At 57.6% G+C, this 48340-nt stretch carries 51 protein-coding genes and 1 pseudogene; 34 read left to right on the forward strand and 18 right to left on the reverse strand.

Going from position 1 to position 48340, the window contains the following annotated elements; genetic code table 11:
* Nucleotides 1-483: 483 nt before the first annotated feature.
* On the reverse strand, nucleotides 484-2526 hold the full coding sequence (gene paaZ / locus GM298_RS20970; protein ID WP_266155207.1) for a phenylacetic acid degradation bifunctional protein PaaZ: 2043 nt from the start codon (nucleotides 2524-2526) through the stop codon (nucleotides 484-486).
* Between the two features lie 284 nt (nucleotides 2527-2810).
* Here paaZ and paaA point away from each other — a divergent pair, with 284 nt between their 5' ends.
* From paaA to GM298_RS21055, 16 genes are all read left to right on the forward strand, one after another.
* Nucleotides 2811-3740 carry a 1,2-phenylacetyl-CoA epoxidase subunit PaaA gene (gene paaA, locus GM298_RS20975; protein ID WP_045286530.1) on the forward strand — a complete coding sequence of 310 codons (930 nt, stop codon included), beginning with the start codon at nucleotides 2811-2813 and terminating at the stop codon, nucleotides 3738-3740.
* 12 nt (nucleotides 3741-3752) lie between these two features.
* Complete coding sequence (gene paaB, locus GM298_RS20980) at nucleotides 3753-4040, forward strand: 1,2-phenylacetyl-CoA epoxidase subunit PaaB (RefSeq protein WP_266155208.1); 288 nt, start codon at nucleotides 3753-3755, stop codon at nucleotides 4038-4040.
* Between the two features lie 8 nt (nucleotides 4041-4048).
* Nucleotides 4049-4795 carry a 1,2-phenylacetyl-CoA epoxidase subunit PaaC gene (paaC, locus tag GM298_RS20985; RefSeq protein ID WP_095449705.1) on the forward strand — a complete coding sequence of 249 codons (747 nt, stop codon included), beginning with the start codon at nucleotides 4049-4051 and terminating at the stop codon, nucleotides 4793-4795.
* A gap of 11 nt (nucleotides 4796-4806) precedes the next feature.
* A complete protein-coding gene (gene paaD / locus GM298_RS20990; protein WP_025757970.1) occupies nucleotides 4807-5304 on the forward strand; it encodes a 1,2-phenylacetyl-CoA epoxidase subunit PaaD in 498 nt (165 codons plus the stop codon).
* Between the two features lie 7 nt (nucleotides 5305-5311).
* Entirely contained in the window at nucleotides 5312-6382 is a 1071-nt protein-coding gene (gene paaE / locus GM298_RS20995; protein ID WP_266155210.1) for a 1,2-phenylacetyl-CoA epoxidase subunit PaaE, read from the forward strand.
* Entirely contained in the window at nucleotides 6379-7146 is a 768-nt protein-coding gene (gene paaF, locus GM298_RS21000; RefSeq protein WP_088244194.1) for a 2,3-dehydroadipyl-CoA hydratase PaaF, read from the forward strand. The genes paaE and paaF overlap by 4 nt, the downstream gene beginning before the upstream one ends.
* Nucleotides 7146-7934, forward strand: coding sequence for a 2-(1,2-epoxy-1,2-dihydrophenyl)acetyl-CoA isomerase PaaG (paaG, locus tag GM298_RS21005; RefSeq protein ID WP_025757967.1), 789 nt, complete (start codon nucleotides 7146-7148; stop codon nucleotides 7932-7934). The genes paaF and paaG overlap by 1 nt, the downstream gene beginning before the upstream one ends.
* 1 nt (nucleotide 7935) lies before the next feature.
* A complete protein-coding gene (paaH, locus tag GM298_RS21010; RefSeq protein WP_095451379.1) occupies nucleotides 7936-9360 on the forward strand; it encodes a 3-hydroxyacyl-CoA dehydrogenase PaaH in 1425 nt (474 codons plus the stop codon).
* Nucleotides 9350-9772 carry a hydroxyphenylacetyl-CoA thioesterase PaaI gene (paaI, locus tag GM298_RS21015; RefSeq protein WP_045286536.1) on the forward strand — a complete coding sequence of 141 codons (423 nt, stop codon included), beginning with the start codon at nucleotides 9350-9352 and terminating at the stop codon, nucleotides 9770-9772. Before paaH ends, paaI begins: the two co-directional genes overlap by 11 nt.
* Nucleotides 9772-10977, forward strand: a complete 1206-nt coding sequence (gene pcaF, locus GM298_RS21020) for a 3-oxoadipyl-CoA thiolase (RefSeq protein WP_266155213.1) — start codon at nucleotides 9772-9774, stop codon at nucleotides 10975-10977. Before paaI ends, pcaF begins: the two co-directional genes overlap by 1 nt.
* Nucleotides 10978-11004: 27 nt before the next feature.
* Complete coding sequence (gene paaK, locus GM298_RS21025) at nucleotides 11005-12327, forward strand: phenylacetate--CoA ligase PaaK (protein WP_025757962.1); 1323 nt, start codon at nucleotides 11005-11007, stop codon at nucleotides 12325-12327.
* A gap of 185 nt (nucleotides 12328-12512) precedes the next feature.
* Nucleotides 12513-13448, forward strand: a complete 936-nt coding sequence (gene paaX / locus GM298_RS21030) for a phenylacetic acid degradation operon negative regulatory protein PaaX (RefSeq protein WP_045286539.1) — start codon at nucleotides 12513-12515, stop codon at nucleotides 13446-13448.
* Between the two features lie 9 nt (nucleotides 13449-13457).
* Nucleotides 13458-14054, forward strand: coding sequence for a phenylacetic acid degradation protein PaaY (paaY, locus tag GM298_RS21035; RefSeq protein WP_025757959.1), 597 nt, complete (start codon nucleotides 13458-13460; stop codon nucleotides 14052-14054).
* A 517-nt stretch (nucleotides 14055-14571) separates the two neighbouring features.
* On the forward strand, nucleotides 14572-14964 hold the full coding sequence (locus GM298_RS21045) for a hypothetical protein (protein ID WP_266155214.1): 393 nt from the start codon (nucleotides 14572-14574) through the stop codon (nucleotides 14962-14964).
* Between the two features lie 171 nt (nucleotides 14965-15135).
* On the forward strand, nucleotides 15136-15618 hold the full coding sequence (locus GM298_RS21050; RefSeq protein WP_266155215.1) for a glutathione peroxidase: 483 nt from the start codon (nucleotides 15136-15138) through the stop codon (nucleotides 15616-15618).
* Nucleotides 15619-15734: 116 nt separating this feature from the next.
* On the forward strand, nucleotides 15735-16109 hold the full coding sequence (locus GM298_RS21055) for a cell envelope integrity TolA C-terminal domain-containing protein (protein WP_266155236.1): 375 nt from the start codon (nucleotides 15735-15737) through the stop codon (nucleotides 16107-16109).
* 61 nt (nucleotides 16110-16170) lie between these two features.
* Here GM298_RS21055 and GM298_RS21060 read toward each other — a convergent pair whose 3' ends face one another.
* Nucleotides 16171-17109, reverse strand: coding sequence for an omptin family outer membrane protease (locus GM298_RS21060; RefSeq protein WP_025757952.1), 939 nt, complete (start codon nucleotides 17107-17109; stop codon nucleotides 16171-16173).
* Between the two features lie 243 nt (nucleotides 17110-17352).
* On the opposite strand from GM298_RS21060, the gene GM298_RS21065 reads away from it, so the two are divergent.
* Nucleotides 17353-18264, forward strand: a complete 912-nt coding sequence (locus GM298_RS21065) for a LysR substrate-binding domain-containing protein (protein ID WP_266155216.1) — start codon at nucleotides 17353-17355, stop codon at nucleotides 18262-18264.
* A gap of 97 nt (nucleotides 18265-18361) precedes the next feature.
* Here the strand turns inward: GM298_RS21065 and GM298_RS21070 are convergent, their stop codons facing one another.
* Nucleotides 18362-18832 carry a hypothetical protein gene (locus tag GM298_RS21070; RefSeq protein WP_095449697.1) on the reverse strand — a complete coding sequence of 157 codons (471 nt, stop codon included), beginning with the start codon at nucleotides 18830-18832 and terminating at the stop codon, nucleotides 18362-18364.
* A 297-nt stretch (nucleotides 18833-19129) separates the two neighbouring features.
* Here GM298_RS21070 and GM298_RS21075 point away from each other — a divergent pair.
* Both GM298_RS21075 and GM298_RS21080 read left to right on the forward strand, forming a co-directional pair.
* Nucleotides 19130-19282 (forward strand): annotated as a pseudogene (locus tag GM298_RS21075) (aminoglycoside phosphotransferase); the annotation flags it as partial.
* A gap of 138 nt (nucleotides 19283-19420) precedes the next feature.
* Nucleotides 19421-19897: a WbuC family cupin fold metalloprotein gene (locus GM298_RS21080; RefSeq protein ID WP_025757949.1), complete on the forward strand. Its 477-nt coding sequence runs from the start codon at nucleotides 19421-19423 to the stop codon at nucleotides 19895-19897.
* A gap of 63 nt (nucleotides 19898-19960) precedes the next feature.
* Here the strand turns inward: GM298_RS21080 and GM298_RS21085 are convergent, their stop codons facing one another.
* The 6 genes from GM298_RS21085 to GM298_RS21110 form a co-directional block, all read right to left on the reverse strand.
* Nucleotides 19961-20560: an NAD(P)H-dependent oxidoreductase gene (locus tag GM298_RS21085; protein ID WP_045284310.1), complete on the reverse strand. Its 600-nt coding sequence runs from the start codon at nucleotides 20558-20560 to the stop codon at nucleotides 19961-19963.
* 73 nt (nucleotides 20561-20633) lie between these two features.
* On the reverse strand, nucleotides 20634-21227 hold the full coding sequence (locus GM298_RS21090) for a TetR/AcrR family transcriptional regulator (protein WP_266155217.1): 594 nt from the start codon (nucleotides 21225-21227) through the stop codon (nucleotides 20634-20636).
* Nucleotides 21228-21261: 34 nt separating this feature from the next.
* Nucleotides 21262-24351, reverse strand: a complete 3090-nt coding sequence (locus GM298_RS21095; RefSeq protein WP_266155218.1) for an efflux RND transporter permease subunit — start codon at nucleotides 24349-24351, stop codon at nucleotides 21262-21264.
* Nucleotides 24348-25454, reverse strand: a complete 1107-nt coding sequence (locus GM298_RS21100) for an efflux RND transporter periplasmic adaptor subunit (protein WP_259564649.1) — start codon at nucleotides 25452-25454, stop codon at nucleotides 24348-24350. Before GM298_RS21100 ends, GM298_RS21095 begins: the two co-directional genes overlap by 4 nt.
* Before the next feature lie 74 nt (nucleotides 25455-25528).
* Nucleotides 25529-26143: a TetR/AcrR family transcriptional regulator gene (locus tag GM298_RS21105; protein WP_059385340.1), complete on the reverse strand. Its 615-nt coding sequence runs from the start codon at nucleotides 26141-26143 to the stop codon at nucleotides 25529-25531.
* 135 nt (nucleotides 26144-26278) lie between these two features.
* Nucleotides 26279-27190: a LysR family transcriptional regulator gene (locus tag GM298_RS21110; protein ID WP_266155220.1), complete on the reverse strand. Its 912-nt coding sequence runs from the start codon at nucleotides 27188-27190 to the stop codon at nucleotides 26279-26281.
* Nucleotides 27191-27288: 98 nt separating this feature from the next.
* Between GM298_RS21110 and GM298_RS21115 the strand changes: the two genes are divergently transcribed.
* Together GM298_RS21115 and GM298_RS21120 are read left to right on the forward strand one after the other, a co-directional pair.
* Nucleotides 27289-28395, forward strand: coding sequence for an alkene reductase (locus GM298_RS21115; RefSeq protein ID WP_262746904.1), 1107 nt, complete (start codon nucleotides 27289-27291; stop codon nucleotides 28393-28395).
* Between the two features lie 23 nt (nucleotides 28396-28418).
* Complete coding sequence (locus tag GM298_RS21120) at nucleotides 28419-28958, forward strand: ester cyclase (RefSeq protein ID WP_266155221.1); 540 nt, start codon at nucleotides 28419-28421, stop codon at nucleotides 28956-28958.
* A 37-nt stretch (nucleotides 28959-28995) separates the two neighbouring features.
* Here GM298_RS21120 and GM298_RS21125 read toward each other — a convergent pair whose 3' ends face one another.
* Nucleotides 28996-29463: a DUF1348 family protein gene (locus GM298_RS21125; RefSeq protein WP_032672511.1), complete on the reverse strand. Its 468-nt coding sequence runs from the start codon at nucleotides 29461-29463 to the stop codon at nucleotides 28996-28998.
* Between the two features lie 101 nt (nucleotides 29464-29564).
* On the opposite strand from GM298_RS21125, the gene GM298_RS21130 reads away from it, so the two are divergent.
* Nucleotides 29565-30146, forward strand: a complete 582-nt coding sequence (locus tag GM298_RS21130) for a TetR/AcrR family transcriptional regulator (protein ID WP_025757935.1) — start codon at nucleotides 29565-29567, stop codon at nucleotides 30144-30146.
* Nucleotides 30143-30655, forward strand: coding sequence for a GNAT family N-acetyltransferase (locus tag GM298_RS21135; RefSeq protein WP_025757933.1), 513 nt, complete (start codon nucleotides 30143-30145; stop codon nucleotides 30653-30655). Before GM298_RS21130 ends, GM298_RS21135 begins: the two co-directional genes overlap by 4 nt.
* Here GM298_RS21135 and GM298_RS21140 read toward each other — a convergent pair.
* Complete coding sequence (locus GM298_RS21140; protein ID WP_025757931.1) at nucleotides 30636-31424, reverse strand: hypothetical protein; 789 nt, start codon at nucleotides 31422-31424, stop codon at nucleotides 30636-30638. The genes GM298_RS21135 and GM298_RS21140 overlap by 20 nt on opposite strands.
* 1 nt (nucleotide 31425) lies before the next feature.
* On the reverse strand, nucleotides 31426-31623 hold the full coding sequence (locus GM298_RS21145; RefSeq protein WP_008502331.1) for a hypothetical protein: 198 nt from the start codon (nucleotides 31621-31623) through the stop codon (nucleotides 31426-31428).
* Nucleotides 31624-31881: 258 nt separating this feature from the next.
* Here GM298_RS21145 and GM298_RS21150 point away from each other — a divergent pair, with 258 nt between their 5' ends.
* Genes GM298_RS21150 through GM298_RS21185 form a run of 8 tightly spaced genes read left to right on the forward strand, consistent with a single transcriptional unit; the run spans nucleotide 31882 to nucleotide 37756 of the window.
* Nucleotides 31882-32316, forward strand: coding sequence for a nuclear transport factor 2 family protein (locus GM298_RS21150; RefSeq protein ID WP_025757930.1), 435 nt, complete (start codon nucleotides 31882-31884; stop codon nucleotides 32314-32316).
* On the forward strand, nucleotides 32313-33032 hold the full coding sequence (locus GM298_RS21155; protein ID WP_025757929.1) for an SDR family NAD(P)-dependent oxidoreductase: 720 nt from the start codon (nucleotides 32313-32315) through the stop codon (nucleotides 33030-33032). Before GM298_RS21150 ends, GM298_RS21155 begins: the two co-directional genes overlap by 4 nt.
* Nucleotides 33029-34288 (forward strand): NAD(P)/FAD-dependent oxidoreductase, encoded by a 1260-nt coding sequence (locus GM298_RS21160; protein WP_025757927.1) that lies wholly within the window; start codon nucleotides 33029-33031, stop codon nucleotides 34286-34288. Before GM298_RS21155 ends, GM298_RS21160 begins: the two co-directional genes overlap by 4 nt.
* Nucleotide 34289: 1 nt before the next feature.
* A complete protein-coding gene (locus GM298_RS21165) occupies nucleotides 34290-35012 on the forward strand; it encodes a DUF1365 domain-containing protein (RefSeq protein WP_025757925.1) in 723 nt (240 codons plus the stop codon).
* Nucleotides 35009-36229 (forward strand): SAM-dependent methyltransferase, encoded by a 1221-nt coding sequence (locus GM298_RS21170; RefSeq protein WP_025757924.1) that lies wholly within the window; start codon nucleotides 35009-35011, stop codon nucleotides 36227-36229. The genes GM298_RS21165 and GM298_RS21170 overlap by 4 nt, the downstream gene beginning before the upstream one ends.
* Nucleotides 36226-36711 carry a DUF2878 domain-containing protein gene (locus tag GM298_RS21175; RefSeq protein WP_266155224.1) on the forward strand — a complete coding sequence of 162 codons (486 nt, stop codon included), beginning with the start codon at nucleotides 36226-36228 and terminating at the stop codon, nucleotides 36709-36711. The genes GM298_RS21170 and GM298_RS21175 overlap by 4 nt, the downstream gene beginning before the upstream one ends.
* Nucleotides 36708-37232: a hypothetical protein gene (locus GM298_RS21180; protein WP_025757922.1), complete on the forward strand. Its 525-nt coding sequence runs from the start codon at nucleotides 36708-36710 to the stop codon at nucleotides 37230-37232. Before GM298_RS21175 ends, GM298_RS21180 begins: the two co-directional genes overlap by 4 nt.
* The gene (locus GM298_RS21185) at nucleotides 37229-37756 is read left to right on the forward strand and encodes a DUF3833 domain-containing protein (RefSeq protein WP_266155226.1); all 528 of its coding nucleotides are present in this window, start codon (nucleotides 37229-37231) and stop codon (nucleotides 37754-37756) included. The genes GM298_RS21180 and GM298_RS21185 overlap by 4 nt, the downstream gene beginning before the upstream one ends.
* Before the next feature lie 2 nt (nucleotides 37757-37758).
* On the opposite strand, the gene GM298_RS21190 is transcribed toward GM298_RS21185, so the two are convergent.
* Together GM298_RS21190 and GM298_RS21195 are read right to left on the reverse strand one after the other, a co-directional pair.
* On the reverse strand, nucleotides 37759-38217 hold the full coding sequence (locus GM298_RS21190) for a DMT family transporter (RefSeq protein WP_095449679.1): 459 nt from the start codon (nucleotides 38215-38217) through the stop codon (nucleotides 37759-37761).
* Between the two features lie 3 nt (nucleotides 38218-38220).
* Nucleotides 38221-38655 carry a DMT family transporter gene (locus GM298_RS21195; protein ID WP_045284328.1) on the reverse strand — a complete coding sequence of 145 codons (435 nt, stop codon included), beginning with the start codon at nucleotides 38653-38655 and terminating at the stop codon, nucleotides 38221-38223.
* 93 nt (nucleotides 38656-38748) lie between these two features.
* Here GM298_RS21195 and GM298_RS21200 point away from each other — a divergent pair, with 93 nt between their 5' ends.
* The gene (locus GM298_RS21200) at nucleotides 38749-39681 is read left to right on the forward strand and encodes a LysR family transcriptional regulator (protein ID WP_266155228.1); all 933 of its coding nucleotides are present in this window, start codon (nucleotides 38749-38751) and stop codon (nucleotides 39679-39681) included.
* Between the two features lie 5 nt (nucleotides 39682-39686).
* Here GM298_RS21200 and GM298_RS21205 read toward each other — a convergent pair whose 3' ends face one another.
* Both GM298_RS21205 and GM298_RS21210 read right to left on the reverse strand, forming a co-directional pair.
* Nucleotides 39687-40715 (reverse strand): methionine synthase, encoded by a 1029-nt coding sequence (locus tag GM298_RS21205; RefSeq protein WP_045284330.1) that lies wholly within the window; start codon nucleotides 40713-40715, stop codon nucleotides 39687-39689.
* 23 nt (nucleotides 40716-40738) lie between these two features.
* Nucleotides 40739-41713, reverse strand: a complete 975-nt coding sequence (locus GM298_RS21210; protein ID WP_266155229.1) for a DUF1852 domain-containing protein — start codon at nucleotides 41711-41713, stop codon at nucleotides 40739-40741.
* Nucleotides 41714-42067: 354 nt separating this feature from the next.
* Here GM298_RS21210 and GM298_RS21215 point away from each other — a divergent pair, with 354 nt between their 5' ends.
* Entirely contained in the window at nucleotides 42068-42607 is a 540-nt protein-coding gene (locus GM298_RS21215) for a DUF2058 domain-containing protein (protein ID WP_266155230.1), read from the forward strand.
* A 7-nt stretch (nucleotides 42608-42614) separates the two neighbouring features.
* Here GM298_RS21215 and GM298_RS21220 read toward each other — a convergent pair whose 3' ends face one another.
* Together GM298_RS21220 and azoR are read right to left on the reverse strand one after the other, a co-directional pair.
* Nucleotides 42615-43301: an RluA family pseudouridine synthase gene (locus GM298_RS21220; protein WP_266155232.1), complete on the reverse strand. Its 687-nt coding sequence runs from the start codon at nucleotides 43299-43301 to the stop codon at nucleotides 42615-42617.
* A 90-nt stretch (nucleotides 43302-43391) separates the two neighbouring features.
* Entirely contained in the window at nucleotides 43392-43997 is a 606-nt protein-coding gene (gene azoR / locus GM298_RS21225; RefSeq protein WP_025757907.1) for an FMN-dependent NADH-azoreductase, read from the reverse strand.
* 205 nt (nucleotides 43998-44202) lie between these two features.
* Between azoR and hrpA the strand changes: the two genes are divergently transcribed.
* Nucleotides 44203-48105: an ATP-dependent RNA helicase HrpA gene (gene hrpA, locus GM298_RS21230; protein WP_266155234.1), complete on the forward strand. Its 3903-nt coding sequence runs from the start codon at nucleotides 44203-44205 to the stop codon at nucleotides 48103-48105.
* Nucleotides 48106-48340 lie beyond the last annotated feature (235 nt).

Below are 48340 nucleotides of genomic sequence, written 5' to 3' on the forward strand. Positions count from 1 at the left end.
AAACGGGTTCTTATGCCTTAGTTGTAAGTGTCTACCATGTCCCCGAACAAGCGTTCACTATGTCCCCGGACCGTACAAGGGAGAGGGCTGGGGTGAGGGGGAACATACGGCTGTAGTGGTCATTCCGTTCACTTTATGTTTCTTGCTACTCTGTAACTGCATGACCTGTGAACGTGCCAGGGTGGCTCAATCGCCACCACCCTGGCGACCCGGGCTCCCGGCGGTAAATCGCCGCTTCGCGGTGCCCTCAGCTTATTCCTTCAGGCTATCGGGTCGGGCATGAGCCTGCATCCCTGCAGGCCACGCCCTCTCGGCGCATCCCTGCGCCTCGCCCCGGCCTTACGGAAACGCCTCGGCGATTTACAGCCGGACCAGGGCATCGCTGTAAGCCATTAATTTTCCTGAAGCATCATTTATCGCTTCCGGTAAAAAATATTACTGGGATTCCTCTCCCCTTTGGGGAGAGGGTCAGGGTGAGGGGCGTTAGCTGAAATCACCCTGCTGGCGCGCCACCAGCGTCAGAATGGAGTAGAGCGCCACCGCCTGCTGGTGCTGGTTGAAAATCTCAACCGCCCATTCCACCACGCCGGTCGGTTTTTCCTCTGCGGTACGCTGTTTCTTCAGCGTTTTACGTTTGCAGGTGAGACGTACCTGAATGGTATCGCCCGGTTTCACCGGCTCGATAAAGCGCAGGTTTTCCATACCGTAATTGGCTATGACCGGCCCGACGCCGGCGTCGACGAACAGGCCTGCCGCGGCGGAGATCAGGAAGTAGCCGTGCACCACGCGCTCGCCAAAGATCGACTCTGCCGCGCCGATCTTGTCCATATGGGCGTAGAAGTGGTCACCGCTCAGGCAGGCAAAGTTCACGATGTCCGCTTCCGTCAGGGTACGACGCGGCGTCAGCAGGCTGTCGCCCGGCTGCAGCTCCTCGAAGTATTTGCGGAACGGATGCACGCGATCTTCCTGCACCGTTGCGCCGCGCACCCACTGTTTACCAATGGCGGCCAGCATGGTCGGACTGCCCTGGATCGCGGTGCGCTGCAGGTAGTGCTTCACCGCGCGCAGTCCGCCCAGCTCTTCGCCACCGCCCGCGCGGCCCGGACCGCCGTGAACCAGCTGCGGCAGCGGGGAGCCGTGCCCGGTAGACTCTTTTGCGGATTCCTCGTTAAGGATCTGAATACGGCCGTGGGCGCGCGCCGCACCGGCAATAAACTGGCGGGCAATGGCCGAATCGGCGGTAACCAGCGTTCCCGCCAGGCTGCCGCCGCCGGCGCGGGCAAGCTGCATCGCGTGCTGCACATTGCGATATGGCATCAGGGTTGCAACCGGGCCGAAAGCCTCTGTCGCGTGGACCGCAGGGGTTTCATCCGGCTGAGGACAGAACAGCAGGGTCGGCGGGAAGAATGCGCCAGCGGCCTGCAAATCCGCTTTTCCACCCAGACGGATCTGACAGCCAGCGGCGATCAGCTGATTCACTTTCTCCTGCACGTCCGCGCGCTGTTCAGCGTTGACCAGCGCGCCCATCTTCACCCCTTCCTGCGCCGGGTCGCCCACCACCACCTTTTCCAGCCGCGCAATCAGCGCCTGGCTGACGGCCTCAATCTGGTTTTGCGGGACGATAATGCGGCGGATGGCGGTACATTTTTGTCCGGCCTTGGCGGTCATCTCACGCACCACTTCCCGGATGAACAGGGCGAACTCCGGCTGTTCCGGGGTGACGTCTTCACCCAGCACGCAGCAGTTCAGGGAGTCGGCCTCCATGGTGAATGGAATGGAATTCGCCACAATATTGGGGTGCACGCGCAGGCTTTGTCCGGTGCTGGCGGAGCCGGTAAAGGTGACCACGTCCTGGCTGTCGAGCTGTTCGAGCAGATCGCCCGCGCCGCCGCAGATCAGGCTAATGGCGCCGTCCGGCACCAGTCCGCTGTCCACGATGGATTTCACCATCGCCTGCGTGACCTGCGCGGTAGCGGTCGCGGGTTTGATAATGGCGGGCATGCCGGCAAGCCACGTCGGCGCCAGTTTTTCCAGCATCCCCCAGCAGGGGAAGTTAAAGGCGTTGATATGCACCGCCACGCCGGACTTCGAGGTCAGAACGTGACGCGCCGCAAAGCCGCCTTCTTTTGACAGCGGGATCAGTTCATCCTCCGGCCACAGCGTGTCATCCGGCAGTTCACGGCTGCCCAGGCTGGCGTAAGTGAAGAGGGTGCCGATGCCGCCTTCAATATCGACCCAGCTGTCTGCTTTCGTCGCCCCGGTCTGGGCGGAGAGGGCATAAAACGTCTCTTTCTCACCAAGCAGGTGCTTTGCCACCGCCTTCAGCATGGCCGCACGTTCGATAAAGGTCATTGCGTGAAGTGCTTCGCCGCCGCGCTCAATTGCATAGCGTCGGGCGGCTGCCATATCCAGCCCTTCGCTGGTCACGCTCCACAGCGCTTCGCCACTGATGGCGTGATGAATAGTGCGTTCACGTCCCCGGCCAGACTGCCAGGTACCGGACAAGAAGCTGGCTAACTGCTGCATCGCTTATCTCCAAATGTTACGTAATTTCACCATTAATAGTTTGATCGTGAATCATAAAAATCAAGCTGAGTTTTAATGAATTGTTAACATTGTGATCCGGGGTGACGAATCATTGCGCTCATATCGCAGTTATGAGAGGGGCTCAGGTAAAGCCTTGCGAGCGACATCACAAAACCAGGAAACAATTCTTGGGGTTATATTTAACCTTTGTGTAACTTTTAAAAAACAAAGTGATTCAACATTACGCTTTAGTTTGCAATCTAACGAATCATAAAGGTGATGGCGTGACGCAAGAACAACGGTTTGAGCAGCACATAGCGCAGGAGACGGCGATTGAGCCTCAGGACTGGATGCCTGACGCCTACCGTAAGACGTTGATCCGCCAGATTGGTCAGCATGCGCACTCCGAAATTGTCGGCATGCTGCCGGAGGGGAACTGGATCACCCGCGCGCCGACGCTGCGTCGAAAGGCGATCCTGCTGGCGAAGGTGCAGGACGAAGCCGGACACGGGCTCTACCTCTACAGCGCAGCCGAAACGCTGGGCTGCGCGCGGGAAGACCTCTACCAGAAGATGCTCGACGGCAAGATGAAGTACTCCTCCATTTTTAACTATCCGACCCTGAGCTGGGCCGATATCGGCGTGATTGGCTGGCTGGTAGATGGCGCCGCCATCGTCAACCAGGTGGCACTGTGCCGCACCTCTTACGGGCCCTATGCCCGGGCGATGGTGAAAATTTGTAAAGAAGAGAGCTTCCACCAGCGTCAGGGCTTTGAAGCCTGCATGGCGCTGGCGCAGGGGAGCGAGGCCCAGCGCCAGATGCTGCAGGACGCCATCAACCGCTTCTGGTGGCCGGCGCTGATGATGTTCGGGCCGAACGATGACAACTCGCCGAACAGCGCCCGCAGCCTGGCCTGGAAAATCAAACGTTTCGGTAATGACGAACTGCGCCAGCGCTTTGTCGACAACACGGTGCCGCAGGTGGAGATGCTGGGCATGACGGTGCCCGATCCCGATCTGCGCTTTGACGAAGAGAGCGGTCACTACCGTTTCGGCGAGATCGACTGGCAGGAGTTTGAAGAGGTCATTAACGGACGCGGGATCTGCAATCACGAACGCCTGGCGGCCAAGCGTAAAGCCTGGGAAGAGGGGGCATGGGTGCGGGAAGCCGCGCTGGCGCATGCTGAAAAACAACGCGCCCGCCAGGCCGCATAAGAGGAAATAACCATGAGCAATGTCTACTGGCCGCTGTACGAGGTGTTCGTACGCAGCAAACAAGGGTTGTCCCACCGTCACGTGGGCAGTCTGCATGCCGCCGACGACCGCATGGCGCTGGAAAATGCCCGTGATGCCTACACCCGGCGCAGCGAAGGGTGCTCTATCTGGGTGGTTAAGGCGAGCGAGATTGTCGCCTCCCAGCCGGAAGAGAGCGGCGAGTTCTTCGACCCGGCGGAAAGCAAGATTTACCGCCACCCGACGTTTTACACACTCCCCGACGGCATCGAGCACATGTGAGGCAAAGAATGAATTCAGTGACTGCCTATGCCCTGCGTCTGGGCGACAACGGTCTGGTGCTCTCCCAGCGTCTGGGCGCCTGGTGCGGCCACGCCCCGGAGCTGGAAATTGACCTCGCGCTCGCCAATATCGGGCTTGACCTGCTGGGCCAGGCGCGCAATTTCCTGAGCTATGCCGCCGGGCTGGAAGGACAGGGCGATGAAGACACGCTGGCGTTTGGTCGTGACGAGCGTCAGTTCCGCAATCTTCTGCTGGTGGAACAGCCGAACGGCAGCTTCGCCGACACGATTGCCCGCCAGTATCTGATGGATGCCTGGAACGTCGCGCTGTACGAACGCCTGACCCAAAGCCGCGACAGCCAGCTTGCCGCCATCGCCGCCAAAGCGATTAAAGAAGCACGCTACCACCTGCGCTTTAGCCGCGGCTGGCTGGTAAGGCTGGGGGACGGCACCGAAACCTCCGCGCAGAAAATGCAGCAGGCCATCGACAACCTGTGGCGTTTTACGGCGGAGCTGTTTGAGGCGGATGACGTCGAGCTGGAATTGATTGACGCCGGCGTGGCGGTTGACCCGCGCACGCTGCGTCAGCCGTGGGAAAGCGAAGTTTTTGCCGGTCTGAATGAAGCCTGCCTGCGGGTGCCCGAAGAGGTGGCGTACCGCACCGGGGGCAAGAAAGGGCTGCATACCGAACATCTCGGTCCGATGCTGGCGGAAATGCAGTATCTCCAACGCGCGTATCCCGGTCAGCAGTGGTAAAGGAGAACGCTATGCAACGCCTCGTCGACATCGCGCCTGCGCAAATTCCGCAAATCTGGGCGCTGTTAAGCCAGATCCCGGACCCGGAAGTACCGGTACTCACCATCACCGATTTAGGCATGGTGCGCAGCGTGAAGGCGCAAGGGGAAGGCTGGGTTATTGGCTTCACGCCCACCTACTCGGGGTGTCCGGCAACGGAACATCTGCTGGGGGCGATCCGCGACGCGATGACCGCCCATGGCTTTACCCCGGTGCATATCGTGCTCCAGCTTGAACCCGCCTGGACCACCGACTGGATGACCGCCGACGCGCGCGAGCGCCTGCGGGCATACGGCATCAGCCCGCCTGTTGGCCATAGCTGTCACGCGCACGCGCCAGCCGGGGTGAGCTGCCCGCGCTGCGCCAGCACCGACACCTCTCTTATCAGTGAATTCGGTTCGACGGCCTGCAAAGCGCTCTATCGCTGCAATGCCTGCCGTGAGCCCTTCGACTATTTCAAATGTATTTGAGGCTGCCATGACAACGTTTCATTCATTAACAGTGGCAAAAGTGGAACCCGAAACCCGCGACGCGGTGACCATCACGTTCGCGGTGCCGCAGGCGCTGCAGGAAGCCTACCGCTTTCGTCCCGGCCAGCACCTGACCCTGAAAACGACGCTGGGCGGGGATGAGCTGCGTCGCTGCTACTCCATCTGCCGGAGTAGCGCTCCGGGCGAGATCAGTGTGGCGGTCAAAGCCATCGAAGGCGGGCGCTTTTCGCGCTTTGCCCGGGATGAGATCAAAGCGGGTATGGCGCTGGAGGTGATGGTTCCTCAGGGACAGTTTGGCTACCAGCCGCAGGCAGGGCGCGAGGGGCACTATCTGGCGATTGCGGCAGGCTCCGGGATCACCCCGATGCTGGCGATTATCTCCGCGACGCTGGCGATCGAACCGAACAGCCATTTCACGCTGATCTACGGCAACCGCAGCAGCCAGAGCATGATGTTCCGCCAGGCGCTGGCGGACCTGAAGGACAAATACCCGCAGCGGCTGCAGCTGGTCTCCATTTTCAGCCAGGAGCGACTGGACAGCGACCTGCTTTATGGCCGCATCGACGGGGAAAAGTTGCAGGCGCTGGCGAAAACCCTGATCAACTTCCGCCAGTATGACGAAGCGTTTATCTGCGGCCCGTCGGCGATGATGGACGACGCCGAAGCCGCGCTGAAGGCGCTGGGAATGCCGGATAAATCGATTCATCTTGAGCGCTTCAATACCGCCGGAATCACTGTTAAACGCGCGGTGCACGTGCAGGCAGAAGGTCAGAAAGTGACCGTGCGCCAGGACGGACGCGACCGTGAGATCACCCTGACGGCAGACGACGAAAGCATACTTGATGCCGCCCTGCGCCAGGGGGCGGATCTCCCGTATGCCTGCAAGGGCGGCGTGTGCGCCACCTGTAAATGCAAAGTGCTGCGCGGGAAGGTGGACATGGCGACCAACTACAGCCTGGAGCCGGACGAGCTGGCCGCCGGGTATGTGCTGAGCTGCCAGTCGTTGCCGCTTACCGCTGATGTGATCGTGGATTTTGACGCGAAGGGGATGGCATGAGCGAACTGACTGTCACCCGTCATGGCCGCGTGCTGCAGCTGATGCTGAACCGTCCGGCGGCGCGCAACGCCCTCAACAATGCGCTGCTAACGCAGCTGGCGGAGCAGCTTGAGGCCGCCGCAGCGGATACCGGAGTCGCTGTCTGCGTGATTTACGGCAACGAACGCTGCTTTGCCGCCGGGGCGGATCTCAGTGAAATGGCAGAGAAAGACCTGCCTGCCACCCTGAACGATATTCGCCCGCAGCTATGGGCACGTATCAATGCATTTCCTAAACCGCTGATCGCCGCCGTGAACGGCTTCGCGCTGGGAGCGGGCTGCGAGCTGGCGCTGCTGTGCGACGTGGTGATTGCCGGTGACAACGCCCGTTTTGGCCTGCCGGAAATCACGCTCGGCATTATGCCCGGCGCGGGCGGTACCCAGCGTCTTATCCGCTGCGTCGGTAAATCGCTGGCCAGCAAAATGGTGCTGACCGGCGAGAGCATTTCCGCCGGGCAGGCGCTGAGCGCCGGGCTGGTCAGTGATGTTTTTCCGGCCGCGCTGACGCTGGAGTATGCCCTGAAGCAGGCGAGCCTGATGGCGCGCCACTCGCCGCTGGCACTGCAGGCGGCTAAACAGGCGCTACGCCAGTCTCAGGAGGTGCCGTTGCAGGCCGGGCTGGCCCAGGAGCGTCAGCTGTTTACGCTGCTCTCTGCCACTGAAGACCGCCGGGAAGGCATCGACGCCTTCTTACAAAAACGCACCCCCGACTTTAAAGGACGCTAATTGTGGAATTTATTCTCAGTCATGTAGAACAGGGCGTAATGACCCTTACGCTGAACCGTCCGGAGCGTCTGAACAGCTTCAATGACGTGATGCATCAGCAACTCGCCGAGTGCCTGAAACAGGCTGAGCGTGATGACACCGTTCGCTGCCTGCTGATCACCGGCGCCGGACGCGGTTTCTGTGCCGGTCAGGATCTGAATGACCGTAATGTCGACCCCAACGGCCCGGCGCCGGATCTGGGCATGTCCGTTGAAACCTTTTACAACCCGCTGGTTCGTCGCCTGGCAAAACTGCCGAAGCCGGTCATCTGCGCGGTCAACGGCGTGGCGGCCGGAGCCGGTGCCACGCTGGCGCTCGGGTGCGACATGGTGATTGCGGCGCGTTCCGCCAGTTTTGTGATGGCCTTCAGCAAGCTCGGGTTAGTCCCGGACTGCGGTGGCACCTGGCTGCTGCCGCGCGTGGCCGGACGCGCCCGTGCCATGGGGCTGGCGCTGCTCGGTGACAAGCTGAGCGCCGAACAGGCGCAGGCCTGGGGGATGATCTGGCAGGTGGTGGATGACGAACAGCTCTCCGCTACCGCGCAGCAGATGGCGCTGCACTTTGCGTCGCAGCCGACCTTCGGGCTGGGACTGATCAAGCAGGCGATCAATGCCGCGGAAACCAACACCCTGGACGCACAACTCGATCTCGAGCGCGACTATCAACGTCTGGCCGGGCGCAGCGACGACTATCGCGAGGGCGTCAGCGCCTTCCTGGCGAAGCGCGCGCCACACTTTACGGGGAAATAAGATGTTGAACATACGGACTGTCGCCGTGATTGGCAGCGGCACGATGGGTGCCGGCATCGCCGAGGTTGCTGCCAGCCACGGCCATCAGGTGCTGATTTACGACATCTCCGCCGATGCGATTTCACGCGCCATTGAGGGGATCCGCCAGCGTCTGGCTTCCCGGGTCACGCGCGGCAAACTCTCTGCAGATGCCAGCGGACAGATCCTCGCCCGGCTGCTCCCGGTCACTGATATCAGCGCGCTCTCTATGGCGGAGCTGGTGATAGAGGCCGCTTCTGAGCGTCTTGAGGTGAAAAAAGCGCTGTTTGTCCGGCTGGCTGAGATCTGCCCGGCGCAGACGGTACTGACCAGCAACACCTCTTCCATTTCGATCACGGCAATCGCGGCGGATGTACACCACCCGGAACGCGTCGCGGGGCTGCATTTCTTTAACCCGGCGCCGGTGATGAAGCTGGTGGAAGTGGTCAGCGGGCTGGCGACCTCCCCGGAAGTGGCCGACGCACTGTGCGAGCTGGCGCTCAACTGGGGGAAACAGCCGGTTCGCTGCCAGTCAACGCCGGGGTTCATCGTCAACCGCGTCGCGCGTCCGTTCTATTCCGAAGCCTGGCGCGCGCTGGAAGAGCAGGTGGCAGCACCAGAGGTGATTGACGCTGCCCTGCGCGAAGGGGGCGGTTTCCCGATGGGGCCGCTGGAGCTGACCGACATGATTGGTCAGGACGTTAATTTTGCGGTGACCTGCTCGGTATTTAACGCTTTCTGGCAGGAGCGGCGTTTTCTCCCCTCGCTGGTGCAGCAGGAGCTGGTGCTGGCTGGAAGACTGGGCAAAAAGAGCGGGAAGGGCGTTTACGACTGGCAGGGTGACAAACCCACCGTACAGTGGATTGAGACCGTAGATGACAGCTACAACCCGATGCGCGTCGAGAAAGAACGTGACGGCGTCACAAAAATTGATGATGTGTATCTCATCGAAACGCAGGGGGAAACCGCGCAGGCGCTGGCGTTACGCCTGAGCGGCCCGGTGGTGGTGGTAGACCGCATTGAAGGCGACGTGGCGGTGATTGCGGCCGCCGCCAGCAACCCCCTGACCTCGACACAAAAAGTCATCCGCTACCTGCAACAGCAGGGAAAACGGGTGGTGCAAATCGCCGATTATCCTGGCCTGTTGATCTGGCGCACGGTGGCGATGATTGCCAATGAAGCGCTGGATGCCCTGCAAAAAGGGGTGGCCAGCGAGAAGGATATCGATACCGCCATGCGTCTTGGCGTCAACTACCCGAGCGGCCCGATCGCCTGGGGGGAACGACTGGGCTGGCAGCGCCTGCTGACGCTGCTGGAGAACCTGCAGCGCCATTATGGTGAAGAACGCTATCGCCCCTGTTCACTGCTGCGCCAGCGCGCGCTTCTGGAGAGTAGCTATGAGTCATAACGCCTGGCACAACGCCCGCGCCATGTACGAACGGGATGCCTGCGCGCAGGCGATGGGGATGGATATTGTCGAGATGGACGAGGGCTACGCGGTGGTGACCATGACCATCACCCCGCAGATGCTCAACGGGCACAACACCTGCCACGGCGGACAGCTGTTTTCGCTGGCAGACACCGCTTTTGCCTACGCCTGCAACAGCCAGGGACTGGCAGCGGTGGCCTCAGGCTGCTCGATTGATTTTCTGCGTCCGGGCTTTGCCGGGGACACGCTTACCGCCACCGCGCGGGTGAAGCATCAGGGCAAGCTGACGGGCGTGTATGACATTGAGATCCAAAATCAACAACAGAAAACCGTCGCCCTTTTTCGCGGGAAATCTCACCGCATCGGCGGCAGTGTGACAGGAGAGGCCTGATGGGTGATGCATTTATTTGTGATGGCGTTCGAACCCCGGTGGGGCGCTACGGCGGCGCGCTTTCCACGGTAAGAACCGACGATCTCGGTGCCGTGCCGCTGCGCGCGCTGCTGGCCCGCTACCCGCAGCTCGACCTCGAGCGGATAGATGATGTGATTTTCGGCTGCGCCAACCAGGCGGGGGAAGATAACCGCAACGTGGCGCGTATGTCGGCATTGCTGGCCGGGCTCCCGCAAACGGTCTCCGGGACCACCATCAACCGCCTGTGCGGCTCCGGGCTGGACGCGATTGGTTTTGCCGCACGCGCTATCAGGGCGGGCGACGGCGATCTGCTGATTGCGGGCGGCGTGGAGTCGATGTCCCGTGCGCCGTTTGTGATGGGCAAAGCCACCGCCGCGTTTCAGCGTCAGGCGGAGATCTTTGATACCACCATCGGCTGGCGATTTGTGAATCCGCTCATGCATCAGCACTTCGGAACGGACAGTATGCCGGAAACGGCAGAGAATGTAGCTGAACTGTTAAATATCAGTCGTGCCGATCAGGACGCTTTTGCGCTGCGCAGCCAGCAGCGTACCGCACAGGCGCAGCAGAACGGCATTCTGGCGCAGGAGATCGTGCCGGTGCAGGTAGCGGGTAAAAAGGGCGCGGTCACCGAATTCAGCGTGGATGAACATCCGCGTGCGGACACCACGCTTGAACAGCTGGCCGCACTGAAAACGCCGTTCCGTCAAAACGGGGTAGTCACGGCGGGCAATGCCTCCGGCGTCAACGACGGTGCGGCGGCGCTGATCGTTGCCAGCGAGCAGATGGCGCTGGCTCAGGGGTTAGTCCCGCGCACGCGGATCGTGGCGATGGTAACGGCTGGCGTGGCGCCACGCCTGATGGGATTAGGCCCGGTACCTGCCACCCGCAAGGTGCTGGAGCGTGCCGGGCTCAGTATTAACGATATGGACGTTATCGAACTTAACGAAGCTTTCGCCTCCCAGGCGCTGGGCGTGCTGCGTCAGCTGGGGCTGCCGGATGATGCCGCACACGTTAACCCAAACGGTGGGGCGATTGCGCTGGGCCACCCGCTCGGCATGAGCGGGGCCAGGCTGGCGCTGGCAGCCAGCAATGAACTGCATCGACGCGGCGGGCGGTACGCGCTGTGTACGATGTGCATCGGTGTGGGTCAGGGCATTGCCATGATCCTTGAGCGTGTTTGATCAAATTTTCAATGTGAGTACCCTGCAATGACAACGACAAATACAACAAAGCTTGATCCGATTGAGACGGCCTCCATTGACGAGTTACAGGCGCTGCAGACCGAGCGTCTGAAATGGACGCTGCATCACGCCTATAACAACGTGCCGATGTACAAACGCAAGTTTGACGCCGCGGGCGTTCACCCTGACGATTTCAAAGAGCTGGCGGATATCCGTAAATTCCCGTGCACCACCAAGCAGGACCTGCGGGATAACTACCCATTCGATACCTTTGCCGTGCCGATGGAGCAGGTAGTGCGTATTCACGCCTCATCCGGTACCACCGGCAAACCGACGGTTGTCGGCTACACGCAAGGCGACATTGACAACTGGGCCAATCTGGTAGCCCGTTCCCTGCGCGCCGCGGGCGGCAGCGCGAAGGACAAAATTCACGTGGCGTATGGCTATGGCCTGTTTACCGGCGGGCTGGGGGCACACTATGGCGCCGAGCGCTTAGGGGCGACGGTGATCCCGATGTCCGGCGGCCAGACGGAGAAACAGGCGCAGCTGATCCGTGATTTCCAGCCGGATATGATCATGGTGACGCCCTCCTACTGCCTAAACCTGATTGAGGAGCTGGAGCGGCAGATGGGCGGCGATGCCAGCAGTTGTTCCCTGCGCGTGGGGGTCTTCGGCGCCGAGCCGTGGACCCAGGCGATGCGCCGCGAAATTGAGAAACGCTTAGGCATCACGGCGCTGGACATCTATGGCCTCTCGGAGGTCATGGGACCCGGGGTGGCGATGGAGTGTATCGAAACCGTTGACGGCCCGACCATCTGGGAAGATCACTTTTACCCGGAAATCGTCAACCCGAACGATGGCACGCCGCTGGATGACGGCGAGCAGGGCGAACTGCTGTTCACCACGCTGACCAAAGAGGCGTTGCCGGTGATCCGCTATCGCACCCGCGACCTGACGCGTCTGCTGCCGGCGACGGCGCGCAGCATGCGCCGCATGGACCGCATCAGCGGTCGCAGTGACGATATGCTGATCATCCGCGGCGTTAACGTCTTCCCGTCACAGCTGGAAGAGGAGATTGTGAAGTTCGAACACCTCTCTCCGCACTACCAGTTGGAGGTCAACCGTCGCGGGCATCTTGATTCACTTTCCGTGAAGGTGGAGCTAAAAGAGAGCAGCCTGACGCTAACGCACGAGCAGCGTTGCCAGGTGTGTCACCAGCTGCGTCACCGCATCAAGTCGATGGTGGGGATTTCCACCGACGTGACGATCGTGAACTGCGGCAGTATCCCGCGCTCAGAGGGCAAAGCCTGCCGGGTGTTTGATCTGCGTAAGGTGGCGGCCAACGGTTGATACGCCCCCCCCTCATCCTGACCTTCTCCCCGAAGGGGAGAAGGGACTGTACGGTGCGGTCTTTTCCCTCCACAGAAAGGGGAGAAGGGACTGCTCGGTGCGGTCTTTTCCCCTCTCCCCTCTGGGGAGAGGGTCAGGGTGAGGGTCCTATGCTATGATTCATCCAGGACAAAAATAACAACAGAATGAATCACATGAATAAACTCGACGCCTTTATCCAGCACGCGGTCAGCTCCGTTCCAGTCAGCGGGACATCCCTTATTTCCTCGTTATACGGTGATGCGCTTTCCCATCGCGGCGGTGAGATTTGGCTCGGTAGTCTGGCCGCCCTGCTGGAAGGGATGGGGTTTGGTGAACGCTTCGTGCGTACCGCGCTGTTCCGCCTCAACAAAGAGGGCTGGCTCGACGTCTCGCGCATCGGGCGGCGCAGCTTTTACCGCCTGAGTGATAAAGGGCTGCGCCTGACGCGTCGCGCGGAGAATAAAATCTACCGCGCGGAACTGCCCGCCTGGGATGGTAAATGGTTACTGCTGCTCTCCGAGGGGCTGGATAAAAACACCCTCGCCGACGTCAAAAAACAGCTTATTTGGCAGGGGTTTGGCACGCTGGCGCCGAGCCTGATGGCCTCGCCGTCGCAGCATCTGGCGGATGTGCAGTCCCTGCTACACGATGCCGGCGTGGCGGAAAACGTGATTTTCTTTGAAGCCCACTCGCCGCTGGCGCTCTCCCGCGCCGCGCTGCGTTCCCGGGTCGAAGAGTGCTGGCAGTTGACCGAGCAAAACGCGATGTACGAGACGTTTATCACCTCGTTCCGCCCGCTGCTGCCGCTGCTGAAAGAGGCCGCGCCGGAAGAGCTGACGCCGGAACGCTGCTTCCAGATCCAGCTGTTACTGATCCACTTTTATCGTCGTGTGGTGCTAAAAGACCCGCTGCTGCCGGAGGAGTTACTGCCTGCGCACTGGGCCGGGCAAAGCGCCCGACAGCTCTGCATCAATATTTATCAGCGTGTGGCACCGGGGGCGCTGGCGTTTGTCAGCGAGAAGGGCGAAACCTCCGTCGGCGAACTGCCTGTGCCCGGCACGCTCTACTATCAACGCTTTGGCGGTTTGACAAGCGCATAAGGAGTGAGGATGCCTGTTTATCAAATTGACGGTCTGACGCCGGTGGTGCCGGACGAGAGCTATGTACACCCAACGGCGGTGCTGATTGGCGACGTGATTCTGGGCAAAGGTGTTTATGTCGGCCCCAATGCCAGCCTGCGCGGTGATTTCGGCCGTATCGTGGTGAAAGACGGGGCGAACATTCAGGATAACTGCGTCATGCACGGTTTCCCGGAGCAGGACACGGTGGTGGAAGAGGACGGGCATATTGGCCACAGTGCGATCCTTCACGGCTGTGTGATCCGCCGCAATGCGCTGGTGGGCATGAACGCGGTGGTGATGGACGGCGCCGTCATTGGCGAGAACAGCATCGTCGGCGCCGCGGCGTTCGTGAAGGCGAAAGCGGAGATGCCCGCCAACCATTTGATCATCGGCAGCCCGGCAAAAGCGATCCGCGAGCTGAGCGAGCAGGAGCTGGCCTGGAAGCAGCAGGGCACGCGGGAGTATCAGGTGCTGGTGGAACGCTGCAAGCTGACGATGCATCAGGTAGAGCCGCTGCGTGAGGTTGAGCCAGAGCGGAAACGGCTGACGTTTGATGAGAATTTACGGCCGAAGTCGGCGGTGTAAGGAGTGGTCCGCTTCGCGGCAGAAGCGGACGAAAGAGACTTATCTTGTGCTTAGCGCGAGTTTAGCCGCGAAGCACAAAAACAAGCCTCCTGTTGCCCTGTCCATAACCTTGATCACGCCACTTCTCTTCAGGATGCCTGACGCAAAACATATAAAACAGCCAGCATCGATGCCAGGCGCAGTGTGAATAGCTTTTCGTCCCCCTTCAGCGCAGGCCGTTCGAAGAATCAGAGCCGTATCCAGGCCAGGCGTGAGAGTGAGCAGGAGTGCAGCGAAGGAGAAAGTGAGAAGTGAATCAGCAACAGTCATTTTCTTTACCCGAAAGATTGGATTTTACTCATACACCTGTCCCCAGGCAATCCATTGGTGAAATTTAACCGCTGGTTGAGTCGGTGAAGATGATTTCTTAACCGGTCTTACATCGCAACGCGCTATTGTTATCAAGAAACGCTTCAGGGGGCCGATAATAATCTATGGATTAAACGTAATTCCTGAAAATAAAAAATGGATGATTCCGATGAAAATGACTTATAAGCATATCCAACAACCATGTCAGCAAGAAGGGTGTGGTATTGCTGTTATGGCCCGTTTACTTCAAAAAACTTATGAAGAAACGTTACACATTGCAATGGAAAAAGGTTTCTGTGATAAATATAAACGTGTCAATCTTGCGCAAATGAAACGATTTTTGCTTTATATCGGATTGGAGAATGTTTCGTTTATAAAACACGACGGGGTCAGTGAACCGAAGAATAATGGTATATTTCATGGCCGCTGGGATAATGTTACCAGTGGGGCTCGCCACTGGATTGCCTGCTACGAAGGTCTGTATTTTGATCCTTTATTACCTCATCCCGTACCTCATTTACCTGAGGGGTTCCATGTGACGCAAATTTTCAATCATCCTTGAATATTAACGGCTGGAAGACTCCTTTTATTGGGAAAGTAGCACGTATTGGGACTTATATAACGGGCGTATAGATATTTTAATCCTCAATGCCGCTCAGTGGCTGTAAAGATCCGAATCACGTGCTATGTGGTAATGTTGAGGGTGAATACATTCCGCTTTGAGGTTGCCAGTATGACGCATTTTTATCAATTTACAGCCACCCGCCTGGATGGCCGACCGGTCGCTATGGCCGACTACGAGGGTAAGGTGGTGCTGGTCGTGAATACGGCTAGCCTGTGTGGCTTTACGCCGCAGTACGCTGCTCTTGAAGCGTTATACAAGAAATACGCGCCTCAGGGATTTGTCGTGCTTGGCTTTCCCTGTAATCAGTTCGGTAAACAGGAGCCCGGCGGCGCCGACGACATCTCAAGAACCTGCCACATAAACTACGGTGTCAGTTTTCCGATATTCGAGAAAATAGAGGTCAATGGCGCCGCCGCGCACCCGCTGTTTCGTTACCTGAAAGAGGAATTGCCCGGCGTGCTGGGTGGGCGGATCAAGTGGAACTTTACGAAATTCCTGATTGGACGCAACGGTAAACCGCTCAAACGTTTTGCACCGATGACCACGCCCGAGAAAATGGAATCGGCGGTTCGTGCCGCACTGACAGGCTAATTATTAGTAGTTGAGTAGCGACCACCAGTTACGAAAGAATAGGCCAACACTGTTGAGGTTTAAATGGATTTAGGGAGCAAGACGTGGGCGTGTCTGACACAGTAAAGAAAATCGTGATGCTGGCCATTGTGGCGAGCCTGGCTGCGGGATGCGCGCCGTTACATCCTTCCGGGTGCCATAAGACCACGGCAACGGGGTCTTGTGGTTCCGGACGCTGGGACGATCAGGATGAATGGGGGGCGCAGGCACGGGCGATCAAGGCGGCAATAGAAGACAAACTTGACGAGCCGCAAAAGTGGAAAGGGAAAAAATGCCGGTTGCATATTGAATTTGCTCAGGATGGCACGGCGTTAGCTATCTCAACCAGCGACGGCAATAAAGCCTGGTGCGAAGCGCTAAAATCAGCAGCCCAAAAAGCCACCTTCCCGGCCTTCAATAATCCGGAAGTCTACAGAGATTTTCAAAAATCCGGCTTTGACATGCGAGGTTAGCGCAGAAAAGGCCCCATCAGGGGCCTGAACTGTATTAACAATCGACTGCGTTTCGCCTGGATTAGAAGCGATATTGCAGACCCGCTGTAATGGTATAGTTGTGGTTAGAAATACCCGCAGCGTCCCCACCAATAGAGCCGGACTGCCCGGTATTGGTATCAATAATCTGCGTACCGCCTTTACCTTCTTCGTAGCTGCTATAGGTAAATTCAGCAAATACTTTGGCATGCGGAGTGACATAATACCCGGCATCGACGGATGCGCCATAATAGCGGGAATCGGTAGTTTTCTCACGGAAGGTCAGATCGCGCATGTAGTGCTCATCGTTATCATGCGCACGGACCCAGTCACTGAATTTAAACAGGGCATTAAACTCAAAGTCATTAAATCGGTACTGTCCTGCAAGACCAATATATGGCATGGAGAAACGCTGGCTATAACCAATGCCGCGTTCGCCTGCCGGGAAGTTCCCTTTATAGGTGCCGTTATCGTAATTGTAAGTACCGCCAGTCGCCGTCCAGCTGAAGCGGGTTTCCTGATAACCTGCGGTAACGCCCGCTTTATAATTATCGCCCTGGAAGATCCAACCTTTTACGTTGAGATCGTATTCATTGGCATAGTTAACGTTCGTCGCTGGATGGCTCGAATGATCTGTCCAGGAGGATTGTTTTGCATTCATCCAGTCATAGTCATCCATATGACCAGAGCCTGATGCGAGGGATGTCCAGCCGCGGGCGTTCAGTGTCAAAAAGGAGTAAGCATCCCAGGAAATATCGCCTTTCAGAATGGCGACATTTTTAATTTTCCAGTCCAGCTGGCTAATTTTTCTTCCTGTCACTTCGTCATAAACCATCTCGTGAGATTTTCCGCTCAGCATCCCGGCAGAGGCTGAAACCGTTAAACTCTCTGGTGAAAAATCCGGAGTGACTTGTGCTGGTCCTGCATATACTGCCCCTGAAAACGCGGCCATCATCATTCCCGCAACGACTTTATTTGTCATTTTTATTTCCCTAAATCAAATTAATCAATGAGTTGCAGACAAATCTTAAAAGTCATACAAATAAGAATCAACTGCCAGTTTTGGTATTTTTTTTTCGTGTCTGAACTTAAGCGAAATATAATCTTGTGAATACAGGTGTTGTACCCGGCGACAAGATCGGACACATTAATCCCGTGAGTAACCACCCAACGGTTATTAGCCAAAAAAATAACGCGATGAATATTCATCACTTAAAGGGAAATTATGTCCTTACCTCCGCTGTATGCTCTGCGCGCTTTTGAAGTAGCCGCGCGGCTGAACTCCTTCAGCAAAGCCGCTGAAGTGCTCAATATCACACCGGGTGCGGTCAGCAGGCATGTCCGGACGCTTGAAACGTGGTTTGACTGTGAGCTCTTTAAACGGCAGGGGCCGAGAGTCGAGGTCAGCGACGCCGGGCGTATCCTGGCAGGACAGCTTAGCGAAAGTTTCTCGAATATCGAGTGGGCCTGTCGCGCATTCCGAAGTGAAAATCATCTGTTGCGCCTTAAAGCGCCCAGCACCCTGACGATGCGTTGGCTTCTGAATGTCCTCAAATCCTTTCGCGAGAACCATGCAAAACCTAAAGTTGAAATCGCCAGCGTCTGGATGGACTTTGACACCGTAGACTTCAGCCGCGAGCCGTATGATTGTGCGATCCTCCTCGGCAATGGCTACTTTGGCGAGTCAACGGAGAGTCGGTTGCTTTTCAGCGAATGGCTCATTCCGGTGTGTACGCCGTCTTTGCTGGAGTCTGCCCGGCACCAGCTTTCGCAGTGCGATCTTATCCATCCTTCTGCGGACAGACGGGACTGGAAACGCTGGCTGAAAAGGACCGGGTTATATCCGGGGCTCGACATGAGTGGCGGGATCGTGTTCGACACCCTGGAGCAGGGAAGTCTTGCCGCCATGCACGGGCATGGTATTGCGATGGCCGATCTTCGGCTCACGCTGGAAGCCCTGAAAAGCGGACTGCTTGCATTACCCTTCAGGGAAGCCATCGACACAGGCGACGGCTATTATCTTGTCTGGCCGAAAAACTCACTCAGAACACACAGTATCGAACGCCTGCGGGACTGGCTTAACCTCCATACGCCAGTGGTTCCTGCTCTGGATATTGTCTGTCTGAACGTTGAATAGTCACCTTCGCCCGGCGGCGCTACGCTTGCACGGGCCTACAACAGAGTCCGGGTAAGCGCAGCGTCACCCGGCAAAAAGGACGGCCACAGGCATAACATCAGGCGTAGGGAATATTTGCCATGTGTTTATATCTTTCCGGCAGCGCGCTGTTCAGATTAAGCAATTTATCGATAATATAAAGCGCAGGCGTACCTTTTTCGCGTTCAGCATCAATCAATGCTGAACGTAACAGATTGGCAGCCGTTGTTATTTTCTGGAAATAAGCCTCAGACTCAGGCGTCTGTACTTCACCTGATGCGGCGTAACGCACCCGGGGCCAGTCCGCGAAGTCAAGCAGCGGAAGGAGCCCATCTTCTTTTGGCAGATGCGCCGCGAGCAGCTCCTCGGCGTTACCCGGCGCACTCTGGGCGAAAGAGAGCAGATGCAGTCGATGAATAAAGGGTGACAGCGCTTCGGAATGTTCTTTTTCTGCTGACAGTATTTTAATTAAGTCATGTAAGCTTTCGGCGATATTATTTTTATGCGGCGCGATAATTTTCATGACCGGGAGTAAAACATCGAGTGTCATAGGTGCTCCATACAGGCAGAGTGGTATTTATAATTTGAAAGGGATAATGACCTGATGGTATTTAACGTGATTACGTTTGAAAAACGATAAATAGTGAGCATCAGTGTGAGTTTTACTCAACATCTTATTTATCCCATCACGCTATACTTACGACCAGAAACCGAACGTATCGAATGAGGATGGTATGTCTCCCGACAACTTATCCAGAATGGGCGCAGCAAAGGTACGCCTTTTGACGGATCAACATGGCAATCAGATAATTGAAAAAAGCCCTGTTAGTGATGTTGTGCAGACAGGTTAGCCAGAGAAATCACTATCGCCAAAGCATGGATTGTCACTGAAGTCGTGTTATTACTGCACGAAAGGAAAAAGCCTGATCTGAATATCTACCTTAACTGGTACAGGGACCATCTTCCCGGCTGGCTGGATGAGTCCGTCACCCTTCTTTGAGGCCATTTTCAGCCTTCAGGCCGATAACTCAGGCAGCGTTTTGTTTCACAAATGCCGTAGCCCACAGTCTGTTCAGAATGGTATAACGCCTTGCGGCACTCGGGGTGCCGTCAGCTGACCCCATTCACAAAGGTGTATATGAAACAGATTACTTTCAGCGATCTGCAGCAACAGAGCGAGCAGGCCGCCATTTCCCCTCGCTTACGTGCGCATCGTAATTTACACCCTGAACTGAGCGACCCGGTTCAGCGCCTGGCCATTGCCATGGAGCCTGGCACCTATGTTCGCCCGCATCGCCACCCGCATACCTTTGAATTGCTGACAGCGCTCAGTGGCCGCTTTCTGGTGCTGAATTTTGATGACAACGGTAATGTGACTCAGCGCGTGGTGTTGGGTGAAGCGTGCAAGGTGCTGGAGATGGAGGCGGGCACCTGGCATGCCGTGCTGTCACTGGATAAAGGTGGCGTTGTTTTTGAGGTTAAACACGGCGGATATCAGCCTGTTGCCGGGCCTGATTTTGCCCCATGGGCACCTGCTGAAAACGCACCCGGCACCGAAAAGCTGATGCAATGGTACGCGCAGGCGCAAGTGGGTGATGGGGGTTTTACCCTGTAAGGGTTCTCATCTGTGCCCGGCGCGCGATGAGGTGCGCCGGGAAATTTCAATCACAGGCTGATTTTAATCCGCAATATTGAGTCCTTGCAGAAAATCCTCAACCTGAGCAGGCGTTGCCGTATCGGCCTGGTAGAGAATATCGAGCGTGACGTTCTTCAACCCGCAGAAGCCAAATACACCTTCGATGATTTGCGTCTGAATCGCCGTCGAGTAGCCGTGTTTATCAAATCCGGTGAGATCGCTGCCGCCAGTGGCAATCAGGCGGACGGGAACATCCCGTAAGTTGCCCACAATCCGGCCGTCGTCGGCTACCTTATACGCCCAGTTCAGGGTTAATACGCGATCGAACCAGCCTTTCAACAGCGCGGGAACCGACCACCAGTACACCGGGAAGACAAACACCAGCATATCCGCTCGCTCGACGCGCTGCTGCTCGCGCAGAATATCGTCAGGGAGGGCGCCGGGTTCGCCATGATAAAAATCCAGATCGGCGCGCGACATGGCCGGATTAAAACCTTCGGCATGCAGGTCAGCCCTTTCAACCTGCATACCTTGTTCGCGAAGCTGTCCGGCAATGCGATCGGCCAGCGAATGAGACAGCGAGTTTTCGACAGGGTGAGCCGTCACGATCAGCGCATTTTTGATGACATCTTTAGCAGACATAGCAACCTCAGCAGGGAGTGAATTGCTTTCTATATTACTATTGGTAACTTGTCTGTCAATCTGCCTGCTACGATCATTTTGTGCTTTTCGCGTAGGTCTCCAGCACGCCGGACATGGCGCCGCTAAGCATATCTTCCGCAACATTTCGGGCGAGCGCACCGCTCCCTGCGGCGGCGCTGAGCGCGTCCGCAGCACCCAAAATGGCCGTCAGCACCGCTTCCCCCTGGACACCTTTGAGCACGACAAAAGGAGAAAGTGCGGTGCGCAGGCAGTCGGCACACTCTGCCACGCACGCTTCCCGGAAGGTCTGAAGCGCGTGGGACCCGGACAGCGCCGCGGCGATGGGGCCGGTTTCGGGCCCCGCGGTTATGGCGCAATCGATATAGGCGGCGCTGAAAAAGCGGATCGTCTTTTCCAGCGTTTTGCTGTCTACCGCCAGCGTTTCACGGAATTTTTTCAACTGCCGATCGCTGTAATCCCGGTACAGCGCCATCAACAGCCCTTCGCGATCGCCAAAGTGGTCGTAGGGGATCGGCTTTGTCACGTTGGCCCGTTCCGCCAGGTAACCCAGCGTCAGTGCCTCCGTGCCTTGCTGGCGGACAATGCCACGCGCCACCTCCAGCAGCTGCACGCGGCGATCCTCTTTTCTTAAGCGCTTAACAACCATGTTTTCCTCGGGTCAGTTAATTACTGAGGGTAGTTTACACGTTTTCAGCAGGGAGCTGCACGCCTTGTTCCGCAGGGCGGATCCGGAACCAGATTGCATACATCGCCGGCAGAAAGACGAGCGTAATGATGGTTCCCCCCAACGTTCCGCCGATCAGCGTCCAGGCCAGCGTTCCCCAGAACACCGAATGCGTCAGGGGAATGAACGCCAGCACGGCAGCCATCGCGGTCAGTAATACCGGGCGCGCGCGCTGGACCGTCGCCTCAACCACCGCCTGGAACGGATCGAGGCCCGCCTTCTGGTTATGGTCGATTTGCCCGATCAGAATCAGGGTATTGCGCATAAGAATGCCTGACAGGGCGATCAGGCCCACCAGGGCGTTGATGCCAAACGGCTGATTAAACATCAGCAGGGTAGGGACCACGCCAATCAACCCCAGCGGCGCGGTAAGAAACACCATTACCATCGCCGAGAGCGAACGCACCTGCAAAATGATGATCAGCAGCGTCAGGGCAATCATGATCGGGAACAGCGGGAGCATGGCCTGTGTGGCTTTACCTGATTCCTCAATCGACCCCGCCATGTCGATGCGGTATCCGGCTGGCAGCGCATCAACAATCGGCTGGAGCTGCTTCATGATGGCAACCGACACATCCGGTGGCTGAAGCGTGTCGGCGATATCGCCCCGCACGGTAATGGTCGGTGTGCGATCGCGACGGCGCAGGATCGAATCTTCCATTCCAATCTCAATCTTGCCGATTTGGGACAGCGGAACACGCTGTCCCGCATTGCCGACCAGGGTGAACCCCTCGATTTTTGCCGGATCAAGGCGGATATCTCCCGCGGCGCGGCCCATCACCTCTACCGAACGGATATCTTCCCGTACGGCGGTAACAGGCACACCGGACAACAGAAACTGGAGCTGGCGGGCGACGTCACTGGACGTTAACCCCGTCGCCTGCAGGCGGTTCTGGTCGAGGGTGAAATGTAATACAGGCACGCGCGAGCCCCAGTCACTGTTGACGGTGCGCATCATCGGGCTTGCCTCCAGCACGGCTTTCACCTTATCAGCGATGCCACGCACGGTTGCGACATCCGGCCCTGAAACGCGCCAGGCCACCGGGAAGGGCGAGTACGGGCCAAACACCAGCTGCGTTACCCGCACGCGGGCTTCCGGCGCAAGGCCGCTCGCGACCGCCTGCCGAAGCCTGAACTTGAGCGCCTCGCGTGAGGTCTCGCTGTCTGTGAGGATCACGACTTTGGCAAAAGACGGATCGGGCAACTCGGGGGCCATCGCCAGATAAAAACGGGGTGAACCCTGTCCAATATAGGCGGTAACGATTTTGGCTTCCGGCTGTTTGCTCAGCCAGGCTTCAATTTTTGCGGTGGCGGCGCTGGTCTGCGCAATCGAGGTACCGTAGGGCATCTGGACTTCTACCAGCACTTCCGGGCGATCGGAGGTCGGGAAAAATTGTTTTTTTACCAGCCCCATACCGAGCACGGCGAGGATAAAAATGGCGACGACCGAGCCGGCCACCCGCCATTTTCTGGCGATAACGCGGCCAAGCAGCAGGCGAAAACGGTTATAGCGAGGCGTGTTATAGATGGCGGCATGGCCACCTTCCACGACCGGAATGTTTGGCAGGATCTTCACGCCCAGATACGGCGTGAACACCACGGCGACAAACCAGGAGGCAATCAGGGCGAGGCCGACAATCCAGAACATGTTGCTGGTGTATTCCCCGGCGGTCGACTGGGCAAAGCCGTTCGGCATAAAGCCAATGGCCGTCACCAGCGTACCCGCCAGCATGGGCGCGGCGGTGTGGCTCCAGGCGTAGGCGGAGGCTTTGATTCTGTCGTAACCTTCCTCCATCTTCACCACCATCATTTCGATGGCGATAATGGCGTCGTCAACCAGCAGGCCAAGCGCGAGGATCAAAGAGCCCAGCGTGACGCGGTCAAAGTTTATTCCTGCGGCCTCCATTACCACAAAGACCACCGCCAGCGTGAGCGGGACCGCCGCTGCCACCACCACGCCCACGCGCCAGCCCATGCTGACAAAACAGACCACCATCACTACCAGCAGGGCGACGAAGAATTTGATCATAAACTCGTCGACCGACGAGCGGATATTCACGGACTGATCGGTGACTTTGGTCAGGGTCATGCCGAGCGGCAGGCCCTCATTAATTTTCGCCACTTCTGCATCCAGCGCTTTACCCAGTGCCAGACCGTTCCAGCCTTCACGCATCACAATGCCCAGCAGAAGGGCGGGCTCATGCTGATTACGGATCAGCATCGTCGGGGGATCTTCGTAGCCCCGTTCAACCGTGGCCACATCGGACAGCTTGAGGGTCTTGCCCTGAGCCACAAAGGGGGTATCGCGGATCTTTTGCAGTTCGTCGAAAGCACCGTCGAGGCGAATAAAAATCTGCGCGCCCCGGGTCTCAATGGAACCAGCAGCGGCCAGGGCGTTCTGGCTGTTGAGCGCAGTGAAGATATCCTGGGTTGAGAGCCCCATCGTTGCCAGACGGTCATGCGAGAAGGAGATGTAAATCCGCTCAGCCTGCTCACCGATGATATTCACCTTCTTCACGCCCGGGACGTGCAGGAGCTGCTGGCGAAGGCTTTCGGCATCACGTACCATCTGCCGCTGCGGTTCGCCTTTCGCTTTCAGGGCAAAGAGGGCAAAGGTAACATCTGAAAATTCGTCATTGATCATCGGCCCGATGACGCCGGACGGGAGACGCCGGGTTTCATCTCCCAGTTTCTTCCGCGCCTGGTAGAACTCGTCCTGCACCTCAGCGGGCGGCGTTTTGTCCTGCAATGACAACGTGATAAAGGCCATGCCGGGGCGGGTATAGGTTTCCGTGCGGTCATACCATTTGAGTTCCTGCAGGCGCTTTTCCAGCGGTTCGGCAACCTGATCCTGGATTTCCTGCGCGGTTGCGCCCGGCCAGACGGTAATCACCGTCATCTGCTTCACCGTGAAGGGTGGATCTTCTGCGCGTCCAAGGCCAAAAAAGGCGTAAATACCGGCAATTGTTACGAGAACGATCAGAAACAGCGTGACTGAACGCTCGCGAACGGCGAGCGCTGACAGGTTGAAGCGGTTTTCGCTCATGGCGTGGTCTCCGCGAGGCCGGCATGACGTTGTTCGGCCAGCCTGACGGTCTCACCTTCATGCAGAAGATGGGCACCCAGCGCAACAATCTTCTCCCCGGGCTTCACGCCTCCCGTGACCTGCGCGGCATCGTCCCCCACGCTCTGCACCGTAACGGGCGTCCAGGCGACTTTTGCTGACCGATCGGAAATGCGCCAGACGCCGGGACCGTTGCCTGCATCGTAGAGGGAGGCCAGAGGAACCTGCATCACCTGACCCTGCTGGCGTACGGCGAGCTGGAGCGTGACGGTTGCCCCCAGTGGCGCGTTTGCCAGGGCGCCTTCCAGGACATAGCGTGCTTCATAGGTGCGGGTGGTGGCGTCGGCGGAATCAGACAGCAGGCGCAGTGTTGCGCTGACCGGGTGTGTTTCATTGCCATACAGCGTGGCCTGCGCGGCGCTGCCGACGGCAGGACGCAGGGTCTCCGGGAACTGTACAAGCGCTTCGCGCTGTCCCGCTCTGGCAAGCCGGATCACCACCTGACCGGCGCTGACCACCTGACCCGGTTCGGCGAGGGTCTCCATCACCACGCCGTCGGCATCCGCCAGCAGTACGGCATAGCCCGTGGCGTTTTGCGCCACGCTAGCCTGCGCCCGGGCAGCGCTGAGCTCCGCTCTGGCCGTATCCGCAGCGGCTTTGATCTGGTCATACTCTGCGGCGGACACGGCGCCAGAGGCCACCAGACCGCGATAGCGCGCCTCATCGCTGGACGCTTTGCGCGCGCGTGCCTGGGCGGCGTCCACCGCGCGCTGCTGTGCCTGGGCCTGTAATTTCAGATCCACCGGGTCAAGGCGCAGCAACGGCTGACCCTGTTTGACGGTCTGCCCGGTATCCACCAGACGTTCGAGGATTTTTCCCTGCACCCTGAAACCCAAATCGCTTTGCGTTCTGGCGACCACCACGCCCGTGAAGGCGCGGGCTGTGTCGCTGGCAAGTGCGACAGAGGCGGATCTGACAAGCGGCGGCTGAGTGCGCGGATCGTCACTCGAAGACGTATCGCCGCATGCCACCAGGGCGAACGGCAGGAGACAAACGGCAACGCGGGCTGAAGTGAGCCTGAGCATGGGAAACCTTTTTGACGTAACAGAACGGTATCCGCATTCTCTGACTAGTGACCAATATTGTCAATGGTCACAAATCAGGGGGCCAGGCTTCGTAAAATCAGTGAAGAGAGCAGCACTGCCGCAGCCGGGGCCGTTTCGAGGTTGTACTGCAGCTGTACGGGATTGATGTAAGGACACATCACCATGTGAATGGCCTGGGTGACCTCGTCCAGCGGCGTTTTTCTCTCGAACTCACCGGCCTGCCTGCCTTCGATGATGATGCTCTCAATCAGCTTCATCAGGCTTTCTGCATACCGTTCCGTTGAGGGCCACTGTTCGCGTGCGGCGACGGCGGCAATGTCGTAAAGCTTACGATCGTGGAAGAACAGCTCGCTGCCTGCTTCGGTTAGCGCTTTGAAAAGACGGCGCAATTTTTCGCTGGCCGAGGGCGCGTCCTCGATGGCGGAAAGCACGGCCGCCATGATCAGTTCCAGGCGGTTAGCACAGATCACTTCACCAATTGCCTGTTTGGACTCAAAAAATTTATAAATGTAGGACTTAGAAAAACCGATAGATTTGGCCAGCTCGGCCACGGTGGTTTTTTCATAGCCGTAGTGGCCGAAGTGCTCAAAAGCCGCTTCGACAATTTGCTCTCTGACAGTGTGGTCAAGTGGACCACGTGATGATGGGGTAGGCATATTTTTAGTCATTATTTAAGCTTAGCGTGACAGGTTACGATTAACAACGAGTGACCATTTTGTATTTTGGTTACCTGTGTTTTCGTACCAGGTCATCCAGACGGGACGATGACCCGGTGAGGGGTAGTGTATCACCGTTTTTTGGCGTTATTGTTTTTTAAGCCAGTCGAGAAAAAACTGACTGAACGCCGTGACCTGAAGCGGCTGCAGGGTGCGCTGCGGGTAGACAAACTGCAGCCCGACATCTTTGCGGTCGTATCGGCTAAAGCCGGTGAAGCTGTCGGCAAACAGCACCGTGAGTCTTCCTGTCTCAACGTCGTCTTTGACGTCCCACCACGATTTCCCCGCCATGCCCGCCCCGCTGAGGGCCCACTGACGAAGCAGCGCGCCGTCGTCACACACCATGGCAGGATCGACACGAACGACCGTCTCCTTGCCCTCAGTCTCGAAGCGCCATTCGTTCATCACCACGCCCTGCGACTCAAGCGCCAGGCACCGGTGATGGGCTAACTCCGCAAACGTGGCCGGGACACCATGGGCGGTAAGATAGGCCCGGGAGGCGACCAGTACCCGATGATTGGGGCGAATATTTTTGACGACAAGGCTGCTGTCCGGGAGGTTGCCGAAGCGCACGCTCATATCGAGCCGGTTAGCGACCAGATCCTCAACGTGCTCTCTTAACGAGATGAAAAATTTCACGTCGGGATGGTGGCGGGAAAACTCAACCACGGCGGGGCTAAGGTACTGCCTGCCAAAGTCAGAGGGGGCAGAAAGGCGAATATTACCGCTTAGCACGCCTTCTTTTTGTGTCAGTAACGACTCGGCATGGCGAACCTCTTCCAGCACGCGCAGTGCGGCATGGTAAAACTCTTCGCCAGCACGGGTCAGGGTGATGGACCGCGTTGAGCGATGGAACAGGCGGGTCTGGTAGCGCTCTTCAATCGCCTTCAGCCTGGCCGTCATGGTGGCAGGGGAAAGCGACAGGCGTCGTCCGGCAGCGGAAAGGCCACCGGCCTCAGCGACTTCAACCAGCAGGGCCATGTCTTCGAGTTTTCCCATTATTCATTTTTTCCGAAAAGTGCATCTGATTTTAGCGTAATTATCAAAAGCAGATGCCGTCTGTAAAGTGGTTTCATCCAAACCATAAGGGATGAAACATGAAACAGACCTCACTTTTTGAACGCTACAGGTTAGGTTCGCAGGACCTCAAAAATCGTATCGTCATGGCGCCGATGACCCGTGCGCGTTCCCTTCAGCCGGGCAATATTCCCTCTGCGCTGATGGCGGAATATTACCGGCAGCGGGCCAGCGCGGGGTTAATCATCACCGAAGCCACGCAGATCTCGCCTCAGGGTCAGGGATACTCCTGGACGCCCGGCATGCATTCGCCGGAGCAGGTTTCAGGATGGCAACTCATCACGGGCGCCGTGCACCAGGCGGGCGGACTCATTTTTTCTCAGCTCTGGCACGTCGGGCGAATGTCCCACGCCAGTTTTCATCAGGACGGCCAGCCCGTCGCCCCGTCAGCGCTGGCGCCGGACGCGCAGGTATGGGTGGTGAATGAAAAGGGCGAAGGCCAAATGGTGGACTGCCCGCAGCCGCGAGCGCTTTCGCGCAAGAACATTCACAGCATCGTCGCGGACTATCGCCAGGCCGCGCTGAATGCCGTTCAGGCCGGATTTGATGGCGTGGAGGTTCACGGCGGTAACGGTTATTTAATCGACCAGTTCCTGCGCCAGACATCCAACATACGCACGGATGAGTACGGCGGCACGCTGGCGAATCGGATCCGCTTTGCTCAGGAAGTGTTAAGCGCCATTGCTGAGGCCATTGGTCACGAGCGAACGGGCATTCGTCTTTCGCCGTTTATTACCCAGCGCGGGATGAACGATCCGCAGGTCTCTGAAGCCATACTCGCGCTTGCGGCCTGGTGCGAACAACAAGGGATTGCGTTCATCCACCTGGCGGAAGCCGACTGGGACGATGCGCCGCAGATCCCCGAACAATTCCGTCAGTCACTTCGCGAGACCTTTAGCGGGACGCTGATCGTCGCGGGTAACTATGACCTTGCAAAAGCCGAAAAAATACTTGCGGCGGGCTATGCCGATTTAATTGCCTTCGGACGACCGTTTATTGCCAACCCGGATTTACCCCACCGGCTGGCGCACCGGTTGCCGCTGGCAGAGGTGCGGGATCCCGCCACGCTGTTTGGTGGCGCCGGGAGGGGATATACCGATTACCCACAATACAGGGTTAGCGAGTAACGTAAAAAATGGTGAGAAAGAAGATGAACGCTTTGAAAACTTTTCGTCCCGCCCTCGCGGCGCTTATTTTTGTTGGACTGTCGGGCGGCGCGTATTCGGCGCAGTCAGAATGGGTGAAACCACAGCAGCTTATTGTGGATAAGAGCCTGTCCCGGACGCAATTAACAGCGAATGAAGCCGTTGCCAGAGAATATGCCACGTTCTGGAACACCGGAGAAGAATCCCTGGCGCGTGATGCCCTGGCAGCGAATTTTATTGATAAAACGCCGCCGGAAGGTCGTAAGCAGGGGCCGGAGGGCGCTATTTTAGCCTCGCGTGCGTTTCGCACGGCAGTGCCGGATTTACGCTGTGAGGTTGAGCAGATGATTATTTCCGGCGACCGCGTGGTCTCCCATTTGCATTTTTACGGCACATTCACCGGGACATTTGGCAAGCTGAAGGGGAAGGGGCAAAAAATAGATTTTATCGCCACGGATATCTATGAAATCCGCGAAGGGAAAATTGCGGCTAACTGGCATATTGAAGACAACCTGACGCTGATGAAACAGCTGGGCGCACTGTAATTCACCACTCCGGGGCAGCCCGGAGTGATGCGAAATTCTATAATCCCAGATCGCTCAGCGAGGGGTGATCGTCCGGGCGTCTGCCCAGCGGCCAGTGGAACAGCCGTTCCGATTCTTGTATCGGCATATCATTTACGCAGGCAAAACGACGCTTCATCAGTCCGTCCGGTGCGAACTCCCAGTTTTCATTGCCGTACGAGCGGAACCAGTTGCCGGAGTCATCATGCCATTCATAGGCATAGCGAACGGCGATGCGGTTATCCGTAAAAGCCCACAGCTCCTTAATCAGACGATAATCCAGCTCTTTTTTCCATTTCCGCGCCAGGAACGCCTGCGCCTCTTCACGGTTGGTGGCGAACTCAGCGCGATTGCGCCATTGGGTATCCTGCGTATAGGCCAGCGCGACTTTCGCCGGGTCACGACTGTTCCAGCCATCTTCTGCCAGTCTGACCTTTTCGATAGCGCTTTCACGGGTAAAGGGCGGTAAGGGAGGGCGTGTGTTCATGGCGATTACCTCAGTGAGTTATATGTAGACAGGTCTGTCTACTTGCGGTAATCTATGTCTGTAAAATAACGCTGTCAACCCCATTATGAGGCTGTATAAAATTGAAAGCAGAAGCTGCAGGCAACGATAAAAAAATCAGCGTCAGGGATAAAATAATACTTACGGCGCACGATCTGTTCTATTCCACGGGCTTCAAAGCAACCGGCGTGGATACGCTGATTAAAGAGGCGAAAGTGACGAAGGTGACGTTTTATCGCCACTTTCCGAGTAAAAGTTTACTTATCCTTGCCTATTTGCAGTATCGGCATGAAATATGGATTGACTGGTTTGAAACCACGTTGCGCCGACATCTCGACGCTGGCCTGACCGCGTCCGATGCATTATCGGCAACGTTTAAGGAATGGTTTGTTTCACCCGAGTTCCACGGTTGCGCATTTATTAATGCCAGCGCGGAAGCCAAATCCGAAGATATTGAAAACGAAATAAAAGCGATATGTCGCGATCATAAAATCGAAACAAAGAATATTATTGCGTCGCTGACGAAGATCGCTGATGAGCACGTCGTCAATGAAATCATGTTGCTCATTGACGGTGCCATTATTCATGCGCAAATGGGCATGGGGACGGATGAGGTCATCACGTCGTTGAAGCGGGCGTTGGCAGGGTTACCAGGTGGCAAATGATGCTTAGAATTCGACAGGCCACCGTGGCCGATTCAACACTGTTAAGCGAGCTGGGATACCGCATCTATCCGGCCCATTTTCAGCATTTGTGGGTGTCAGGCGCAGAAATGAAGGATTTTCTGGCCGCCGAGTACGCCCCTTCCGTACTCCAGCAGAGCCTGACTGAGAGCCCTGTTTCCTGGTTTGTAGCCGAAACCGATCGCCCCGTGGGGTTCATGAAAGCGACCTGGGAGGCCACGATCCCAGAAACGGATAAACAGGGCGTACTCCTCAACAAGCTCTACCTTGATCCTGCTGAAACCGGCAAGAACTATGGTCAGGTCATGTTCAACACCATTATCGACCTGGCCCGGAACAGGGGGAAAAACTATCTCTGGCTGGAGGTGCTTGAGCAGAACGCGGGCGCGTACCGGTTTTACCAAAAGCAGGGCATGCTCTGCCTTAAGAACGTGCTTTTCGAAACCGCTTCTCAGCAGAGCATACTCAGAATTATGGGGATGTCTCTTTAGCACACGCATGCTCGTCCCGCTGTGCCAGCGACAGCGCGCTGGCGCTGGCGGGATCGAACAACGACAGGCTCTCAATCTGATTGAGTAAAATCACTTTGCGGAATGACATGGCGCTACGGGGTTCTGAGTCGAGCGTAATGTCATGCTCCGCATACCACCTGCTGTAATTATTCTCGATGCGCAGGTTCATCGTCTTCGCGTCCCGGTACCCGCTCAACATCGGGATCAGCACGATGTTGGCCGTTTTTTCATATTCCAGCGTCGCGGTGTGGATCATCCCCACGTATATCCGCCTCGACCGCAGCGTGACCTGCGCCAGCTCGCCTTGCTCCATACACTGATAGAGCAGTTGTTCGATCCCGCTCGCCTGCGCAAGCCGTTTGTAGAGCTTTTTCCGGCTTTCCCCATCCAGCCTGGCGCTGCCTGCCCAGTTAGAGCGGTAGAGGCAAAACAGGATGGCGAAGGCCAGCATCACCACCACCGGCGCCTGAATGCCTAAAAAACTCCAGTTCATAAAGTCGATTTGCCAGTCGGTGTATTTCGGAGAGGCAAAGTGAAAAGCGTTGTTGGCGGCGGAGAGGGCGAGCAGCAGCAGCCAGAGCAGCCCCGTGGCAATCACGCCCTGCAGAACGAAAATAGAGCCATACAGCGCAACCAGAAAATAGACGTCCCAGCCGAAGGAGCGTTTGATTTTAAAGCGGGTGGACAGGTCGCGGCTGGTGTACCAGTACCCGCAGACCATCAGCACCATAAATATCGCCGTTCCCATATCAGGCCCTCTTCAGCGCGTTGACGTGACGCAGAAAGTCCTGCCGTACCTCGTTGCTTTTGTAGTTCACCGAGGCGTTGCCGTCCTGGTCGATGATAATGCGATCGCCATCTTCGACAGCTTCAATAATTTCCTGCTGACTCATGACCTGAAGTAAGGATTCGGGGCTGGAGAAAAGTGAGAGAAAGAAGCGTTTCATGTCAGGCATCCTTATGAATTAAAAAGAATAAGCCTGGAAGATGGCCGGTGAGTTTGCCTTAAGGATTTCCTGAAAGTGAAAGCCGGATGGCGGCTACGTCTCACCCGTCCTACAAAACCCTCAATTGAATGAAGGTGCATCTAATTGAAATTATTAGAAAATAAAAAATAAATTTGCACAAACTTGGACAAATAACGTTAATTGTGTAAGTTTTAATTATGCGATTACGCCACGTTGTTTACAGCCAGGATGTGACCCATGAGCACTTTGCCCTCTGTCGTGAGTCGGTTTGTTGAGTACTACGCCGCACTGGATAGCCAGCCGCCCTCGGCGCTGGTGGGGCTTTATCACTCAAATGCGACGCTTATCGATCCCTTTGGCGAGCATGACGGGCTTTTCGCGCTTCAGCGCTACTTCACCCATCTGCTGGCCAACGTTGAGCATTGCCGTTTTACCATCGATGACCCACTGTGCGGCGAAAACCGGTTTGTGGTCACCTGGGTGATGCACTGGTCGCACCCGCGCATTGCCGGAGGAGAGCCGCTCGAACTGCCGGGGTGCTCGGTGGTGGAGACGGAAAACGATCTCATCACGCGCCAGCGGGATTACTACGATGCAGGAGAGATGATCTACGAACATCTGCCTCTGCTGGGCTGGGCGGTTCGCGGCGTCAAGCGCAGGGTGAAATCATGAAGACGGTGCTGATTACCGGCGCCAGCTCGGGCATAGGGGCTGGGCTTGCGAAATCCTTTGCCGCTGACGGCTACCACGTGATTGCCTGCGGACGCGATCCGGCGCGCCTGGAAGCGCTCCATCAGACCTGCCCCAATCTCACCGTTCGCCTGTTCGATATGACAGACAGGGACGCCTGTCGCCAGGCCCTCTCCGGTAGCTATGCCGATCTGGTTATTCTTTGCGCCGGTACCTGCGAATACCTCGATCAGGGCGTGGTGGATGCGGCCCTGGTGGAGCGGGTGATGGCAACCAATTTCCTTGGCCCGGTGAACTGCCTTGAGGCACTTCAGCCGCAGCTGGTTGCCGGCAACCACGTGGTGCTGGTGAGCTCAATGGCCCACTGGCTGCCTTTTCCCCGTGCGGAGGCCTATGGCGCCTCCAAAGCGGCGTTGAGCTGGTTTGCCGAGAGCCTGCGCCTGGACTGGGAGCCAAAAGGAATTGCCGTCACGGTTGTCTCGCCGGGCTTTGTTGATACGCCGCTGACGCGGAAAAACGATTTTGCCATGCCGGGCAGGGTGAGCGTTGACGAAGCGGTGAAGGCGATCCGTATCGGGCTGGCGGCAGGAAAAATGCATATCGCGTTTCCTGTCGGTTTTGGCCTCATTTTGCGGCTGGTCGCCGGGCTGCCCGCGTTTTTACAGCGCACGCTGCTGCGCAGGATGGTGCGTTCATGAAGATTGCGATTATTGGCAGCGGCATTGCCGGGCTGACCTGCGCCTGGCGGCTGGCCGGACATCATCAGGTTACCCTGTTTGAAGCGGGAGCCGTGCCAGGAGGCCATACCGCAACCGTGGATGTGGCAACGCCGCAGGGTACCTGGGCCATCGATACCGGATTTATCGTCTACAACGACCGCACCTATCCACGCTTTATGGGCCTGCTCAGCGAGCTGGGCATCAGCGGGCAAAAAACGCAGATGAGCTTCTCGGTACACAATCCTGCGACCGGGCTTGAGTACAACGGCCATACTCTGACCTCGCTGTTTGCCCAGCGTCGAAACCTGGTGAATCCGAGATTCTGGCGGCTGCTGGGCGAGATCGTTCGCTTTAACCGTCTGGCAAAAGCGGCGCTGGAGGGCGAGGTGGATCCCAACGCTACGCTGCAGACGTTTCTGGACCAGCACGGCTTCACGGCGTTTTTTGCGCACCACTATATTCTGCCGATGGGGGCCGCCATCTGGTCATCGTCGCTGCAGGAGATGAAGCGTTTCCCGCTGCCGCTCTTTTTACGTTTCTTCCAAAACCACGGGCTGCTGGATATCACCCATCGGCCGCAGTGGTACGTCGTCCCGGGGGGCTCGCGGGAGTATATCCGCGCCATGCTGGAAAAACGGGGTGACCGTCTGACGCTGCACCTGAACGCGCCGGTGCAGCGCGTGAGCCGCCATGAGCGCGGGGTCACTCTCCAGCTCGAAAACGGTAGCCATACCTTCGACCAGGTGATATTTGCCTGCCACTCCGCCCAGGCGCTGGCCATGCTTGACGACCCGACGCAGGCGGAGCGCGAGGTGCTGGGCGATATCGGCTGGCAGCGCAACGAGGTGGTCTTGCACAGCGACCCGCGCTGGCTGCCAGTGCGCAAGCGCGCGTGGGCCAGCTGGAACTACCGTCTCAGCGAGCAGGAGCAGGCCAGCGCCTGCGTCACCTACAACATGAACATCCTGCAGGGGCTGCCTGCGGGCAGCCCGCTGTTCTGCGTCACCCTCAACCCGGAAAGGCCTGTGGACGAACGTTTCGTCTGGCAGCGTTTTGTGTATGAACATCCGCTGTTTAACCCGCAAAGCTGGCGGGCGCAGGCGCGCCGCCCAGAGATCAACGGTCAGCGGCGAAGCTGGTTCTGCGGGGCTTACTGGTACAACGGTTTTCATGAAGACGGCGTGCGCAGCGCGCTGGACGTGGTCAATGCGATAGCGGCCGGAGAGGGGAACTGAGATGAACAGCTGCCTTTATCACGGCGTGTTACGCCACCGCCGCCTTCAGCCGAAAACGCATGAATTTCGCTATACCGTCTTTATGGCCTGGCTGGATCTGGATGAACTGCCGCTGCTGGCGTCCGTTGGCGTGCGGCGCAATCGCTTTGCCGCCGCCTCGTTCCATGACGCCGACTATCCGCTCGGCACGCCGCTTAAAGAGAACGTGCTGAGCAGGCTGGAGAGCCTGACCGGAGAACGTCCTGACGGGCGGGTTATGCTCCTGACCCAGCTGCGTTACTTCGGGTTTCATTTTAATCCGGTCAACTTTTACTACTGCTATGACGGCAAGGGGACGCTGCGCTGGGTACTGGCGGAGGTCCGTAATACGCCGTGGAATGAACGCCATTACTATGCCGTTAACGGACAGGATGCGCAGCCTACGGAAAAGGCGTTTCACGTTTCCCCGTTCAACCCGATGGACATGATCTACCACTGGCGCTTCAACACCCCGGACAACACGCTGCATATGCACATTGAAAATCATCAGGATACAAAGGTGTTTGACGCCACCCTGGCGCTGCATCGGGAGCCGCTGACCCGCCCGGCGCTGCGCGCACTGCTGCTGCGCATCCCGTTCATGACCCTGAAAACCGTATTCGCCATTTACTGGCAGGCGCTGAGGCTGTGGCTCAAGCGCGTGCCGCTGTATAACCATCCCGTCAGCAGGAGTGAACGCTCATGACCGATCCCGTCTTTGCGCTTGAACCCGATATCCCGCGCAACGTCCGCATCGCGCGCTGGCTGCTTTTCAGGCTGTTAAGCGGCATCCGCGGCGGCTCGCTCACCCTGCGTGAAGGGGCGCAGAGTTTCCATTTCGGCGAAACATCCTCCGCGCTGCATGCCGACGTGCAGATCCTGACGCCCGGGGTCTACTGGCGTGTCTTAACGGGCGGGAGCCTTGCCGCGGCAGAAGCCTGGATGGACGGCGAATGGGAGACCGCGCAGCTTACGCCGCTTCTGCAAATCCTGGCTCTCAACGGCGAGGTTCTTGGCCGTCTGGAGAAAGGCTTTCGCCTGCTCGGCAGGCCGCTTGAGCGGCTACGCCACTGGACGCGGCGTAACTCCCGTGCCCAGGCGCGGGAAAATATCGCCGCCCATTACGATCTGGGCAACACCTTTTACAGCCATTTTCTGGATAAGGAGCTGCTTTACTCCAGCGCGCTGTTTACCGCGGATGAGCAGGATCTTACCGCGGCTCAGCAGGCCAAAATGGCGCGCCTGTGTGAACAGCTGGCGCTGAGTCCGGGGGATCACCTGCTTGAAATAGGCACCGGCTGGGGGGCAATGGCGGAATACGCCGCCCGGCATTATGGCTGTCGGGTGACCACCACCACGCTTTCGCAGGAGCAATACGTCTGGGCAACCGAGCGGATTGCCCGTGCGGGGCTGCAGGACCGGGTTGAGGTGCTGCTCTGCGACTATCGCGACCTGACCGGGGAGTATGACAAGCTGGTCTCAATAGAGATGATTGAGGCCGTCGGGCAGCGCTATCTGCCCACGTTCTTCCGCACCTGTCAGGCGCGGCTGCGGCCGGGAGGACGGATGGCGATTCAGGCCATCACCATTCAGGATCAGCGCTATCGCGACTACAGCAAAAGCGTCGATTTTATCCAGCGCTACATTTTCCCCGGCGGCTTTCTGCCGAGCATTACCGCGATGAATGAGCTGATGACGCGCCACACCGACTTTGTGGTGCGCAACCTCTTCGACATGGGGCCGGATTACGCCCGCACGCTGGCCCACTGGCGGCAGCGTTTTGTCCATGCCTGGCAGGAGATTGAAAAGCTCGGCTTTGATGACCGGTTCCGCCGGATGTGGCTGTATTACTTTGGCTACTGCGAAGCCGGGTTTAACGCCCGCACCATCAGCGTGGTGCAGCTTACCGCCGAGCGCGTATGAGAGGTTACCTTCAGGTTTTCCTGCTGGCCGTCGCGTTCGATCTTTACTGGGCGCTGGTGGTGCTCTTTCGCGAACAGGGCCTGATTCTCTGGCTCGCGCTGGCGATCCTGGCGTGTCTGCTATTGCCGTCGGTTTACCGTCTTTACGCCATTGGGCTGGCGGCGGCGGGCAGTTTGCTGGACGCGCTCTGGGCCCTGACCGGGCTCATTGCCTTCACGGGCGAGTCGTTGATGCCGCTATGGATGGTGGCATTGTGGCTGATGTTCGCCACCGTCTGGACGCAGCTGACGCGCACCACCACGTTACCCGGCTGGCTGCTGACGCTGCTTGCCGCCGTGGGGGGGCCGGTGGCCTATCTGTTCGGCGAGCGGCTGGGCGCCATCACGTTTCTGGAGCCGACCGTTATCGTCGTCGGCTGGATGGTGCCGGGGTGGCTGGTGTTGATGCTGTTTTACCACCTGCTGATGGGGAGACAAAAATGAGAACTGCGGTACTGCTGCTTTGGCTCACGCTCGTCGCGCCCGCGGCCCTGGCGGCTGACTGGCTGGCCTGGCGTAAGGTGGGCGACGCCACGCTCACCTGGGGACCTTTCACCGTCTATACCTCCCAGCTGCGCACCCCGGACGGGCGTTACGGTCAGGAGAATGCCAGTCAGGCACTGATTATTACCTATGCGCGCGATATCGATCGCGAGGCGCTGGTTGAGGCGACCCGCGACCAGTGGCAGGCGCAGGGGATCCTGCAACGGGAACCCCGAAGCGAAGCCTGGTTACAGATGCTGCGCTCTCTGTGGCCAGATGTCCGGCCGGGCGCACAGCTGGCGTTTGTGCTCGACGACGGGCAGGGGCAGTTCTGGTATCGCGCGTCAGCAGCGCAAAAAGCCTTTATTCCACTCGGACCGCGTCAGTCAGAAGCCTTCAGCACCCGCTTCCTGGCCATCTGGCTGGGTCCCCGCACGCAATATCCTGAGCTGCGTCAGCAGTTAATCGGAGGCCAAAAATGAAACGTTTCCTGACCCTGGCGCTGGCATTGACGATGCTGCTGGCAGGCTGTAGTACCGAGGTGGCCGAGTATCGCCAGCAGCAGCCGCGGCTGGATATCTTCCAGTACTTTCAGGGCAAAACCGAAGCGTGGGGGATGGTGCAGGATCGCAGCGGTAAACAGATCCGCCGCTTTCACGTGGAAATTGCCGGGGATGTTATCGGCGATACGCTGACCCTCAATGAACACTTTGTTTATGACGACGGTGAGAAGCAGCAGCGGGTATGGCATATCCGGCGCGTGGGGAACGATCGTTACGAGGGCACGGCGGGGGACATTGATGGTGTCGCCACGGGGCAGGCAGTGGGCAACGCCTTTAACTGGCATTACAGCATGAATGTAAAAGCCAACGGGAGCACCTGGCGACTGACGTTTGACGACTGGATGTACCTGCAGGACGAGACCCATCTGTTTAATAAAACGGAGATGAAAAAATTTGGCGTCACCGTCGCCACGGTGACGCTGTTCTTTACCCGTAAGAGATGAATCTAGTCGCGGGCGCGGTGGGTTTTACTGCCCGAGTAGATGAACCAGAGCGCAATACCCAGGCAAACTACCGCCCCGAGACGACTCGTTGAAAACGGAATGGCAGGATTACCCAGCCAGCCAAAGTGATCAATCAGCATGCTCATCGCGAGCTGGCCGAAGATCACCGCCACCGTGGCGACGGCGGTGCCGATCCGCTGCACGGCCAGCACCATTATCACGATATAGGGCACGCCGAACATCGCGCCGAGGAGCTGCCATTTTGGCACGTCCAGCAGCGTAATGGCCTGCTTAGGCTCAACGAAGAAAATCAGCAGGGCGGTCACCAGCGCGCCGACGGAAAAGGTCAGAAACGCACTTTTAAATACGCCCACGCTGCTGCCGAGCTGTCCGTTGATTGCAGCCTGGATGCTCAGCGTCGCGCCGCCGCAGACGGCCAGAAGGATCATAATCAGTGTCATACGTTACCCCTGTGCGACCAGAACCAGTGCCGCAATGATGAAACCCAGCGCGATAATGCGTTTCGCGTTTATTCTCCTGTGCGGTGTCCCCAGCAGACCATAGTGGTCAATGATCAGGCTTTTAAAGACCTGACCGGCCAGAATGCCGATCATGGTCATGGCGATGCCGATGGCGGGTGTCGCAACGGTCAGAATGACCACGTACACCGGGCCAAGCACGCCGCCGAGCAACTGCCAGCCGGGCTGAGCAAAAAACGACGGGCTGTTGCGCGGGCTAAAAAACAGCATCAGCAGAAACGTTAGCGCGGCACCGACGCCAAAAATGCTGAACGTCGCCCATAAATCCCCAACTTCACTGCCCAGCGGACCGAGCAACCCCGCCTCGACGGACAGGCCCATCCCGCCGGCAATCACCAGTAAAATCAAAACAAACTGCATATCTTTCCTCCGTTTCAGGGGAAGAAGATTACGTCGCAAGCTTAGTGAGAAAAATGCCATAATTCAGTAAACACCTTTGCAAGGTATGCATTAATGGTCGACGCCAGTAACATCAATATCCGCGCGCTGCTGATCTTTATTGACGTGTATGAAGCGCAGAACTTCTCCGTCGTCGCGCGCAGGCAGGGGATCTCGGCCTCGCAGATATCCCGCGTGATCCATCAGCTTGAAGATGCGCTGGGGCAGCAGCTTTTCTATCGCAATACGCGGGCCGTTATCCCCACAGAAAGTGGCCATCTTTTTATTCGCTATGCCCGTTCGATGGCGGAAAACCTGGAAGAGGCGCGACGGGAGCTGGACGCCCGCGCGGTGGAGCCGTCTGGCGTAATCCGTATTAACGGACCGGTATTTTTCGGCCAGAAGCACATTGCCCCGGGGCTTCCCGGTCTGGCGGAACGCTACCCCCGACTCAGCGTAGAGCTGACGCTGACCGATGATTTTATCGACCCGCACCGGGATGCTGCCGACGTGATCTTCCGCATTGGCGTGCTGACCGACTCCTCTTTTCGCGCCCGGGTGTTTGGTCAGCAGGTGTATCACCTGGCCGCATCGCCAGAGTACCTGCGTAAACACGGTGCGCCGGACGGTCCCGACGAACTGATCCGGCATCACTGTCTTGTTTATCGCGGATCGTCGGGGCCTAACCGCTGGCTGTTTCGCAGGCCGGGCGAGGCGTGGATGCACTATCCCGTTACGCCACTGATGACCTCGAATAATGCGGAAGCGTTACTGGCGGCGGCGCTGGGCGGAATGGGGATTGTGCTGTTTCCGGACTGGCTGCTGAGCGAGCCCCTCCAGCGCGGCGAGCTGATCCCGCTTCTGCCCGCGCTGGAGTGCGCCATTAATACGGAACAACAGGCTATCGCGGCGATTTATCCTGATGCCCGACATCCGCCCCTGAACGTCAGGGCGGTGATTGATTATTACGTCGAGCGTTTTGGTTCGCCGCTGTACTGGCAAGCGTAAGGGGATTACGCGCCGAGCTCCTGGCGGATAATCTCTGCGCCGGCGCTGAGCGCTTTCAGCTTGCCGTTAGCAACCTGGCGGGAGAGAGGGGCCATGCCGCAGTTGGTGGAAGGGTAAAGCTTGTCGGCATCAACGAACTGCAGCGCTTTACGCAGCGTATCGGCCACTTCCTCCGGCGTTTCAACCGTGTTGGTTGCCACATCAATCGCGCCCACCATCACTTTTTTACCGCGGATCAGCTCCAGCAGATCCATCGGCACGCGAGAGTTGTGGCACTCCAGGGAGATGATGTCGATATTAGAGGTCTGCAGCTTCGGGAAGGCCTCTTCGTACTGTCGCCATTCTGAACCCAGCGTCTTTTTCCAGTCGGTATTGGCTTTGATGCCGTAGCCGTAGCAGATGTGTACCGCGGTTTCGCATTTCAGCCCTTCGATGGCGCGTTCCAGCGCGGCGATGCCCCAGTCGTTGACCTCGTCAAAGAAGACGTTAAACGCCGGTTCGTCAAACTGGATGATATCGACGCCTGCGGCCTCTAACTCTCTCGCCTCCTGGTTGAGGATTTTGGCAAATTCCCAGGCCAGCTTTTCACGGCTTTTGTAGTGCGCGTCGTAAAGAGTGTCGATCATGGTCATCGGCCCCGGCAGGGCCCATTTGATCGGCTTATCCGTGAGCTGGCGTAAGTATCTGGCATCGTCCACGAAGACCGGTTTCTGCCTGGCGACGGCAGAGACCACGGTCGGCACGCTGGCGTCATAGCGGTTACGAATGCGCACCGTCTGGCGATTCTCAAAATCAACGCCGCTCAGGTGTTCAATAAAGGTGGTGACGAAGTGCTGGCGGGTCTGTTCCCCGTCGCTGACGATATCAATTCCCGCGCGGATCTGCTCATCCAGCGATAAGCGCAGCGCATCCTGTTTACCCGCCAGTAATTCCTGATCCTGTAATTTCCACGGTGACCAGAGCGTTTCAGGTTGCGCAAGCCAGGTCGGCTTAGGCAGGCTGCCAGCGGTGGACGTCGGGAGCAATGTTTTCATAATAAAAGACCTTTTTGGATGAATTAAAGCGTGTAGTTATCAGACCACTGCTCAAGAATATGTTTGTAAGGCTTAATAAAGTATTCTTCGGTAAACCGGCCCTGTTCAATGGCCAGGCGGCTTCGCTCTTCACGGTCATACACAATTTTGGTTAATGAGTGATCCTGCTGGTTCAGATCCGGTCGATAGCACAGGCCCGCTGCCGAGTTGGCGTTATAGATCTCCGGGCGATAAATTTTCTGGAATGTTTCCATCGTGCTGATGGTGGCGATCAGTTCCAGATCGGTGTAATCATTCAGCAAATCTCCAGTAAAGAAGAATGCGAAAGGCGCCACGCTGTTTTCCGGCATGAAATAGCGCACGTTCAGACCCATCTTCCCGAAGTACTGTTCCGTTAAGGATTCGCCCTCCGGCAGATACTCAATGCCCAGAATGGGGTGCTGATTGCCCGTGCGGCGATAGGTATCTTTGCTGGAGACGCTCAGGCAGATCACCGGTGCTTTTCTGAAGTTCTCTTTGTATTCAGGTGAATTCACAAAGTGGCGGAAAATATTGCCGTGCAGTTCGCCAAACTTTTCCGGAATAGTGAAGTGTTGCTGGTTCTTGTTGTGTTCCAGCAGCAGGACGCTGAAATCATAATCCCGCACGTAAGACGAGAAGTTATTGCCGACAATTCCTGGAGTACGCAGGTTGCGTTTTTTGTCGATAATATACGTTTGCAATATCTCAATAGCCGGGAACGGTTTTTCCGCGCCGATATTCAGGTCGACAGAGATGATTTCCAGTTCAACCGCGTAGCGATCGGCGTTGGGGTTATCCCAGCGCGCCAGGGCGTTGAAGCGGTTGTTAATCATCACCAGCGTATTGCGCAGGTTTTCCTGACGCTTTTCCCCGCGCGCCAGGTTGGCAAAGTTGGTGGTGGTACGCGTGTTTTCTGACGGGTTGTAATTCTCATCGAAGCAACTGCGCTTAAGGGTATATGTGAAAGCTTTGCTCATTGTGGTTATGCATCCTAAGTTCATGTTGCCAAGAAGTTACCGATGCATAATTTATGCCTGAGCCCGCGGCACAGGGGAAGTGACTTAATTTCAACGCAACATGAGCGAAGTTCATGAAGTGTAATGCTCGAGGTATTGCTGCCTTTCTTGCCGGGTGGCGCTGCGCTTACCCAGCCTACGATTCAGTGTCGTTTGTAGGCCCGTGCAAGCACAGCGCCGCCGGGCGAAGCTGGTGATATGTCTGTGATATGCACTTTTCCGTCGTCGTTAAGCGGCTGTAGGGAGGAGGGATTTTTTATTTCCTTTCAATTCCCGCTATAATCGCCAAAATTTCCAACCGGTTTAGAAATAATCATGACAAAACTCACCTTACAAGAGCAGATGCTGAAAGCAGGCTTAGTCAGCAGCAAGAAAGCGGCGAAAGTGCAGCGCACGGCCAAGAAATCACGCGTTCAGGCGCGTGAGGCCCGGGAAGCGGTCGAAGAGAATAAGAAAGCGCAGATCGAGCGTGACAGGCTGCTGAGCGAGCAGCAGAAGCAGGCCGTGCTGGCGAAAGAGTTTAAGGCGCAGGTGAAGCAACTGATTGAGATGAACCGCATCACCGTGGCGAAAGGCAATATCACCTTTAACTTTACCGACGGGAATGTGATCAAAAAGCTCGAAGTCGATAAGCAGACGCAGACACAGCTGATCAACGGCCGTCTGGCGATTGCCCGCCTGGTCATCAACGCCAGCGGCGACTGTGAATACGCGATTATTCCGGCGGTGGTGGCCGATAAAATTGCCCAGCGCGATGCCGACAGCATTGTGTTAAACAGCGCGCTCAGTCAGGACGAGCAGGACGAAGACGATCCGTACGCGGACTTCAAAATCCCGGACGATTTGATGTGGTAAATCACTCTCAGAACGGGGCGGCGTGACGGGCGTTTACCGGCTCACCGCTCACGGGATGAATAAAATTCAGAACGCTTGCATGCAGCATTAGCCGCGGTACCGTTTCGGTGCCCGGCACGTTAAGCCCGCCATACAGATCGCAGCCCAGAATTGGGTGCCCCAGTTGCTGGCAGTGAATACGCAACTGATGGGTGCGCCCGGTCTCCGGGATCAGCGTCACCCGCGTTAACGGTACGCCCGTATCCTGATAAAAACGTTCAACCACCCGGTAACGGGAGCGTGCCGGTTTTCCGGTTGTAGCGCAGATCGACATTAACGGGAACAGCGCCGGGTCTTTGGCAATGGGCGCGTCTATGACTCCCTCATCGTTTTCCAGATGTCCGCAAAGCAGGGCGCTGTAACCTTTCTCCACGCTGCGCTGGCTAAACTGCTGGCAGAGCGCAGCGTTAATGACCTTATTGCGCGCAACCACCATCAGCCCGGATGTGCCGAAATCCAGACGATGCACCAGCGTGCAGCCGGGAAAGGTCTGAACCAGACGATAGTGTACAGAATCGCGGTTTTGCGGATTTTTGCCCGAGAGACTGAGCAGACCGGAAGGCTTATTGATCAGCAGCAGATGTTCATCCTGCCAGAGGATCGCAATGTCGTCGTGACACGGTGGGGCAATAAAAGAATCAATAATCGCAGACATCAGGCCGCCGGGCTGAAGAGTGGGAGCGGATGATAACGAAATACGGGGGAAAAGAAAAACCCTCCCACCGGGCGGTGAGAGGGGGAAATCTTAGGCGGCAACCAGGCTGTCGATTGCGGCTTTCGCGTCGGTCTGTGCTTTGGTCGCCACTTCAGGACCGTAAGCGATACCTTCAGCGAACACGAAGTTCACGTCAGTGATGCCGATGAAGCCCAGGAACAGGCTCATGTACGGCGCTACCAGGTCGGTTGGGGTATCTTTGTGGATACCACCACGGCTGGTCAGCACGATAGCGCGTTTACCTTTCACCAGACCTTCAGGGCCATTTTCGGTGTAACGGAAGGTTACGCCAGCGCGAGCCACCAGGTCGAAGTAGTTCTTCAGCTGGGTCGGGATGTTGAAGTTGTACATTGGGGCGTTGATCACGATAACGTCGTGCGCCTGCAGCTCAGCAATCAGCTCGTCGGACAGGGCCAGTGCTTCCTGCTGACGTGGGCTCAGCGGCGCATCGCTCGGACGCAGCGCGCCAACCAGCTCGCCATCCAGCACAGGAATCGGGTTTGCAGCCAGGTCACGCACGGTGATTTCGTCAGCGGAATGCTGTTCACGCCACTGTTCAACGAAGTAATCAGACAGCTGACCAGACTGAGAGTACCCTGCCAGAATACTGGATTTCAAAACTAATACTTTGCTCATGGGTGATTCCTGTTGTTGCATTTGATTGAAGGGGGTTGCCCCGTTGCTTGTTGACACTCTATTCACAATCCTGCCACAGAGATAGCGCAATATATCGAAGTCTATGTTCGAATTTTTTGAATAAGGCGCGAAAGACGTCAATGTGGTACTCTATAGCAATCATTAAAAAGAGAGTTTATCAGGGCGTGTACTGCCCTTTAACGCTATGACAGAACAACAAAAATTCACCTTCCCGATGCTCCTGCAACAGCTCGATTCTCTGACGCTGCGCGACAAACAGCGCTTCGCCCGCCGTCTGCACGGCGTGAAGAAGGTTAAAAATCCTGATGCACAACAGGCCATTTACCAGGAGATGGCGAAAGAGATTGAACAGGCGGCAGGGAAAGTTGTGCTGCGCGAAGCCGCGCGTCCGGCGATTACCTACCCGGAAAACCTGCCCGTCAGCCAGAAGAAACAGGACATTCTTGAGGCCGTGCGCGACCACCAGGTGGTGATTGTCGCAGGTGAAACCGGTTCGGGAAAAACCACCCAGCTGCCGAAAATCTGTATGGAGCTGGGGCGCGGGATCAAAGGGCTGATTGGCCACACCCAGCCGCGTCGTCTGGCGGCGCGTACCGTCGCGAACCGTATTGCTGAAGAGCTGCAAACGGAGCCGGGCGGCTGCATCGGTTATAAGGTGCGCTTCAGCGATCACGTGAGCGATAACACCATGGTCAAGCTGATGACCGACGGTATTCTGCTGGCGGAAATTCAGCAGGATCGCCTGCTGATGCAGTACGACACCATCATCATCGATGAAGCGCACGAGCGCAGCCTGAACATCGACTTCCTGCTCGGTTACCTGAAAGAGCTGCTGCCGCGTCGTCCGGATCTGAAAATCATCATCACCTCCGCGACCATCGACCCGGAGCGCTTCTCGAAGCATTTCAACAACGCGCCGATTATCGAGGTGTCAGGACGCACGTATCCCGTGGAAGTGCGCTATCGCCCGATTGTTGAAGAGGCGGATGATACCGAGCGCGACCAGCTGCAGGCTATTTTTGACGCCGTTGACGAGCTGGGTAATGAAAGCGCGGGGGATATCCTGATCTTCATGAGTGGCGAGCGTGAAATCCGCGATACCGCCGACGCCCTCAGCAAGCGCGACCTGCGCCACACGGAGATCCTGCCGCTATACGCGCGTCTGTCGAACAGCGAGCAGAATCGCGTATTCCAGCCGCACAGCGGACGCCGCATCGTCCTGGCAACCAACGTGGCGGAAACCTCGCTCACCGTGCCGGGGATTAAATACGTTATCGATCCGGGTACGGCGCGCATCAGCCGCTACAGCTACCGCACCAAAGTCCAGCGCCTGCCGATTGAGCCCGTCTCCCAGGCGTCTGCCAATCAGCGTAAAGGCCGCTGCGGGCGTGTGTCGGAAGGGATCTGTATTCGCCTCTATTCCGAAGACGATTTCCTGTCGCGCCCGGAGTTTACCGATCCGGAAATTCTGCGCACCAACCTGGCGTCCGTTATCCTGCAGATGACCGCCCTGGGGCTGGGTGATATCGCGGCGTTTCCGTTCGTCGAAGCGCCGGACAAACGCAACATTCAGGACGGCGTACGTCTGCTGGAAGAGCTCGGGGCGATCACCACCGACGAGCAGGCGACGGTCTACAAGCTGACGCCGCTGGGCCGCCAGCTCAGCCAGTTGCCGGTCGACCCGCGCCTGGCGCGTATGGTGCTGGAAGCGCAGAAACACGGCTGCGTGCGCGAGGCGATGATCATTACCTCGGCGCTCTCCATTCAGGATCCTCGCGAGCGTCCGATGGACAAACAGCAGGCCTCTGACGAAAAACACCGCCGCTTCCATGATAAAGAGTCCGATTTCCTCGCCTTTGTGAACCTGTGGAACTATCTCGGCGAGCAGCAGAAAGCGCTCTCCTCGAACCAGTTCCGTCGCCAGTGTCGCGTGGATTTCCTCAACTACCTGCGCGTGCGCGAGTGGCAGGATATCTACACCCAGCTTCGCCAGGTGGTGAAAGAGCTGGGCATCCCGGTCAACAGCGAACCGGCGGAGTACCGCGAAATCCATATCGCGCTGCTGACCGGCCTGCTGTCCCACATTGGGATGAAAGACGCCGAGAAGCAGGAGTATACCGGCGCGCGCAACGCCCGTTTCGCCATCTTCCCCGGTTCCGGCCTGTTCAAGAAGCCGCCGAAGTGGACCATGGTCGCGGAGCTGGTGGAAACCAGCCGCCTGTGGGGACGCATTGCCGCGCGTATCGATCCAGAATGGGTTGAGCCGGTGGCGCAGCACCTGCTGAAACGTTCGTACAGCGAGCCGCACTGGGAGCGCGCGCAGGGGGCGGTGATGGCGACCGAGAAAGTGACCGTTTATGGTCTGCCGGTGGTGGCCGCGCGTAAGGTCAACTACAGCCAGATCGATCCGGCGCTGTGCCGCGAGCTGTTTATCCGCCATGCGCTGGTGGAGGGCGACTGGCAGACGCGTCACGCCTTCTTCCGTGAAAACCTGAAGCTGCGCGCCGAAGTGGAAGAGCTGGAGCATAAATCACGCCGCCGCGACATTCTGGTGGATGATGAAGCGCTGTTCGAGTTTTACGACCAGCGCATCAGCCACGACGTCATCTCCGCCCGCCACTTCGACAGCTGGTGGAAGAAGGCCAGCAAAGAGACGCCGGACCTGCTCAACTTCGAAAAGAGCATGCTGATTAAAGAGGGGGCGGAGTCGGTCAGCAAACTCGACTACCCGAACTTCTGGCACCAGGGCAACCTCAAGCTGCGTCTTAGCTATCAGTTTGAGCCGGGGACAGACGCGGACGGCGTGACCGTCCACATTCCGCTGCCGCTGTTAAACCAGGTGGATGAGAGCGGGTTTGAATGGCAGATCCCTGGCCTGCGTCGCGAGCTGGTGATTGCGCTGATCAAATCCCTGCCAAAACCGGTGCGCCGCAATTTTGTGCCTGCGCCAAACTATGCGGAAGCGTTTTTAGGCCGCGTTACGCCGCTGGAGCTGCCGCTGCTGGATGCGCTGGAGCGTGAGTTCCGCCGCATGACCGGGACCACCATTGACCGCGACGACTGGAACTGGGATCAGGTGCCCGATCACCTGAAAATCAGCTTCCGCGTGGTGGACGACAAAAACAAAAAGCTGCTGGAAGGGCGTTCGCTCGGCGAACTGAAAGAGGCGCTGAAAGGCAAAGTCCAGGAGACGCTCTCTGCGGTGGCGGATGACGGCATTGAGCAGAGCGGGTTGCATATCTGGAGCTTTGGTCAGCTTCCGGAAAGCTACGAGCAGAAGCGCGGTAACTACAAGGTGAAAGCCTGGCCGGCGCTGGTGGACGAGCGCGACAGCGTGGCGATCAAGCTGTTTGATAACCCGCAGGAACAGCAGCAGATGATGTGGCGCGGGCTGCGTCGCCTGCTTCTGCTGAACATTCCGTCGCCGATCAAGTATCTGCACGAGAAGCTGCCGAACAAAGCCAAGCTGGGGCTGTACTTTAACCCGTACGGTAAAGTGCTGGATCTGATTGACGACTGCATCTCCTGCGGTGTGGACAAACTTATCCACGAGGCGGGTGGCCCGGTCTGGACGGAAGAGGGCTTTGCCCAGCTTCATGAAAAGGTGCGTGCGGAGCTGAACGACACCGTGGTGGACATCGCGAAGCAGGTGGAGCAGATCCTCACCACCGTGTTCAACATCAACAAGCGCCTGAAAGGGCGCGTGGATATGACCATGGCGCTGGGACTGTCGGACGTGAAGGCGCAGATGGCGGGGCTGGTGTATCGCGGGTTTGTTACCGGCAACGGCTTCAACCGTCTCGGCGATACGCTGCGTTATCTGCAGGCGATTGAAAAACGTCTGGAGAAAATGGCCATCGACCCGCATCGCGACCGCGCCCAGATGCTGAAAGTGGAGAGCGTCCAGCAGGCGTGGCAGCAGTGGCTGAACAAGCTGCCGCCTGCGCGCCGCGACGATGAAGACGTTCAGGGGATCCGCTGGATGATTGAGGAGCTGCGCGTCAGCTTCTTTGCCCAGCAGCTCGGTACGCCGTATCCGATTTCGGATAAACGTATTCTGCAGGCGATGGAGCAGATTTCCGCTTAAATCGGTTTCTCCCTCTCCCTGTGGGCTGAGGGATCCCCACAAAATAATGCCTGCACAGACAACCCCCTCTCCCTTGAGGGAGAGGGCTGGGGTGAGGGGGAACATACGGCTGTAGAGGTTATTCCGTTCACTTTATGTTCCTTGCTACTCTGTAACGGCATGACCAGTGAACGTGCCAGGGCGGCTCAATCGCCACCGCCCTGGCGACCCGGGCTCCCGGCGGTAAATCGCCGCT

Origin of the sequence: Enterobacter sp. HSTU-ASh6, assembly GCF_026319105.1 — a bacterium.
In the GTDB taxonomy this organism is placed as follows: domain Bacteria; phylum Pseudomonadota; class Gammaproteobacteria; order Enterobacterales; family Enterobacteriaceae; genus Enterobacter; species Enterobacter sichuanensis.

Coding starts and splice junctions, on each gene's coding strand:
- paaZ (WP_266155207.1), bottom strand. CDS start 2,526: ATGCAGCAGTTAGCCAGCTTCTTGTCCGGTACCTGGCAGTCTGGCCGG.
- paaB (WP_266155208.1), top strand. CDS start 3,753: ATGAGCAATGTCTACTGGCCGCTGTACGAGGTGTTCGTACGCAGCAAA.
- paaC (WP_095449705.1), top strand. CDS start 4,049: ATGAATTCAGTGACTGCCTATGCCCTGCGTCTGGGCGACAACGGTCTG.
- paaD (WP_025757970.1), top strand. CDS start 4,807: ATGCAACGCCTCGTCGACATCGCGCCTGCGCAAATTCCGCAAATCTGG.
- paaE (WP_266155210.1), top strand. CDS start 5,312: ATGACAACGTTTCATTCATTAACAGTGGCAAAAGTGGAACCCGAAACC.
- paaF (WP_088244194.1), top strand. CDS start 6,379: ATGAGCGAACTGACTGTCACCCGTCATGGCCGCGTGCTGCAGCTGATG.
- paaH (WP_095451379.1), top strand. CDS start 7,936: ATGTTGAACATACGGACTGTCGCCGTGATTGGCAGCGGCACGATGGGT.
- paaI (WP_045286536.1), top strand. CDS start 9,350: ATGAGTCATAACGCCTGGCACAACGCCCGCGCCATGTACGAACGGGAT.
- pcaF (WP_266155213.1), top strand. CDS start 9,772: ATGGGTGATGCATTTATTTGTGATGGCGTTCGAACCCCGGTGGGGCGC.
- paaK (WP_025757962.1), top strand. CDS start 11,005: ATGACAACGACAAATACAACAAAGCTTGATCCGATTGAGACGGCCTCC.
- paaX (WP_045286539.1), top strand. CDS start 12,513: ATGAATCACATGAATAAACTCGACGCCTTTATCCAGCACGCGGTCAGC.
- paaY (WP_025757959.1), top strand. CDS start 13,458: ATGCCTGTTTATCAAATTGACGGTCTGACGCCGGTGGTGCCGGACGAG.
- GM298_RS21045 (WP_266155214.1), top strand. CDS start 14,572: ATGAAAATGACTTATAAGCATATCCAACAACCATGTCAGCAAGAAGGG.
- GM298_RS21050 (WP_266155215.1), top strand. CDS start 15,136: ATGACGCATTTTTATCAATTTACAGCCACCCGCCTGGATGGCCGACCG.
- GM298_RS21055 (WP_266155236.1), top strand. CDS start 15,735: ATGCTGGCCATTGTGGCGAGCCTGGCTGCGGGATGCGCGCCGTTACAT.
- GM298_RS21060 (WP_025757952.1), bottom strand. CDS start 17,109: ATGACAAATAAAGTCGTTGCGGGAATGATGATGGCCGCGTTTTCAGGG.
- GM298_RS21065 (WP_266155216.1), top strand. CDS start 17,353: ATGTCCTTACCTCCGCTGTATGCTCTGCGCGCTTTTGAAGTAGCCGCG.
- GM298_RS21070 (WP_095449697.1), bottom strand. CDS start 18,832: ATGACACTCGATGTTTTACTCCCGGTCATGAAAATTATCGCGCCGCAT.
- GM298_RS21080 (WP_025757949.1), top strand. CDS start 19,421: ATGAAACAGATTACTTTCAGCGATCTGCAGCAACAGAGCGAGCAGGCC.
- GM298_RS21085 (WP_045284310.1), bottom strand. CDS start 20,560: ATGTCTGCTAAAGATGTCATCAAAAATGCGCTGATCGTGACGGCTCAC.
- GM298_RS21090 (WP_266155217.1), bottom strand. CDS start 21,227: ATGGTTGTTAAGCGCTTAAGAAAAGAGGATCGCCGCGTGCAGCTGCTG.
- GM298_RS21095 (WP_266155218.1), bottom strand. CDS start 24,351: ATGAGCGAAAACCGCTTCAACCTGTCAGCGCTCGCCGTTCGCGAGCGT.
- GM298_RS21100 (WP_259564649.1), bottom strand. CDS start 25,454: ATGCTCAGGCTCACTTCAGCCCGCGTTGCCGTTTGTCTCCTGCCGTTC.
- GM298_RS21105 (WP_059385340.1), bottom strand. CDS start 26,143: ATGACTAAAAATATGCCTACCCCATCATCACGTGGTCCACTTGACCAC.
- GM298_RS21110 (WP_266155220.1), bottom strand. CDS start 27,190: ATGGGAAAACTCGAAGACATGGCCCTGCTGGTTGAAGTCGCTGAGGCC.
- GM298_RS21115 (WP_262746904.1), top strand. CDS start 27,289: ATGAAACAGACCTCACTTTTTGAACGCTACAGGTTAGGTTCGCAGGAC.
- GM298_RS21120 (WP_266155221.1), top strand. CDS start 28,419: ATGAACGCTTTGAAAACTTTTCGTCCCGCCCTCGCGGCGCTTATTTTT.
- GM298_RS21125 (WP_032672511.1), bottom strand. CDS start 29,463: ATGAACACACGCCCTCCCTTACCGCCCTTTACCCGTGAAAGCGCTATC.
- GM298_RS21135 (WP_025757933.1), top strand. CDS start 30,143: ATGATGCTTAGAATTCGACAGGCCACCGTGGCCGATTCAACACTGTTA.
- GM298_RS21140 (WP_025757931.1), bottom strand. CDS start 31,424: ATGGGAACGGCGATATTTATGGTGCTGATGGTCTGCGGGTACTGGTAC.
- GM298_RS21145 (WP_008502331.1), bottom strand. CDS start 31,623: ATGAAACGCTTCTTTCTCTCACTTTTCTCCAGCCCCGAATCCTTACTT.
- GM298_RS21150 (WP_025757930.1), top strand. CDS start 31,882: ATGAGCACTTTGCCCTCTGTCGTGAGTCGGTTTGTTGAGTACTACGCC.
- GM298_RS21155 (WP_025757929.1), top strand. CDS start 32,313: ATGAAGACGGTGCTGATTACCGGCGCCAGCTCGGGCATAGGGGCTGGG.
- GM298_RS21160 (WP_025757927.1), top strand. CDS start 33,029: ATGAAGATTGCGATTATTGGCAGCGGCATTGCCGGGCTGACCTGCGCC.
- GM298_RS21165 (WP_025757925.1), top strand. CDS start 34,290: ATGAACAGCTGCCTTTATCACGGCGTGTTACGCCACCGCCGCCTTCAG.
- GM298_RS21170 (WP_025757924.1), top strand. CDS start 35,009: ATGACCGATCCCGTCTTTGCGCTTGAACCCGATATCCCGCGCAACGTC.
- GM298_RS21175 (WP_266155224.1), top strand. CDS start 36,226: ATGAGAGGTTACCTTCAGGTTTTCCTGCTGGCCGTCGCGTTCGATCTT.
- GM298_RS21180 (WP_025757922.1), top strand. CDS start 36,708: ATGAGAACTGCGGTACTGCTGCTTTGGCTCACGCTCGTCGCGCCCGCG.
- GM298_RS21185 (WP_266155226.1), top strand. CDS start 37,229: ATGAAACGTTTCCTGACCCTGGCGCTGGCATTGACGATGCTGCTGGCA.
- GM298_RS21190 (WP_095449679.1), bottom strand. CDS start 38,217: ATGACACTGATTATGATCCTTCTGGCCGTCTGCGGCGGCGCGACGCTG.
- GM298_RS21195 (WP_045284328.1), bottom strand. CDS start 38,655: ATGCAGTTTGTTTTGATTTTACTGGTGATTGCCGGCGGGATGGGCCTG.
- GM298_RS21200 (WP_266155228.1), top strand. CDS start 38,749: ATGGTCGACGCCAGTAACATCAATATCCGCGCGCTGCTGATCTTTATT.
- GM298_RS21205 (WP_045284330.1), bottom strand. CDS start 40,715: ATGAAAACATTGCTCCCGACGTCCACCGCTGGCAGCCTGCCTAAGCCG.
- GM298_RS21210 (WP_266155229.1), bottom strand. CDS start 41,713: ATGAGCAAAGCTTTCACATATACCCTTAAGCGCAGTTGCTTCGATGAG.
- GM298_RS21215 (WP_266155230.1), top strand. CDS start 42,068: ATGACAAAACTCACCTTACAAGAGCAGATGCTGAAAGCAGGCTTAGTC.
- GM298_RS21220 (WP_266155232.1), bottom strand. CDS start 43,301: ATGTCTGCGATTATTGATTCTTTTATTGCCCCACCGTGTCACGACGAC.
- azoR (WP_025757907.1), bottom strand. CDS start 43,997: ATGAGCAAAGTATTAGTTTTGAAATCCAGTATTCTGGCAGGGTACTCT.
- hrpA (WP_266155234.1), top strand. CDS start 44,203: ATGACAGAACAACAAAAATTCACCTTCCCGATGCTCCTGCAACAGCTC.